The sequence below is a fragment of the Sphaerisporangium aureirubrum genome (assembly GCF_042658925.1).
Classification (GTDB): Bacteria; Actinomycetota; Actinomycetes; order Streptosporangiales; family Streptosporangiaceae; genus Sphaerisporangium; species Sphaerisporangium aureirubrum.
The window spans coordinates 1-40378 of the sequence record NZ_JBHSRF010000083.1; the positions used below are offsets into that span (position 1 = coordinate 1).

Below are 40378 nucleotides of genomic sequence, written 5' to 3' on the forward strand. Positions count from 1 at the left end.
GGGGTCGGCTTCGAGCCGGAGGGGTATGGGGGGGCGCGGCAGAGTGCTACGGGGATTTACTTCCTGCTGGCGCCGGGGGAGGAATCGGTCTGGCATGTGGTGCGGTCGGACGAGGTGTGGTTCTGGCATCGGGGTGGGGCGCTGACGCTTCTGCTGGGAGGGTCGGGTGAGCGGCCGGGGGATGCCGAGGCCGTCACGCTCGGGGGGCGGGTGGAGGATGGGGAGGTGCCGCAGGTGCTGGTGCCGGCGGGGACCTGGCAGGCGGCGCGGCCCGCGGGGGACGAGGCCGTGCTGGTGAGCTGTGTGGTCTCGCCGGGATTCGACTTCGCGGACTTCACGGCTTTGTGATCGCCCGATGCCAGGGGGAGGCCGTCGACGTCCACGGAAGGGCGGGAACGGCCGGCGCCCGGCGGGTTCGGGTAAGGGCGGTTGTGGTATCGGCAGAGTGCGGGGAAAGGTTCGTTCGAGGAGGGCGCACGGTGAGCATGCGGATCGTTTCTGTGGTCGGCGGGAAGGCTGCCGACGACGTCAATGCCGCGGCCTATGACTCGATCAATCCGGCGCGCACGGCGGAGACCGTGGCGAAGGTGCGACTGGCGGACGGCCCGACGTTCGCGTGGTCGTGCAGCGTGGCGTCGGCGGCGCAGCGGGAGTGGGAGCGGGTGCCCGCGCCGGTGCGCGGGCGGGTGGTGGCGTCGATGGGGCGGCTGGTGGAGGCCAACGCCGAGGAACTGGCGCTGCTGGTCACCGAGGAGATCGGCAAGCCGTACGCCGAGGCGCTCGGCGAGGTGCGGGAGATCGTCGACACCTGCGACTTCTTCCTCGGCGAGGGCCGCAGGCTGTACGGGCAGACCGTCCCGTCGGAGATGCCCGACAAGAACCTCTTCACGTTCCGGGTGCCGATGGGCGTCGCCGCCGTCGTCACCGCGGGGAACTTCCCGGTGGCGGTGCCGAGCTGGTACATCGTCCCGGCCCTGCTGTGCGGCAACGCCGTGGTGTGGAAGCCCGCCGAGTACGCGGCCGCGTCGGCGCACGCGCTGTACCGCCTGTTCGCGGCGGCCGGGCTGCCGGACGGCGTGCTGAACATCGTCTTCGCGGACGGCCCGGCCACCTACACCGGCCTGGAGGCCGCGCTGGAGGAGGGCACGGTACAGAAGGTCGGGTTCACCGGCTCCACCGCCGTGGGCCGCAGGATCGGCGAGCTGTGCGGCCGGTACCTCCAGTCGCCGTGCCTGGAGCTCGGCGGCAAGAACCCCATGGTCGTCATGCCGGACGCCGACCTGGATCTCGCGGTGGAGGGCGCCCTGTTCTCCGGCTTCGGCACGGCGGGACAGCGCTGCACCTCCCTCGGCACCGTGCTGGTGCACCACTCGGTGCACGACGAGTTCGTCGCGAGGTACGCGCGAGCGGTGGCGGCGGCGCAGGTCGGCGACCCGAGGAGGGACGTACTGTACGGCCCGATGCTGGACCACCGCTTCGCCGAGCGCTACGAGGAGTACCTCGGCTGGGTGGAGCCGCACCACACGGTGGTGACCGGCCCGACCGGCCGCATCACCCAGGACAACCCGCGCGGCGGCTTCGACGGCGGGGGCGGCCTGTTCTACCACCCGGTCGTGGTGGACGGCGTGCGCCCCGGGGACCGGCTGTTCATGGAGGAGACGTTCGGCCCGATCGTCGGCGTCACGGCCTTCGGCGGCCTGGACGAGGCGATCGCCCTGGCCAACCGCCCCGGCTACGGCCTGTCCTCCTCGATCTACACCACCGACCCCAAGGCGGCCTTCCGGTTCCGTTCCGGCGTCGGCGCCGGCATGGTGAGCGTCAACAACTCCACCTCGGGTGCCGAGGCGCACCTGCCGTTCGGCGGCAACGGCAAGTCGGGCAACGGCAGCCGTCAGTCCGGCATGTGGGTGCTCGACCAGTTCACCCGCTGGCAGGCGATGAACTGGGACTACTCCGGCCGCCTGCAGAAGGCCCAGATGGACGTCGCCGAGATCATCCCGGACCTGGACTTCCGGCTCTGAACGACCGTGGGCCACCGCCCGGACGGTCCCGGACGGTGGCCCACGACACGAACCAGGTCACGACCCGTTCTGGCCGTGCTGCCCGTTGCGGCCGTCGTAGCCGAGCAGGCGCATCGCCGTCTCGGGATCCATGGCGGCGGCCAGGAGCTGCGCCCGTTCGATCGCCCGGTCCCTGTTCTCCTCGGCCCGGACACGGCCGGCCTGGTGGTTGCGGACCACGATGACCGCGATGGCGCTCGCCACGATCACCAGCACCGCCACGATGACGAACGCGACGACCCCGGTGACCGGCGCGACGCTCGCCGCCTGCGCTCCCTCGGCCCCGCCGCCGAACACGGCCAGCCCGAGGACGACGAAGAGCATGAGCGCGGCCACGGCGGCCAGCGCGAGCAGCACCGGCCGTGCGGACCTCCCCGGCTCCGGCAGGGGCACCGGTGGCGGTGCCTCGGCCGCCGCGGGCGGGCTCTCCCGTGGCTCCGTCCGCTCCAGGCTCCAGGGGATGAACTCCGGCGAGCCGCCGCCGTTGGAGGCGGCCGCCCCGGGCAGGACGATCCCGCCGTTGCCGCCGGGCATGACGAGCGCCCCGGAGTCGGGCGAGCCCCCCTGCGGCATGATCAGCGGCGGCCCCGTGAGCAGGTCGGGCGGCGCCGGCGCCACGGCCTGCGACACCACCTGCCCGGCGATGACCGGGACGGCCGCCGGGGCCGCGATCGGCCGCGGCAGGGTCGTGGTGACGTGGCTGTGCGTGCGGTGCGCCTCGGCGGCCACCGCGTGGTACGCCTCCAGCTCGTCGGAGAAGTCCTCGGAGGTGTAGACGGAGCCGTCGACCAGCGGCCCCCGGGTGCCCTCGATGACGGCGATCACGTCGTCGCCGGACAGCGTCTTGTGCTGCTCCAGCGCGTGCGCGACGGCGAGCACCTCGCGCCGGTTGGCCCGCAGCAGCTCCTCGGTCTTCTTGAGCAGCCGGGACAGGTTGTACTCGATCCGCTCGGCCAGCATGTCCGGCGCGTTGCGGTCCCGCGTCGCGCCCGGCTCCTGGGTGTAGCCGATGCCGCCGCCGGCGCCCTGCGGCGCCGCCGCCTTGCCGTCGCGGATGCCGAGCTGCTGCAACGCGGGCAGCGCGGCGATGCCGACGCCCATGCCCCAGTACGCCTCCATCAGCCCGGTGACCATGGTGGCGCTCTCCAGGTCCCCCGAGACGCCGGAGGAGTTGTCCTCGCCGAAGAACATGCGCTCCCCGGCCAGCGAGGCGAGCGACACCATGATGTCGGCCTCGTACTCGCTGCGCCACCGGGTGAACTGGTCCTCGGGCTTGATGCTGGACACCATGCCGAGGTAGTCCGCCCCCTTCTCGATGGTGGCGAGGTCGATCTCCAGGTGCTGGCGGGTGCGGTAGGCGGCCACGGCGTGGCAGGCCTCGTGCACGGCCACCGCGTGCCGTTCGCGCTCGATGTACTCGACGTCCTCGGGCGGCCCGAGCTGCTTGAGCCGTTTGGCGATCATCACGTCGTGCCAGGTGATGACGTCCCTGCCGCCCCGGATCGCGGTGATCAGCGACTCGTTGACCAGGTCCTTGATGGTGGCGCCCGTGGCGTACGGCGTGATGGTGGCGAGCTTGTCGATCTGCTGGGCGGTCAGCTCGTGGCGCACCTTGCCGAAGTAGCCGTGGTAGGTGCGCACCCGGCCGGCCTTGGAGGGGTAGCCCACCTTGTAGATGCGGTCGATGCGGCCGGGCCGCAGCAGCGCCTCGTCCAGCGAGTTCGGCATGTTGGTCGCCATCATGACGAGGATGCGGTACTTGGGCGGGGGCTTCGGCCGCATGCCGAACAGCCGGCGGACGTAGCGGTTGAGCAGCCCGCGTGGCTTCTTCAGGCCGGACAGCTCGGTGAGCAGGGCCTGCAACGTCCCGACGTCCCCGCCGCCACCGCCCATGGGCATGCCCATGAAACGCTCGCGGTGGGGCCCTTCGGCGGGCGAGGCGACCAGCGAGCGCCTGGTGAGCAGGGTACGGGTCTCGTCCGACAGGTAGCCGAACCCGTGGCAGGCGTCCGCCGTGCCGAACCCGATGCGCCCGCCGGGCGGGCCCTGCTGGGCGAGCGCGCCGCGCCGTCCGAGGGAGTCGGCCTCGTCGAAGAAGACGATCACGCCGCCGTACCGCAGGGCGAGCTTGCGCAGCTTGCGGAACAGCGACTTCACCTTCAGGATGCCGATGCCCATGAACATGTTGATGAACGCGCCGGGGTCCACGAAGACGTACGGTTTGCCGGTCTCGCCCGCGACGGCCTCGGCCATCAGGGTCTTGCCGGTGCCCGGCGGGCCCCACAGCAGCAGGCCGCTCGGCACGTAGCCGCCCTTGGCCTCGATCTCGTCCGGCTTCTCCAGGAAGACGATGTTCTCCTTGACCCGCTCGACGACGTGGTCCTGGCCCCAGACGTCGGCGAAGCGGGTCTTGATGTCGTCGGGGAAGTACGTCTCCACGCCGCCCCTGGACATGAACCAGAAGAGGCCGACGAACTGGACGATGACGAAGAAGAAGCCGAACGCCAGCTGGAGCCCGTACGGCAGCACCTGCCACAGCAGGGCGGGCGCCTGGAACAGGGCGAGCAGCGGCGGGGCGTCCAGGATCTGGCCGAGCACCAGCGCCAGCAGCGCGATCCAGAACAGCCACTTCAGCGCCCTGGCGATGCGGAAGCGGTTCCAGTCGCTGAAGCGGCGGCGGCTCCACCGGTCGAAGCCGCCGAACACGCCCGTGGTCCAGAAGCGGTGATAGCCGGGCGACTTCTCGCTGACCCTGAAGTGGATCTGCCGCAGCACCTCGACGCCGAGCAGCACCAGGATGATCCGGCCGGCGCCTTCGGCGGCGACGATCAGGGTGGCCTCGGTGAACGGCATGATGCCTTCGAAGCTCGCCATCTGGTGCCAGACCAGGACGAGGAACGCGACGCTGAGACCGATCACGAACTTGATGCGGTCCCACGTCGGCATGGTGACCCGGCCGGCGGCGACCGGGCCGGAGTCAGGTGCCCGCAGGCCGGCGGTCTCGGGCGCGGGGGTTTGTGTCATCGGGACTCCTCACGGTCGCCAGGTCTCCGGAGGTCATCCGGGTAGCCGTTTGACCTTGAAAGACTGCGCGATGCCGCCGATCGCCTTCGCTTCGGACCGATAACACGCGGCCGAGCAGCGGATCAGAAGGACGGACACGCGCGTGCCGTCCGCGGCGAGGTAGGCGGTCTGGTCGAACGTCTGGACCGGTCCGCCCTGCACCTTGAAGTTGTAGACGACGTGGACGCCGCGTACGCCGTCCTTGGGGGGGAGCACCTCGTCGCTGAGGAGTTCGAAGTCCTTGAAGGGATAACCGGGTGTCTTCTCCATCTGGCCGCGCAGTTCGTCGTCCACCGCGACCGGCAGGCCGGCCGAGTTGCGCAGGCCGTCGAGGGAGACCGCGTCGCGCTGGCCCTCGGTGAGGTTGGTCACCATGGCGAAGACGAACGGCTTGTCGGAGCCGCCGCCCGCGTCGAACAGGTGATCCGCCGAGGGGTTCTCGTACCCGTCGTAGGCCACGGTCCAGGACAATTTCTTGCGCAGCTGCGCCGTGGCGGAGTTCAGGTCGCCGAAGACCTTGCGGTCCAGCGCCTTCTGGTCGACCTGCCGCCAGGCCGCGGGCACCTTGAAGTAGCTCTGCCCGTCACTGCCCATCACGTAGGTGAAACTCGCGCCACCACAGCCGGCCGAGGTCACCGTGACCACCGTTACGGCGGCGATCGCCATGGCGATCAGCCGCGACCCCACCCGCGTCCGTTCCACAGGGGCCTTACCTCCGCTTTGCGGGTCATCATGGTTGTTGTGCCCCCTTTTTGGGGTCCCCTCCCCGAGGGCAACCGGAAAAATCTTGACCAAATCTTCGCGGAAACTTAGCTCGACTTGTGACACACAGGGTGTCGCGACCGGCGGCGACGTCGGCGCCGGGATGACCGGGAATAGTTGAATCATAAACTACTGTTGTGTGGCGTGCGAGAGCTCGACCGCCCCACTTCGCACCGCTATCAGGAGGTTCCCATGCCGGCCGTCACCGCTGACACCCTTACTTTGCCGCGACTCCCCCAGTTGCCCGAGACGGCCACAGCCTGGCGCCCGGTGGCCCGCGTCGTCACCGCGGCCCGCCACCTGGAGGGTGAGGGCTTCGCCGTCCGCAGGCCATTCCCCGGCGTCGACCTCTCCCTGGCCGACCCGTTCCTCCTGCTGGACCACATGGGCGCGGTGGAGTACGCACCCGGTGAGGCCAAGGGCACGCCGTGGCACCCGCACCGCGGCTTCGAGACGGTGACCTACATCATCGACGGCGCCTTCCAGCACCGCGACACCACCGGCGGCGGCGGCCTCATCGCCGACGGCGACACCCAGTGGATGACCGCCGCGTCCGGCCTGCAGCACATCGAGCAGCCGCCGCCCGAGCTGGTGGCCTCCGGCGGCCTGTTCCACGGCGTGCAGCTGTGGGTGAACCTGCCCCGCGCGCAGAAGTGGGTGGCCCCGCGCTACCAGGACATCGGCCGCGGCGACGTGACGCTGCTGTCCGCCGCGGACGGCGCGTCCCTCGTCCGGGTCATCGCGGGCTCGCTCGCCGGCCACGACGGCCCCGGCGTCACCTACACCCCGATCAACTACCTGCACGCCACCGTGGCCCCCGGCGCCCGCCTCGACCTCCCCTGGCCCCCCGAGTTCAACGCGATGGTGTACGTCCTGAGCGGCCGCGGCACCGCGGGCCCCGGCGGCACCCCGCTGGACGAGGGCCAGATGGCGGTGTTCGGCCCGCGCGGCGACGCGCTGACCGTCCGCGCCGCGGAGTCCCAGCCCGTCGCGAGCGCCCAGGGCTGGGAGATCCTGGTGCTCGGCGGCCTGCCCATCCGCGAGCCGGTCGCCCGGTACGGCCCCTTCGTCATGAACACCCGTGACGAGATCGTCCAGGCCTTCGAGGACTTCCAGGCCGGCCGCATGGGCACCGTCCCCGCCGAGCACGTCCCGCACCGCTCCGCCCGGGACGAGACCCTCTAGGAGGGAAACGCGAGCCGCGGCAGGCGCCCCGGGTGGACGGGACGCCTGCCGCGGCGGTCCGCTCAGTCCGGCGCGGACGCCCGGGGCGAACAGCCGGACGGACGCCTCAGGCCGACCGCTGGATGGACGTGAACGCCGAGGCGGCGTCGTGGACGACCGCGTCGATCGCGTGGGCGAGCGCGTTGATGGTGGCGACCGGCTCCAGGCGCTCCACCGCGCGGGGGTCGTCGAGGGCGCGCAGCGACTCGACGGGGTCGAGGGCCACTGGCTCCTGCAGGGTCGGGTTGGAGCCGATCGGCGGGAACTCCGTGACCTCCGCCCCGACGAGGGCCTTCGCCCGGGTCTTCCAGGCGCCCAGGGGCGTCTCGACGATCGCGTTGGGGCTGAAGAAGAGCCTGGCGGGGAAGCCGCGGCCACCGATCGACTGTGCGGCGCCGAACGAGGGCTGGAACAGGTCCGGGTACTCCCGCTTGAACGTCTCCCCGAGGATGATGCGCACGGGCCCGAACGGCGTCTCCCCCTTCGCGTCGAGGTTGAGGATCTGCAGCCACACCTGCTCGCGGTCGGGCTGGAAGAAGCCGCGCGGCGCGACCAGGAAGTCGTCCCGGTTGATCTGGCCGTCGAGCGTCGACCCCTCAGGCAGAGGGAAGACCGCCCGCCCGCCGTCCCGCCCCGCCATGAACCCCTGCGACCTCACCACCGTCTGCACGGCCGCGGGCAGCGCGAAGGTCGCGAAGTCTCCCGCCCGCCCACCCGAGTTGAACCGGAGACCGATGATGAAGTGGCTCAGGAAGGCATCGAGCCCGGCCTCCGGAAACGCTTGCTCCCCCTGGGCGGACCGGTCCGCTGGATGGGACATCACGAGCTCCTTTCAACGAGCGTGAAATACCGACCAGACGAGCAGAACACATACGCACTCCATAGCCTTCTTTTGCCTTGCGATTTCAGGAGCCATAAGCCACCTGAAATCACATGACAAGCCCGTCGATATCAGCACAAATACCCAGCCCCGTAATATTTCTCGTACCAGGATGGGCCGCGCCCGTTTTCGGCGAACATATACCAGATATAGAATCAAACACTCCTTGCCCGTACGTCGACGACGCCTACGTGCGGCATGTCTCACCTCGGACACCAGCCACTTCACGCCGCCGGCGCCGGATGCGCGCCTCGGAGTCGGTGCTTCACTTACTCACGTACGGCCGTCACCGACCCGGGAGAACCGGCCGGCGACATCTAACAGATGCCCTGTCCGCGTAGGCACACCTTTTTCCTCGCCGAGGCCCGCACTACTCGCGACTTCCCTACGAGATCGGCGTCCTCCCACTACCATCGGCAGCGCATTACCCTCACGCCTGATCCACAGTTCACGTGAGAACACCGGCAATGTCGCCAATAACCCGACCAGGAAGGAAAAGGCGGGAATTGTCCAGCAGAGAGCTCGACCCCCACGAGTCTCCGCGAGCACTGTTCGCCTTCGAGCTGAAACGACACCGGAACGCCGCCGGCCTGACCCAGCATGGTCTGGCCCACCGCATCGGCTACTCGGCTTCCCTCGTCGCCATGGTGGAATCCCTCAGACGTCCGCCCACCGAGCCGTTCGCCCGGCTGTGCGACCAGGCCATGGGGCTGGACGGCGCGATGGCGCGGCTCTACGTCGCGACCACGTGGAAGAACGCGCCCGAGAACTTCCGGCCGTGGCTGGAGGAGGAACAGGACGCGACAGGACTACGAAGCTGGGAACCGACCACCGTCCCCGGCCTGCTCCAGACGGAGGCGTACGCCCGCGAGATGATCTCGAAGATTCCGAACATCACCGCGGAGCAGATCGACGAACGACTCACCGGCCGCATGCAGCGCCAGTCGATCCTGCGCCGGGACGACGCACCCACGATCAGCTTCCTCATGGACGAGGGCGTCCTCCACCGCACGATCGGGGCGCCGGGAGTGATGCGGGAGCAGCTGGGGTACCTTTTGGAGATCTCCCGGCACCCGAGGGTGACCCTTCAGATCGTTCCCTACGAGACAGGGGCGCACTGCGGACTGGCAGGCGGCTTCATCGTCGCCGAGCGACACGGATCCCCCTATATCGCCTTCATCGAAGGCCAGCCCGACGGGCGCATCATGGGAGAGCACATGGAGATCGCCCGGCTGATGCTTCGCTATGACGCGATCAGAGCCGAGGCTTTACCGTCCAAGCAGTCGGTCCGGCTGATCGAGGAAGTGGTGAACGCACGTGGCGAATGACCTCCCTGCCGCGCAGTGGCGCAAGAGCAGTTTCAGCGCCAACGAGAACTGCGTCGAAGTCGCCGCGGACCTGCCCGGCCGCTTCGCCGTCCGGGACAGCAAGAACCCCACCGGCGCTGCTCTGGTCTTCCGCTCCGCCGAGTGGTCGGCGTTCCTGACCGCCCTCGGCGCCGGGGAGTTCGATATCTGATCCGCGAGGCCGGGACGGGTGGCACTTGTACCGTCCCGGCCCTCATTGCGCTCACCATCAGGACGAATCGGGCGGCGTGACGGGGCGCTTCGAGGGTGGGGGTGTGGGCCGCTAGTCTGCCCGCATGCCTACCGCACTGATCACGGGCGCCACGGCCGGCATCGGCGCCGCGTTCGCTCGTAAGCTCGCCGCCGATGGCCTGACGCCGGTCCTGGTGGCCCGGGACGCGAAGCGGCTGGATGAGGCCGCCGTCGCGCTGCGGCAGCGCTACGGGGTGGAGCCGGAGGTGATCCCGGCCGACCTGACCACCGACGAGGGTGTGGGGGCGGTGGAGGAGCGCCTTCGTGCGGGGGTGGACCTGCTCGTGAACAACGCCGGGTTCGGCCATGACGGCAGGCACGGGAAGAACGTCCCGGTCTCCGAAGAGGTGACCATGCTGCGGCTTCACTGCGAAGCCGTGCTCAGGCTCACCATGGCCGCGCTGCCGGCCATCCGGACGCGCGGCCGGGGCGGGGTGATCAACGTGGCCTCGGTGGCGGCGTTCTACCCCGGAGGCACCTACAGCGCCTCCAAGGCCTGGGTCGTCAACTACAGCCGCTCCCTGGCCCTGGAGATCCCCGAGCCGCGGGTCCACGTCATGGCGCTGTGCCCCGGCTACGTCCGCACCGAGTTCCACGAGCGCGCGTCCATCGACATCTCCGGAATCCCCGACGCCATGTGGCTCTCCGCCGACCGGGTCGTCGCCACAGCCATGCGCGACTTCGCCCGAGGCGCCTCCCTCAGCGTCCCGGACCCCCGCTACAAGGCGATAGCCGGCATCGCCCGCTTCGTCCCGCCGGACCTGATCCGCCGGGTGAACCGGCGCATGGGCCGCTGACCACGGGACTCACAGGCGTTCGACGTTGGGGCCGCGGCAGCGGTTTCGGGTGTCGAAGATGAAGTGGGCGGTGTGGTGGATGTGGTTGTAGTCGATGTGGTCGTGGTCGGTGAGGATCAGGACGGTGTCGGCGGTGGTGAGTTCGGGGTCGGACAGCTCGACCAGTTCTATGCCTGGGGGGATGAGGAAGGGGTCGGCGTGGGGTTCGACGGCGCGGACCTGCGCGCCTAGTTTGGCCAGGGACTTGGCCACCTCGATCGCGGGGGATTCGCGGCAGTCGCCGGTGTTCTTCTTGTAGGCGAGGCCGAGGATCAGGATGCGGCTGCCGTTGACGGGGCGGCCCAGGCGGTTGAGGGACAGGGTGAGGCGGCGGACCACGTGGTCGGGCATGTGGTCGTTGACGTCGTTGGCCAGTTCCACGAAGCGGAAGTTGTGGCCGAGGCTCTGCTTCACCCGCCAGGACAGGTACGAGGGGTCGATGGGGAGGCAGTGGCCGCCGACGCCGGGGCCGGGGGTGAAGCGCATGTAGCCGAACGGCTTGGTGGAGGCGGCGTCGATGGCCTCCCACAGGTCGATGCCCAGCTGGCCGGCGAAGATGGAGAGCTCGTTGACCAGGGCGATGTTGACGTGCCTGAAGGTGTTCTCCAGGAGCTTGCACAGCTCGGCGACCTGCAGGGACGACACGGGGACGACCTGGCGGACCAGGCGGCCGTAGAACGCGCGCACACGCTCCAGGGCCGCCGCGTCCAGGCCGGCCACCACCTTGGGGGTGTTCTCCAGGTGCCAGCGGCGGTTGCCGGGGTCGATGCGCTCGGGGCTGTAGCCGAGGTGGAAGTCGCCGGGGGTGCGCAGGCCGGAAGCGTGCTCCAGCAGCGGGCGCAGGTGCTCCTCGGTGGTGCCGGGGTAGGTGGTGGACTCCAGGATCACGGTGGCGCCGTGCCGCAGCAGCGGGGCGATCGACTCCCCCGCGGCGGTGATGTGCCGCAGGTCCGGCACGCCGTCGCGCAGCGGGGTGGGCACCGTGATCACGCAGACGTCGAACGACTCGGCGTCGGCGTAGTCGGTGCTGGCCCGGTAGCGGCCCGAGCGGTACGCCGACGCGAGCACGTCGTCGGCGATGTCCTCGACGTACGAATGCGCGGCGTCCAGCCGCTTCACCCGCCAGGCGTCCACGTCGACGCCGACGACGTCGAACCCCGCCTCAACCGCGCGCATCGCCAGCGGCAGCCCCACGTACCCCTGCCCGACGACGACGAGTCTCTCCCCCATGTGGCCCGCCCTTCACCGATCGGTTGAGGCGACTGTAGATCCCCGGGGCGGCCTTGGCGGTCACCCGCGACCGGCCAGGCGTGTCCCGTCCGCGGCGGCGTAAACGGTGAAACCCGGCAGGTCGGGCGGCGTATCCGGCGATTTGAGTAGAGCTCTGCCGTGTCTTGGCCCACCGGGACGGCCATCGCGGGCGGCGGGGGCCTAGGAAGGTCTCCTGCCGGAAAACGATCAGATCTCGGAGGTGGCGGCATGGACACCATCCGTACCTACTTCCCTTTCTACACCGAGGACCACAGATACCTTGGCCACACGTTCTGCTACAGCCGGACCGACCACGCGCCCCGCCCCGCGTACGGGCACGCCGATGACCACGGCTACGCGTACCACGCGACGACCGGCACACTGTCCGGCGCGGGCCACGCGCCCGGCGTGGACGCCGGCACCGGAAAGATCAGCTCTTGATGAGTGCGCCCGAGCGGTTGACGGTGAGCGTGGTCGGCACCGGCTACCTCGGCACCGCGCACGCGGCGGGCATGGCGCAGCTCGGCCACGACGTCGTCGCCATGGACGTCGACGCGGAGAAGATCGCCCTGCTGTCCGCGTGCGAGCTGCCGTTCTTCGAGCCCGGCCTCGGTGCGCTGCTGCGCAAGGGGGTGGAGTCGGGGCGGCTGCGGTTCACCACCTCCTACGACGACCTGGCGGGTGCCGGCGCGCACTTCGTCTGCGTCGGCACCCCGCAGGCGCCCGGCTCGTGCGCGGCGGACCTGCGGTGGGTGGAGGCGGCGTTCGGCGAGCTGGCCGCGCGGCTGACCGGGCCGGCGCTCATCGTGGGCAAGTCCACGGTCCCGGCGGGCACCGCCCGCAGGATGGCGGAGACCGTCCGCCGGATCACGGGTGGAGACCGGGTGGAGGTGGCGTGGAACCCCGAGTTCCTGCGGGAGGGACACGCCGTCGAGGACACGCTGCGGCCGGACCGGCTGGTGTTCGGCGTGGAGACGCCCCGGGCGGAGAAGGTGCTGAGGGAGGTCTACCGGCCGGTGATCGAGGAGGGTTGTCCTGTCGTGGTGGCCGACTACGCCACCGCGGAACTCGTCAAGGTGTCGGCCAACGCGTTCCTCGCCATGAAGATCTCGTTCATCAACGCCATCGCCCAGGTCTGCGAGGCCACCGGCGCCGCGGTCCTCCCGCTCGCCGAGGCTCTCGGTTACGACGACCGCATCGGCCCGCGCTTCCTCGGCCCCGGGCTCGGCTTCGGCGGCGGCTGCCTGCCGAAGGACATCCGCGCCCTGTACTCCTGCGCCGGGGACCTCGGCCTGGACGAGGTGGCCGCGTTCCTGCGCCAGGTCGACGTGATCAACCTCGGCCGCCGGGACCGGGTGCTCGCCCTCGGGCGCGACCTGCTCGGCGGTTCGTACGCCGGCGCCCGGGTCTGCGCGCTGGGTGCCGCGTTCAAGCCGAACACCGACGACGTGCGCGACTCCCCCGCCCTGGCCGTGGCGTCCGCCGCGCAGGCGGAGGGCGCCCGGGTCGTCGTGCACGACCCCGTGGCCGTGGACGGCGCCCGGCGCCTGCGTCCGGACCTCGTGTACGCCGACAGCATCCTGACCGCCGCCCGCGGCGCCGACCTGGTGCTGCTGCTCACCGACTGGACCGAGTTCGAGAACCTCGATCCCGCCGTGCTCAGCCCTGTGGTGCGCCGCCGCAACATGGTGGACGGCCGCAACCTGCTGATCCCGGCCCGCTGGCGCGCCGCCGGGTGGGCCTACCGGGCATGAGAACGGCGCCCGGCCCGCGGGGGCCGGGCGCGGACCCGGAGCACCCCCGGGGAGATGGCGGGGGCGCTCCGGATCTCTCTATTTCACGCCGCGGACCACGTAGAGGCCGCGGTGGCGTTCGATGGTGACGTCGCGCAGGGCCAGGTCGGCGGTCCAGCGGCGCAGGGCGCGGCGGGTCTGGGGCTTCTCGTGCCAGGGGGCCAGCCAGTCGAAGGTGTCGAGGATCGACCAGGTCAGGGCGGTGGTGTCGCCGGACAGGCCCAGGTGGGCGTGGTTGGCCACCGGGACCAGGCGGGTGAGGTAGGGGCCGAGCAGCGGGACCCTGGCCAGGGCCGACGAGATGGGCAGCAGGCGGGGGACGGCCCTCTCCACCAGCGCGTACAGGCGGTCGGGGGGCATGCGCTTGGTGACGGGGCGCAGCAGCTGACGCAGGTGCGGGTAGGCGACGGGGGCCGCGTAGACGTCGACGCAGAAGCGGCCGCCGGGGCGCAGGTGGCGGAACAGGGACTTGAAGGTGCGTTCCACGTCGGGGGTGTGCTGGATGACGCCGAGGCACAGCAGGTAGTCGAACGCGTCCTCGGGGAGCGGCATGTCGTGGATGCTGGCCTGGAGGAGCCGCAGGCCGGGGTGGTGGCCGTTGGAGGCGGCGTTGGCGTGCACGGCGCTGGAGATGTCGACCGAGGTGACGACCGCGCCCGACTCGCACAGCACCTCGGTGAAGCGGCCGGCGCCGCTGCCGCACTCCAGCACGTGCCGGCCGCGCAGGTCCTCGGGGGCCCACCGGCTCTGCCTGGTGAGGCGTTCCCGGGAGATCGGCAGGCCGGTGACCGAGTCGAGCTGCGTGAGCCGGTGCCGGTTCCACTGGAACCCGAACGACTCGGCGTAGTTGTCGCGCGGCACGAACCGCGGGATGCCCCGGTCCACCGGGTACGCCGCCCCGCACCCGTCGCAGCGCAACTCCTCACCGGAATGGTCCGTCGTGCGCCGCTCCGGGCCGCCGGGGCGCCCGGTGTGGCTCGTGAAGCCGGAGCGCAGCGGGCCGCGGCACGCCGGGCAGCGCAGTTCCGGGTGCCCGGGCGGGGCCTCGTGGGTGGAGATGCCGGTGCCGGACATCAGCGTCCTCCCCGCTCGACGGCCGCGAGGCCGGGGCCGGTCAGGCCGATGAACTTGCCCTGGTAGGAGAACACCCGGAAGGCGGGCTGCCTCGCGACGTGCTCGCGGAACACCAGGTTGTCCTGGACGTCGTCCATGACCAGCACGTGCCGCGGCCCGGTGTGGGATTTAACGCGGCGCAGGAAATACTCCCGCCCGCCTCTGGTCTTGTCGGAATCGTAATGCGACAGCCCGACCTCCTGGACGCGTGACAGGATTTCCGGAAGGTTTCTCCGGTCCCCTTTGAGATGCAGGCTCCACGAGCCGCGCAGCTCCTCGGGCACGACGCATCCGATGTAGCGTTCAGGATGGGAGATCCGGAACAACGGGAAATCGCTGGAATACAGCTGCCCGGCGCCGTTGGCCGCGACGGCCCCGAGGATCGCGGCCGTCGACCAGCCGGCGGCCACCCCGGTCTCCAGCGCCACTGCCGGGCGCAGCGACCGGGTCAGGAAGTACAGCAGTTCGACGCCGCCGGGCCCGCCGAGGTCCACCCCGGCCGCCGCGACCTGGTCCACCTTGGGCCCGGCCGACTCGGCGAGGCGCCTGGCGAACTCCACCGACTCGGCCCACAACGCGGGGTCCGCCCGCCGGCCCCAGGCGTCCAGGTCCTGCGCGTGCGCGCCCGCCCACCCCAGCGCGGCCTTTCTCTCACGGTCGTGCCCGTGCCGCACCCGCAAATAGACTTTGTGCGCCATCGTGGGGAGGTATGCCGGGCGCATCGCGTTCCTGGCGACCGTGAATATCGTCATGTCCTCATGTTATTGAACCGATGCCAGACGCCAGGAAAAGCGCCGCACACGAGCCGGGGAACTTTACCGGAAACGAAAAGGAATCAATTCCTCAACGCGTGCGGCGCCGGCCGGTCCATGAAGGCCCGGTGCCACAGTTCGAGCTGGAGCAACGCCCAGATGCGGTCGCCGTGGTCGTGCCCGGCGTCGTGCGCCCGCAGCAGCCGCGTCACCGCGGCCGGGCGGAACAACCCCCGGGAGCGCGCGGTGTGGTCGGTGAGCACGTCGTGGGACAGCTCGCGCAGCCCGGTGCGCAGCCACCGCGCCATCGGCACGCCGAAGCCCGATTTGCGCCGGTCGATCACCTCGGCGGGCAGCCACGGGACGAGCGCGTGCTTGAGCAGGTACTTGGTGGTGCCCGAGCGGATCTTCAGTTCCAGCGGCAGCCCGGCCGCCCACTCCAGCAGGTGGTGGTCCAGGAACGGCGACCGCGCCTCCAGGGAGTTGCCCATGGTGGCGATGTCCACCTTGACCAGCAGGTCGCCGGGCAGGTACGTGGCGATGTCCACGTCGATGAGGCGGCCCACGTCCGTGGCGGCCCTGGAGGCGGCGAACGCGTCGTCGAGCAGCGTGTAGCTGTCCACCCCGGCGACCCGCTCCAGCAGCGCGTCGGTGTACAGCGCCAGCTTCTGCGCGGGGCCGAAGCACGACATCAGCCTGGCGTACCGCCGGGACGGGGGCAGGCCGAGCAGCTCGACCACCCGGCCGGCGTCGCGCAGCCACGAGCGGGCCGGGGCGCGGGTGAGCATCGCGGCGCCGATCCGCCGCAGAGACGGCCGGGCCGCGCCGGGGACGGGGATGCCGCGCAGCCGCGCCATCAACGCGTACCTGCGGTAGCCGCCGAGGCATTCGTCCCCGCCGTCGCCGTTCAGCGCCACGGTCACGTGCTCGCGGCTCAGCCGGGCGACGCAGAAGCTCGGGATGGCCGAGGAGTCGGCGAACGGCTCGTCGTAGTGCCAGGTCAGCTCGGGCAGCAGCGCGGCGGCCGGCTGGTTCACCACCAGCTCGTGATGGTCGGTGCCGTACCGCTCGGCGACCATGCGCGCGTAGCGCCGCTCGTCGAAGGCCAGCTCGTCGAAGCCGATGGTGAAGGTCTTGACCGGGCCGGACGCGTGCCGCGCCATGGCGGCGACGACGGCCGAGGAGTCCAGGCCGCCGGACAGGAACGCGCCGAGCGGCCGTTCGCTCACCATGCGGACCCGGGTGGCGTCCAGCAACAGCTCCCGCAGCCGCTCCGCCTCCTCGGTCACCGTGCCCGCCGGGCGCGGCGCGCTGTCCAGGCGCCAGTAGCGGCGCACCTCGGTCACACCCTGCCGCCACACCAGCAGGTGTCCGGGCGGCAGCTTGCGCACGCCCTGGTAGATGGACCACGGCGCGGGGACGTACTGGTAGGTCAGGTAGTGGTGGAGCGCCACCGGGTCCAGCTCGCGTGGCACGGCGGGGTCGCGCAGCAGCGCCTTCAGCTCCGAGCCGAACCACAGGGACGTACCGTCGGACCGCCAGTACAGCGGCTTCTTGCCCACCCGGTCCCTGGCGAGCAGCAGCCGCCCGCGGCGGGCGTCCCACAGCGCGAAGGCGAACATGCCGCGCAGCCGGTGCACCAGCTCGTCGCCGTACTCCTCGTAGGCGTGCACCAGGCACTCGCTGTCGCCCGTGCTGGTGAACCTGTGCCCGAGGCCGGTGAGCTCTCTGTGCAGTTCCCGGAAGTTGTACAGCTCGCCGTTGTACACCGCCACGACGGTTCGGTCCTCGTTGTACACCGGCTGCGCCCCGCCCGCGACGTCGACCACCGCGAGCCGCCGCATGCCGAGGCCGGCGTGCGCGTCGTCGTGGTAGCCGTCGGAGTCGGGGCCGCGGTGCACCAGCGCCTCGCACATGGAGCGCACCAGAGCGGGATCGGGCCGTCCGGTGGACACCAGCCCGGCTATGCCGCACACGGCCGCCTCCCGTCCGGGGACGGGTCGGGGGCCGTCACGTGCGCAGGGCCCCGGTGATCTTCCGGTTGTCGAACAGGAAGCACGGGCGCCGCTCCCTGGCCCGGCAGAAGTCGATGAACGCGCGGCTGACGTCGGCGTCGTCGCTGGCGAACAGCCCGTCGGGCAGCATCAGCGGCCAGGTGTTCTCGTACTCCACCATCTGGCCGAGGTAGCGGTGGTCGCTGTCGTGGAAGAAGAAGTCGACGCCGCCGAGCTCGCGCAGCGCCGCGATGAACGCCGCCTCGGGCTCCGCGCGGTCGACGATGGTCCTGCGCCACCGGTCGTGGTCGCCGATCAAGCCGCCCGCTCTGGGGTCGATGTCGAAGCTGTGCAGGGTGCCCTGGCCGTTGCGCTCCAGCGCGCTGAGGAAGAAGAAGGAGGAGCGGCCGTCGGCGATGCCGGTCTCCACGACGACCTGCGGCGTGAGCAGCCGGGTGGCCGCGTAGACGAAGAACCCGGTCTCGGCCTCCACGCCGAAGCGCGCCGGGAAGGCCAGGTCGGTCGCCTCGTACCGCTCGGCGAGCCGCCGGGCGACGTCCTCGTACTCGCAGGTCAGCGGCTCGATCTCGGCGGCGGCCCAGCCGAGCCGCGTCAGGAACACCTGCGCCGAACCGGCGAGCGGGCCGCCGCAGGAGACGAAGTCGTGCAGGGCCGGTGCGGTGTTGCGCCGCACCCAGCCGGGGGCGAACCGGGTCGCGAGCCAGCTTCCCGTCACTTCGGCTACGGGCCTGATGCCGCTGTGCCTGGCCCACCGGCGGGCCGTGGCGACTCTTCCCATGGGCTGCCCCTTCGTCGTGAACGCTGCTGATGATCGACACGCGGCGATCACCGCCGACAGTAGCCGCGCCCGGTGCGGCGTCCCGGCGACACCGGGACGGCTGGCGAATCCGTGGCGGGGGCTTTGCCGCAGGTGGACGTCATCGTGAAGAACAGGACGGCGACCAGGGACACGCCGTACAGGTGCATCTCGGTGAGCGACATGGCGAGGACGGCGGTGAGGAAGAGGTAGGGCACCGTGCCGGGCACGGCCGCGCGGCCGAGCAGGGCCACGTACACGAGGAACAGGGCGACACCCACCAGGCCGGTGCACGCGCCGAGGTAGACCCAGAGGTTGTAGATCGAGGTGGTGTCCACGCCGATGAGGCCGGTCTCCTTGGCCCCGGACGAGAACGCCCAGCCGTGGCCGGTGAGGGGCCGTTCCATGAACTCCTCCCAGCCGATCAGCATGCTGCGCTCGCGCAGGCTCCCCGACGCCCTGCTGAGGTGGAACAGGGCGGTGACCGCGGGCAGCAGCGGCATGGCGGCGAGCGCCACGAGCGGGGGTGCCAGCAGGGGGACGTACCAGCGGCGGGGCAGCAGCGCGACCAGCGCGACGACGCCGGTGGCGAACCACACCGCCCGGGTGAAGGTCATCGCGATGCCGAACAGCAGCAGCACCGACAGCAGGGCTTTGACGCCGCCCGGCATCCGCGCCACGCCGACCACGATCAGCGCGGCGAGGAACAGGGTCCCGGCGTGCGAGGGGTCGTCGATGACGAATCCGCGCAGCCGTTCCGGCACCTGCGGCAGGTACAGCAGGATCTCGGTCAGCGACAGGCCGATGACGGCGGCCCGCAGCCAGGCGTCGCCCCGCGCGCGGTAGGTCATCGCGACGCCGACGGCCGCGTACACCGCGATCCGGGACAGCGCCGTCATCAGGCCGAAGCCGTTGACGGTGACGAACACCGCCCACAGCAGGAACAGCACCAGGGCCGCGCGCGAGGCGGTGAGCCGCACGGCGAACAGGCGCGGGCTGAGCGCGAGCCTGCCGAGGTAGACCAGCGCCACGATGTCGCTCGGCGACAGCACGCCGAGGGTGGGGCTGCCGTCCCGCACGGTCACGATCACGATGGCGGGCAGCACGTCGACGGGCAGCAGCAACAGCACCGCGCCGCCCAGAAGGTTCCTGGTCGTGGTGTCGCCGAGCTCGCCGAACAGCCACGCCAGGACGGCGAGCAGAAGGCCGCCCACGCACCGCAGCGCCGTCGCCGCCTCGGGCCGCCGGACCGGTCCCCGCGGCCGGGTCCCGGGGCGGCGCGACGGCACCGGCGGGGTGCCGCGGACGGGGAGCCCGGTGGTCTCGGGGGCGCTCACGAGAGCCCCACCAGGGGGCGCAGCAATGCGAACCACCCCGCCGCGACCAGGCCCGCCACCGTGAGGGATCCCAGGGCGTAGGCCAGTGTCACGGCGGGCGGGCCGCCCGCCAGGTGGAGGGCGAACAGCAGCGCGGCGGCCACGAGGACGCCGTCCACGGCGACCGCGAGCAGCCGCACCCCCGGCCGGCCCACGGCCAGCGGCAGGACCTTGGCCCACACCACCGTGCCGCGCAGGCACCCGGCGGCGAGCAGGACGAGCGTCGCGGCGGTCAGCGTCACGTAGGCGGGGCCGTACACGAGCGCGAGCGCGGGGCGGGTCAGCGGGAGCGCGAGCCCGGCCGCCGCCGCGCCGAGCACGGCCAGCGGCAGGCTCGCCCGCAGCACGTCCCGCCGTACGGCGGCGGTGTCGCCGCGCACGGCGGCGGCGACCAGCCGCGGGTACAGCTGCGCCGTCACCGTGCTCACGGTGCTGAGGAACAGGCGCCCGGGGGCCGCGGCGATCTTCAGGTATGTCACGAGTGCGGGACCTCCGAGCAGGCCTGCCAGGGTCAGGATGCCGTTGTCGGACGCGAGCGAGAGACTGGTGGCCGCCGACGTCGTCACCGCGAACCGGCGCAGCCCCGCGGGGACGCGCTGCGGTTCGCGCGGCGCCGGGCCGAGTGCCGCGGTGACGGCGCGCCGGGCCAGCACGGCCAGCCACACGGTCGCGACGGCCGCGACCGACACCTGGGCCGCGAGGTAGGCGACCGGCCCGCCGAGCACCAGCGCGGTCAACGTGGCGGCGCAGCCGACCACGGCCAGGCCGATCCGCAGCCGCCCGAGCATCTCCAGCCGCCCGGCGATGGCGAACCCGGCGGCCGAGGTGCCCCGGGACGAGGTAGCCCCCTGGTACGCGAGGGCGAGCAGCAGCAGCGCCGCGGGGACGGGTGGCGACAGGCCGGTCCGGCCCGCGGCGGTGGCCAGCGTGATCCCCGCCGCGGCGCCCGCCAGCCCGATCACGGCGTCCACCCGCAGCAGGCGGGCGAACAGCCACGTCCCGGCCCCGGCGGCGCCCGCGTCCTGGACCGGCACGAACCGCTGCGCCGTGTCGCCGAGCCGGGCGTCCCACAGCAACGCCCACACCGCGGCCATCGACTGCGCCAGCAGCACCTCTCCCGCCGCCGTGGCACCGGTCAGGCGCACCAGGACCGCGGTGGCCGCCAGCGACAACCCGGCCTCCACCTGGCCCGCGGCCCCGAGCACGGCGAAGTCGCGCATCTGCCGCCTGGCCGTCGGCCGGACCCAGGCGCCGATACGGGTGTACAGATCGGTCACGCCCGGCCCCCCGGGGCCGGGCGCGGGCCGGAGCGGGCGGGCCACGGAGCCCGGCGCGGGTGACGGAGAGCCCTCATCCAGCGGTCGCCCCGAGCGTCCCGGGGGCCGGCTCGTCGTCCGGTTCCCGGCTCAGCAGCCATTTCCACTGCAGCCGCATGCCGTCGGCCAGCGAGATCACCGGCTGGTAGCCGAGCAGGTCGCGGGCCTTGGCCAGGTCGGCGAGGGTGGCCTCCACGTCGCCGGGCTGCCTCGCCTCCCGCCGGACGGGGAAGTCGCGCCCGGTGATCTCGGCGGCGCGGTCGAGCACCTCCAGCATCGAGACGTTGGAGCCGCCGCCGACGTTGACCACCTCGTCCCTGGCGGGGGCGGTCGCGGCGGCCAGCGTGGCGGCGACCACGTCGCCGACGTAGGTGAAGTCGCGGCGCTGCAACCCGTCGCCGTACAGGTGCAGCGGGCGGCCGGTGCGGGCGGCGCGCAGCACGCGGCCGATCGCCATGTCCGGGCGCTGCCGCGGGCCGTACACGGTGAAGTAGCGCAGCGCCACGACGCTGGTGGGGGTGTCCACCCGGCGGGCGTGGGCCAGCGCGAGCCGCTCGGCCGCGAGCTTGGTGACGCCGTACGGCGACAGCGGGGTCGGCAGGTCGCCCTCCCTGGACGGCCGCCCGGCGGCGCCGCCGTACACGCTGGAGGAGGAGGCCAGCACCATGCGCGGCACCCGGGCGGCGGCGCAGGCGTCGAGCAGCCGCTGCGTCACCAGGACGTTGCAGGTGAGGTAGTCGGCGAACGACTCGCCCCAGGAGGAGCGCACGCCGGGGAGGCCCGCCAGGTGGTACACGACCGAGGCGTCGGCCAGGTACGGCGCCAGGTCCAGGCCGGCCAGGTCGGCCTCCACGAGCCGGAACTCCGGGTGCGTGGCCAGCGAGGCGACGTTGCGGGCCGCCACGGGGTCGCGGGCGACCGGGCGCCGGTCGATGCCGACCACCCGGACCCCGCGGCCCAGCAGCGACTCCGCGAGGTGGGAGCCGATGAACCCCGCCACCCCCGTCACCACGGCCTGCGTCGAACCGATCACTGCTTCCCCCGATCAGCGGTTACGCGATACATGTCAGGACCCCGCGCGGGCGGCTCAGGCGTGCCGCGGCGCGCCGGCGAGCTCTCGGTAGAGCCGTTCGAACCATTCGGCGGTGCCTCGCAGGTCCACCGCGGGCGCCCCCGTCAGCACCCCGGAGCGCAGCGCGCGGTGCGTCTCCGGCTCCATCGCCCGCAGCATCCCCGCGGCGAGCGCGCTCGCCGAGCCGGGCTCGGTGAGCACGCCGTTGCGCCCGCAGACGACGAGCTCCGGCACGCCGCCCACCCGGGTGGACACCACGGGCACACCGGCCGCGAGCGCCTCCATCACCACGACGGGCAGCCCTTCGTAGTGCGAGCCGAGCACCAGCAGGTCGGCCGCGGCGACCAGCCGCCTGGCGTCGCTCACCGGGCCGAGCACGCGGATCCGGTCCGCGAGGCCCCGGCGGCGCACCAGGTGGGCGATCCGCTCCCGCAGCGGGCCGCCCCCGGCGAGCAGGAACACCGCGTCCGGGCGCTCGGCGAGCACCTCGGCCGCGGCCTGGACGAGCATCATGTGGTTCTTCTGCGGCCGGAAATTGGCCACGCAGACCAGCAGGAACGCGTCGTCCGGCACGCCGAACTCCCGCCGCGTGGCCGCCGCCCGCCCCGCCCACCGGCGCTGCTCGGCGACGTCCACACCGTGCACCCGGGTCAGCAGGCCAGGCGCGTGCCGCACGGCGGGCGAGCGGGCGACCTGCGAGGACACCGCGACGGTCCGGTCGTCCAGCCGCCGGGTGAGGCGGTCCATCAGCAGGACCAGCGAGCTGAGCATCCGGTCGGCCAGGCCGGGCAACGGGCTGTAGGCGTAGTGGACGGTGGACACGAGGTACGGGCGGCGGCGCGGCGCCAGCCGGAGCAACGGCCGCAGCACGATGGCGGGTGCCGGGGAGTGCACGTTCAGCACGTGCGGCGCGAGCCCGCGCACCGCGGCCACCAGCCGGGCGTACCCGAGGGCCCGGGTGCCCGCCGACAGGTCGACCACGGTCACCCCGGCCGCGCGCAGCCGATCGATGAGCTCGCCGGTGGAGGCCCGCAGGCACACCACCGTGTACCGCGTCCCGTCCCGCGGCGCCCTGCTCAGCCTCTCGACCAGCAGCACCTCCACGCCCCCGACGTTGAGCGTCTTCACCACCTCGCACACGTGCAGCTCACCCGGCGCGCTCGCCGTGCTCGGCGGGCTCTCCGCGCTCGCCGGGGTCGCCGGGCTCATCGCGCGGCCTCGCGGGGACGGCCCGTGCGCAGGGCGCGGTCGTAGGACTGTTCCATGCGGCCGGCCACGGCGGCCCAGTCCAGGGTCGCGGCCGCGGCGCGGCCGTGCTCGGCCATCTCGCGACGGGCGCGCGGGTCGTCCAGCACGGCGCCGAGGACCGTGACGAGGTCGACGAGGGAGCCGCTGCGGAAGACGCGGTAGGCCGCGCCGCCGGTCACCACCGGGTCGAGGGAGGCGTCGGACGACACCACGACGGGGGTGCCGAGGGCGAGCGCCTCCAGGGCCGCGGTGGGCACCCCCTCGCCCTTGCCGGGCAGGCGGCGGGAGGCCAGCACGAACGCCTCGGCGCGCCGCACCAGCGGGTAGACCTGCTCGCGGGACAGCCTCCCGGCCAGCTCCACCCCGGTCCCGGGCCCGGCGAGCCGCCGCAGCCGGTCCAGGTCGGGGCCGTCGCCCACGACGACCAGCCGCACCCTCGGCCGGGTGCGGCGCAGCTCGCGCACCGCCTCGGCGACCAGGGCGTGGTTCTTCATGGGCTCCAGGGAGCCGACGCTCACCACCAGGCCGGGTTCGCGGGCGGTGTACGGCGCGAGGCGCGCGATGGCGTCCAGGTCCAGGCCGCTGGAGGCCACCTGGATGCGGTCGGGGTCGGCGCCCGCCCACATCAGGTCGCCCGCCGTGGCCGTGCCGAGCGCGATGTAGGAGCCGACGTGCCGCAGCGCGGCGCGGGTGAAGCGGGGATGCCTGCGCGACAGCGCGGCGTGCACGGTGAGCACCAGCGGGACGCCGAGCCGCCGGCACGCCGGGCCGAGCACGGACGCCTCGACGTGGTCGCCGTGCAGGTGGAGCAGGTCGGGCCGGGGGTGACGGCGCAGCGTGCCCGCCACCTCGGCGGCGAACGCCAGCACGTCCGACTTCCGCGCCAGCACCGGCGACAGCATGGTCGGCCGCAGCGGCAGCACCTCGGCGCCGTCCGGGACCGCGAGGCCGCGGCGGAACGCCAGGGTGACGTGGTGCCCACGCCTGACCTGCTGCCTGGTGAGGCACTCGACGTGCCGTTCCTTCCCTCCGGGCTCCGGCGGCACCCGGTAGCTGACACGCAGGATCCTCATCGCCCGGACGTCCCCCGATGGCTCGCCGCGACGGCCCTGATGAAGTCCGCGTAGCGGTCCAGGCTCGTCGCGTGGTCGTGGTCGCGTGCGACCAGTTCCCGCCCGTAGCCGCCCATCAGGGCCGCTCCGGCGGGGTCGCGCAGTATTCTCGCTATCGCCGCGGCGAAGCCGCGCACGTCGCCCGGCGGCACCAGCCGCCCGGCCCTCGGGGGGACGATCTCGCGGTGGGCGGCGATGTCGCTGCACACGACCGGCAGCCCGCAGGCCATGCCCTCCAGCACGGCCCGGGGCCGGCCCTCCGACCAGGACGGGTGGACCAGACAGCGTGCCGAGGCGAGCAGGCCGGGCACCAGCGCATGCGGTACCCACCCGCGCAGCTCGACCAGGTCGCGCACGCCGAGCGCGGCGGCCTCGGCCTCCAGCCGGGCCCGCCACCGCCCGTCGCCGACGACCAGCAGGCGGGCGCCCGGCACCTCGGCGACGACACCCGGCCAGGCGCGCAGCACGGTGATGTGGTTCTTGACGTCCTCCAGGCCGCCGACCATGACGGCGTGGGGCCCGCCGGACCCCCGGCCCGCGGCGTCCGGGTGGAACAGGCGGGTGTCGACGCGGCTGCCGATCACCGCGACCGGGCACGCGGCCCGGGACGCGACGGCGGCGCGCAGGCTCTCGCTCACCACGCGCACGCCCGAGGCGCGGCGCACGCCGAGGTGTGTGGCCGCGGCGATGGCGAGCCTCTTGAGCGGGCCGCCGTACTCGGGGCCCGGCCGGACGATCTCGCCCTGGACGTGGAAGATGTGCGGCCGCGTGCGCCGGGCGCGTGAGCTCTCGACGACCATCGCGGCCAGCGGGTTGCTCGACATGAGCACCTGCCACGTGCCGCCGGCGACGTCGTCGAGGGCCCGCCTGGCGGCCACGAGGTAGTTCAGGCGCCCGCCGGCCTGTACCCGGTGGACGTGCACCGGGTGCATGTCCAGCCGCCCTTCCTCGGCGGGCCCGCGCGGCACCACGAAGTCGTACCGGCCGCCGAGGCGGTCGGCCAGGCCGCGCGCCACGGTGAGGTTGGAGTCGCCGTCGGGCAGCGGGTTGGACCCGACGACCAGCACGGAGACACCGGGCCCCACCGGCTCGGTGCCCGCGGTCACAGCAGTCCCTGGAGCATCGCGGCGACCCTGGCGGGCGAGAACTGCTCACCGGCCCTGGCCCGCAGGCGGTCGCCGAGCGCGGCCCGCTCGGCCGCCGGGAGCGCGATCACGGCCTCCAGGTGGCGCAGCAGCGCGGCGGTGTCGCCCACCCGGGAGATGTAGGGATGGTCGGGGCCGATCACGTCGCCCGAGCCGCCGGCGTCGGTGCACACCACGGGCAGGGCGGCGGCCATCGCCTCGACGATCACCCGGGGGAAGCCCTCCTCCAGGCTCGGCATGAGCAGGCAGTCCGCCGCCGCGTACATGCGGGGCAGCTCGTGGTTGGGCAGCGCGCCGACCACCAGCATCCGGCCGCGCAGCTCGGGGGCGCGGGCGGCCTGCTCCACGTCCGGCCGGTCCGGGCCGTCGCCGACCACCACCAGGCGCACCGGGACGTCGACCCGGGCGACCAGCCGCCGGAACACCGGTCCGAGCAGCCGGGCGCCCTTGCGGTAGGACAGCCGGTGCACGAAGAGGATCACGAACTCGTCCTCGGCCCATCCGAGGTCGGCCCGCGCCTTGCGCCGGTGGTCGGCGGGCAGCGGGGCGAAGCGGGTGGCGTCCACGTCGTTGTAGAGCAGGGCCATCTTGCCCGGCGGCACCCGCCAGCGCCGGGACATGTAGCCGACCATGGACTCGGGGCCGGTGACGAAGCGGTGCACGAAGCGCAGCAGCGTCCAGTTGACCAGGTCGTTCAGCACCCGCGCGGGCGTGCGGCCCACCTCGGGCGGCGCGACGTCGCTGATGCCGCTGCGCCACAGCAGGATGCGGTGCCGGTAGAGCGGCCGGGTGACGATCAGGACGGCGAGGAACAGGCGGGAGTAGCGCAGGAAGTAGGTGTCGTGGCCCGCCGCGGCGCAGCGCCGCACGGCGCTCAGGGTGCCGAGCACCCGCGTGATCCGGCCGGTCCCCCCCACGCGGACCAGCAGCCGCACGCCGTCCAGCCGCTCGGGCGGGGCGCCCCGCTCGACGACGGCGGCCACCTCGACCCGCTTGCCGAGCTCGGCGAGCAGCGCGGGGATGTGCGCGAAGTGCTCGCTCTCGTGCTCGGACAGATGAGGTATCACGTAGACCAGCCTCGGCCGTGACTCCACCGCCATCGTCATGCCGGGACTCCCCTCCTGCCGCGGGCAAAGTAACAGTGTGCAACGACTGGACACGTTCGGTGATGATATGAAGATCGCCGCGTGTCGGGAGGCGGCACGCGGCGTCGTCCGCGGGTCAGGGGCGGCGGGCCACCCAGACGCAGCACCGGCCCCACTTGCGCAGGACGGGCAGGTAATCCATGATCGCGAGGGGTTTCACCGCCCAGCGCGGCACCTGCCACCCCGCGAACTTGATCATGGTGTCCACGGTGTCGTAGAGCCTGACCCGCACCACGTCGAAACCGAGCCGCCCGAGCAGCGCCGTCATCCCCTCGGGACTGAACGCGAACTGGTAGAAATCCCCCGCACCTCGCCCGTCCCCGGGGAACAGCTCCGGCCGGGCCCGCATCCACCGGTTGAAGCACGGCGTCACGACGACGGCCACCCCGCCCGGCCGCAACACCCGGAACGTCTCCAGCAGGATCTCGCTCGGGCCCTCCTCGAAGTGCTCGCACACCCCCGGCGAGTAGACCGCGTCGAAGGTCCGGTCGGGGAACTCCAGCTTGCGCACGTCGCCGACGTGCCAAGGGATCTCGGGGAAGCGGCGGCGCAACTCGGTGACGGTCTCCGCCGACCAGTCCAGGCCCTCGGCCCGGTAGCCCCGGGCGTGCGCCGCGACGGTGAAGTGCCCGCGCCCCGCGCCGGCCTCCAGCACCCGGGCGCCGGGCGGCACGAACCTGCCGAAGGTGGACCGGAGATGATGCGGCAGGTGTCCTTCCAGCGCGCGCTCGTAGCGCCACTCCCCCGCGCGCCACAGCTCCGTCCAGTACACGACGTCGGCGGCACGCGAGTAGTACTTCAGCCGCCGCCCGGTCTCCTCGTCGTCATCGAGCACGATGACGTGACCACTCATCCCGTCCCCCACATCGGTTCCCCCGCGCCAGGGCGTTCCCCCGGCGGTCGTCACCGAGTGAAGAGCACCGCGACGATCTCGTCCACGTTCAGGGATGGGTCGGCGATTCCAGGTCAAAGCCGGGTCATGCGCCGGGAACCGGCATGCGGCGGGTAATAGCCGTACCTGACCAGACCGCCCGCCGTGATGGCCGCCACCAGCCACTTGGCCCGGCGCGGCAGCCGCGCCCGCCACTCCACGTCCGTCACCAGCGGCTCCGATCCGATCCTCGACCGCATCGGGTTGCCCGCGATGCAGTGGCAGCGCGCCAGGTCGACCCGGTCGTCGCGCAGGAACGCGAGCTGCTCCGGGCCGGCCTCGCGCCCGAGGAACCCGAGCATCCGGTCCAGCTGCGCCCGCGGCTCGGCCACGAAGTCCTCGTACCTCAGCAACAGGGACGGCATGCCGAGCCGGCCGAGGACGTCCAGCGACAGGTTGAACCCCGACCACTCCAGCGCGCTGCGGGCCGGGGACTGCCGGGGCATGAGGTCGTGACGGTAGTCGGGATTGGGCAGCCTTTTGGTCAGGGAGTAGCAGACGCCGTAGCTGGACCGGACCAGATGGATCATCTTGACCTGGATCCCCGGCACCCGCCAGGCCGTGTACGCCGAGCCGGGCAGCTTGGAGGAGTCGACCACGACGTCGCAGCCGCTCACCGCCCGCACCCCGTGGTACAGCCGCCCCATGACGGCGGTGTAGCGCTCCAGCCGCCGCTGGAAGGACGGCACCAGGCGCGGCGCCGCGAGCAGCGGCAGGTGGCGGATCCGCACCACCCCGCGGTGCAGGGTCAGCATCTCGCCGGCGTCCACGCGGTCCCAGCCGCCGAACGCCTCATTCCCGACCCGGGTCCAGAAGTCGCACTCGCCGAACCGCACGCCGCACCCGCACAGCTCGTCGCGGCGCACGCCGTGGTCCCACACGTGGAACAGCTCCCCCACGGCGCAGAAGCCGGGGACCGCGCCGAGGACACGGGAGATCAGTGTGCTCCCGCTGCGCCCGGTCCCTCCGATGAACGCCACGTCCACCGTGTCGTCGCCCGCCATGGCCCCCCTGTCCGCGTCCTCGTCATCGTGTGCGCTCGGGGGGCGTTCGCCACGTCTGCGATCATGCGTACAGCACGTTATACGACCGGACGCGCGCTACGGGTGGCCCAGGGCAAGGCCGCCACCGCACCGGCTCTGGGCGGCACACCCCTTCCTCATCAGGGGGTAGGCAGTAGGGAAACATTTCGCCGCCGGGGCGGGACGCCTCTGAGGAAGGGTTAGGGTCTCGGGCTAGCTTCTCCGACGTGGAACACCCCGTCGCCCAGGAGTTCGTATGAACGCGAACCGCCGCATCCGCGTCATGGAGATCATCGCGCGGATGAACGTCGGCGGCCCGGCCACGCAGGTCATGGGACTGTACCGCGGGCTGGACCGCGACGCGTTCGACCACCGGCTGTACACCGGGAGTGTCGGCGAGGGCGAGAGCGACCGGCTACGGGACGCGGACGTCCCGGTGCGCCACGTGCCCGGCCTGCACCGCGCGGTCAGCGCGGGCGGCGACCTGCGCGCCCTGGCGTTCCTGGTCCAGGAGATGCGGGACTTCCGCCCGGACGTCGTGCACACCCGGACCAGCAAGGCGGGCGTGCTCGGCCGCCTGGCGTCCGCCGTGTCCGGCGTCGGCGCCGCGCGTGCCCATGTCTACCACGGCCACCTGCTGCACGGGTACTTCTCCCCGGCCGCGCGGGCGGCGTACGCCGGGACCGAGCGGCTGCTGGCGCTGATGACGCGGCGGCTGGTCACCGTCGGGGCCAAGGTGCGCGACGACCTGCTGGCCGCCGGGATCGGGAGACCGGAACAGTACCTCGTCATCCCCCCCGGCGTCGCCCCCGAGCCCGCGCCGCCGCGCGACGTGGCCCGCGCGGCCCTCGGCCTGCCCCCCGATGCGCCGGTTGTGGCGTTCGTGGGGCGGCTCACCCAGATCAAGCGGCCCGACCGGCTCGCGGCCACCGCGGAGATCGTGCTGCGGCGCTTCCCCGGCTGCCGGTTCGTGGTCTGCGGCGGCGGCGAGCTGCGCGAGGAGCTGGAACGCCGGGTGCGGGACGCGCGCGGCTCGTTCGCCTTCCTCGGCTGGCGCGACGACGTGGAGACGGTGTACGCCGCCGCCGACGTCGTGCTGCTGACCTCCGACAACGAAGGCACCCCGCTGTCGCTCGTGGAGGCCGGCATGGCCGGCACCCCGGTGGTCGCCACCGACGTGGGAAGCGTCGCCGAGGTGGTCAGGGACGGGGAGACCGGGCTGCTGGCCCGGCCGGACGCCGCCGAGCTGGCCGAGCGGACGGAACGGCTGCTGGCCGACCCCGCCCTGGCCCGCCGCATGGGCGCCGCGGCCAAGGAGTGGACGACCTCGGCCTTCGGGGTGCGGCGCCTGGTCGCCGACACCGAGGCCCTGTACCGGTCGCTGCGGGACCCGCCCGCCGGCGGCGCCCCGGCGGGCGGTGCGGCCCGATGAGGGTCCTCGTGACCGGCGGCGCCGGGTTCATCGGCGCCAACCTGTGCAGGGCCCTCGCGGCCCTGCCGGGGATCGAGCACGTCACCGCGCTGGACGACCTGAGCACCGGGTCCGCGGACAACCTGGACGGCGTCCCGGTGGACCTGGTGGAGGGCAGCATCCTCGACCGCGACCTGGTCGGGCGCCTGGTCTCGCGCGCCGGCGCCGTGGTCCACCTGGCGGCCCGGCCCTCGGTGCCCCGCTCGGTGCGCGACCCCATCGCCTCCCACACGGTCAACGCGACCGGGACGCTCAACGTCCTGGAGGCGTGCCGGTCGGCCCGGACCCGCCCGCACGTGATCTGCGCCTCGTCGTCCTCGGTGTACGGCGACTGCGCCGTGCCGTACAAGAGCGAGGACCTTCCGGTCCGGCCGCTCAGCCCCTACGGCGCCAGCAAGCTCGCCATGGAGGCGTACGCGCTGGCGTACGCCAGCAGCTACGGGCTGCCCGTGCTGACCTTCCGCTTCTTCAACGTGTACGGCCCGCTGCAGGCGGCCGGGCACGCCTACGCGGCCGTCGTCCCGGTGTTCCTCACCAGGGCCGCGGCCGGCGAGACGCTGCCGATCCACGGCGACGGCCGCCAGGCCAGGGACTTCACCTACGTCGGCTCGGTCGCGCGGGTGCTGTGCGACGCGGTGACCCGGCGGGTCACCTGCCCCGGGCCGGTCAACCTGGCGTTCGGCACGCGGGTGTCGTTGCTGGAGCTGGCCGACCTGCTCGGCCGGGTCCTCGGCCGCCCGGTGCGCGCCGAGTTCCTGCCGCCGCGCGTCGGCGACATCCGCGAGTCGCGGGCCTCTCCACGGCTGCTGCTCGGCCTGTTCCCCGGCGTGCGGCCGGTCGTCCTGGAGGAGGGACTGCGCGCCACGGCGGAATGGTTCGCCACGGCCCCGCTCGGCGCCCCTGGCTGACCCCCGCGGGCCCCCGAGGGCCGCACACCGTCCGCACACAGCCATGCCCAATCTGCGAGGAGAGATCCGTGACCCATGAAGCCGGGCGCCGATATCTGATCACGGGAGGGAGCGGGTTCATCGGGTCCCATCTGACCGACGCCCTGCTCGCCCGCGGCGACTCCGTGGTGATACTGGACAACCTTTCGACCGGCCGCACCGCCAACCTCGACCACGTCGCGGACCATCCCCGGCTGCGGTTCGTGCAGGGATCGGTCCTGGACGAGCTGATGGTGGACGAGCTGGTCCACCAGTGCGACGTGGTGGTGCACCTGGCCGCCGCGGTGGGCGTCAAGCTGATCGTGCAACAGCCGCTCCGCTCGCTCACCACCAACATCCGCGGCTCGGAGATCGTCATCGAGGCCGCGCACCGCTACCGCCGCAAGATCCTCATCACCAGCACCAGCGAGATCTACGGCAAGAACTCCGGCGGGCCGCTGTCGGAGACCTCCGACCGGATCCTCGGCAGCCCCGCGGTGGTGCGGTGGGCGTACAGCACCGCCAAGGCCGTCGACGAGATCCTCGCCAACGCCTACCACAAGGAACGCGGCCTGCCGACCATCGTCGTGCGGCTGTTCAACACGGTGGGCCCGCGGCAGAGCCCGGCGTACGGGATGGTGATCCCGCGCCTGGTCCGGCAGGCCGTGGCCGGCGTGCCTCTCACGGTCTTCGGCGACGGCGACCAGACGCGGTGCTTCGCGCACGTCAGCGACGTCATCGGCGCGCTGCTCCTGCTGCTGGACCACGACGGCGCGGTGGGCGGCACGTTCAACGTGGGCGTCGGCCGCGAGGTGAGCATCCTGGAGCTCGCCAAGCTGATCATCGACGTGAGCGGCTCCACCTCGGGCATCGAGCTCATCCCGTACGCCGAGGCGTACGAGGAGGGGTTCGAGGACATGGCCCGCCGGGTGCCCGACACCACCAAGCTGCGCGCGCTGACCGGCTGGCGGCCACGGCGCACGCTGGACGACATCCTGGCCGAGACGATCGCCGAGGCCCGCTCCGACCTGATGGCGGCGCGGCGATGAACGGCCCTGCCGTCCTGGCCGCCGGGGCGGCGGGCTGGCTGATGACCGCGATCGCCACCCGGGGGCTGGGACTGCTCGCGCTGCGCCTCGACCTGGTCGACCGGCCGACGGGCTACAAGTCCCACGCCCGCCCGACGCCCTACCTGGGCGGCGTCGCGATCGCGCTCGGCACGCTCCTCCCGGCCGTCGCGCTGTCCGGCGCGCTGTCCGGCGAGCCGCCCTTCCCGGGCGACCGGCGGATCGCGGCCATCGTCGTGGCGGCCATGGCGGTGGGCCTGCTCGGCCTGGTCGACGACATCAGGTCCCTGTCACCGCTCAGCCGTCTCGCCGTCGAGACCCCGGCGGCGACCGCGGTCGTGCTGTGCGGCGTCTGCGTGCCGCTGACCGGCGGCTGGCTGGACGGGCCGCTGACGGTGGCGTGGATCGTCGTCATCACCAACTCCTTCAACCTGCTCGACAACATGGACGGCGCCCTGGCGTCGGTCGCCGTGGTCACCGCCGGGCTGCTCTCGGTGACGGCGTTCCTGTCGGGCCATCCGGCCGCCGGACTGCTGCTCACCACGCTGGCCTGCGCGTGCCTCGGGTTCCTGCCGCACAACTGGGCACCGGCGAAGATCTTCATGGGCGACGCCGGGTCGCTGTTCGTCGGGTTCACGCTGGCCTGCTGCGCCGTCCTGCTCATCCCCGGCGACGGCCCCGCCCTGACGGCGGCCGGGCTGCTGCTGCCGGCGTTCGTCGCCACCGTCGACACCGGGGTCGTCGTCGTGGCACGCCGCCGGGCCGGGCGGCCGGTGCTGAGCGGCGGACGCGACCACCTGTCGCACCGGCTGCGGCGGCTCGGCCTGAGCACGCGCGCGACCGCCCTGACGCTGGCCGCGTGCGCGGCCCTCACCGGGGTGATCGGCCTGCTGGTGACGCTGCGCGTCATCTCCCCGATCGCCGCGGCGATCATCGTGGCGATCACGGCGTCGGCCGTCGCCGGCCTCATCCAGAAAATGCACGTCCATCCGCAGGGCCGGCCCGCCGGCCCCGCGAGAATCCACGAAAGGCGGCCGTGATCCGGTGGACCTTCTCTACTACGTCAGACTCGCGCGGAAGAACTGGAAGATCTTCCCGATCATGCTGGTGCTCGCGGTGGGCGCCTCGCTCGCCGTGACGGCCTCCACGCCACCCACCTACGCGGCCACCGTCTCCATGCTGGTGTCCGCGCACGACAAGGAGGCGAGCCCCACGACCGCGTACCAGGCGGTGCTGCTGTCCCAGCAGCGGGTGAAGTCGTACGCCAGCCTGCTGACCAGCCACCGGGTGCTCCGGCTCATCACCCGGGACGACGACGAGCTGCGGCGCCTGGAGTCGAGCGTCAGCGCCGAGTCGGTGCCCGACACGGTGATCCTGCGCGCCACCGTCGCCGACCGGGACCCGGTGCGGGCGGCGCGGCTGGCCAACGCCCTGGCCGCCAAGTTCACCTCGCTGATCGCCGAGATCGAGCGGCCCGCCGAGGGAGGCCCGGCGACCGTCAAGGTCACCGTCGTGGACCAGGCGCCGGTGCCGGAATCCCCCGTGACGCCGCGGCCGATGCTGAACACCGCGGTCGCCATCCTGATCGCCCTGCTGCTGACCGGCATCTGGCTGGTGGCGCGCGACCTGCTGGACACGACGGTCAAGACCACGGAGACACTGCAGGAACTGGCCGGGTGCCCCGCGCTCGGCGTCATCGGGTACGAGAAGAACGCCAGGCGCCAGCCACTGATCCTGCAGTACGGCAGCCGGTCCTCACGCGCCGAGGCGTTCCGCGTGCTGCGCACCAATCTGCAGTTCATCGACGTGGACCGCAAGCCGAAGTCCCTGGTCGTCACCAGCTGCCTGCCCGAGGAGGGCAAGACGTCGGTCGCCGCCAACCTGGCCATCGCGTTCAAGCAGGCCAAGTGGCGGGTCATCCTGGTGGACGCCGACCTGCGCCGCCCCCGGGTGGCCTCCTACCTCGGCATCGAGGGCGCGGCCGGGCTCACCGACGTGCTCATCGGGGACGCGGAGCTCGCGGACGTCACCCAGACCTGGAGCGAGCACCGCCTCGCGGTGCTGCCGAGCGGGCAGATCCCGGTCAACCCCAGCGAACTGCTCGCCTCGCAGGCGATGCGGGCGCTGGTCAAGCGGCTCACCGGGCAGTACGACCTGGTGATCATCGACACCTCGCCGCTGCTGCCGGTCACCGACGCCGCCGCGCTGGCGGCGTGCTGCGACGACGTGTTGTTCGTCACGCGGTTCGGCAAGACCCGCAGGGAGAACATCGTGCGGGCCGGCGAGCTGCTGGCGTCGGTCAACGCGCACATCGTCGGCACGGTGCTGAACTTCGTGCCGCCGAAGTCCGCGAAGGTCTACGGGTACGGCGACGACACCGGGTACGAGGCGGACGTCAAGAGCCAGCGGGCACCACTGGTGGGTGTCTGACCGGCGCGGTCAGCACCTCGATGGGGGCCGCCAGCGCGTCCTGGACGCGCCGGGCGGTGGCCCGGTAGGCGCGGGCCGAGCGCCCGTAGGGGTCGCGGAGGTCGGGCTGGTCCACGTGGACCAGCCCGCGCAGCTCGTGCGCCGCACCGGTGAGTCCCCGCGCGCGGCACACCGCGTCGCCGTACCCGTCCAGCGCGCCGCGCGGCACGGCCGTCACCAGCGCACCGAACTCCACGATGGTGAACGTGCGGCTCGCGGCCCGCGGAACCCTGGACACCACCCATGCCCGGTGGGCGCGCTCGGCCGTCAGCACCAGATCGGCCTCGACGATCATTTCCGCGTCGAGCCGCCGCGCCGCGAAACCGGTGGTGACGGCCCCGGCCCTGCCGAGCACGCGCAGCGCCTCACCGGCCATCGGGGTCCCCGGCTCGGCGTGGATGCCCGCGCTCGCGGCCACGACCGCCGCCCCCGGCGTCATCGCGGCGAGCAGCAGCCGCTCGGCCATCGGCGACCTGCAGATGTTGCCGGTGCACACGAACAGCACCCGGAACCTCAGATCCTCGGCGGTCTCCGGACAACCCCTCATGTCGGCAAGGGTAGAACGCACGATCACCGCGTACGGCCGGCGACGCGCACTCTTTGTGATACCTGTCCAGGTACGTATCGACGCCGTGCTCAGCGCCCGCAGCCCGCGCGGTCGTCGGCGACGCGGGTGTGCTGGGGACGGGCCAGCGGCTGGACCGGCACGCGGGGCGCGGCGCCGGCGGCGGGCTCGGCGAAGTCGAACTCCAGGGTCCTGGACTGCCGCGGGCGGAACTCCAGCACGATCGAGTACACCGGGTGCGAGCGCTCGGTCTCGCGCAGGACCGCGGCACGCGCGCCGTCCATCCGCACCGCCTTCAGCCGCGCGCCGACCCCGGCGTACAACGACACCCACAGGCGGTGCCCCGCACGGCCCGTCTCCTGTTCGGACGGGCCGCCGGTGACGTAGGAGGGCAACCGGTCCCCCGGCACGTCGTTGGTCAGGCGGACGCGCACGGTCGAGTCGCGCCACCCGTCCCGGCAGGGGCCGAGCTCGTAGTCGAGCGAACGATCCAGGTAGTAGTCCAGCTTGTTGCCGCCCGAGTTGTTGACCACCAGCGCGGCGAACGGGCCGGGGTCGCGCGGCAGCACGCCGCCGAGCGGGGTGGCCGCCAGGCGGCGCTGCTCCTCGCTCCTGCGGCTCCAGATCTGGACGCGCCGCTCCTCGACCATGGGCTTGGCCACCGGCAGCAGCCGGGCGGGATCGAAGAAGGTCTTCGGCAGGGCCGCGCGGACCGCCTCGGCGATGCCGAGCAGGAAGCGCTTGCGGGCCACGGGATCGGGATAGCGCTCGTACGCGGTGCGCTCGGTGAGCTCGACGACGCTCTCGGCGCCGACCTTCTCGCCGCCGGGCAGCTTCACCGGGCCGATCAGTCCGAGCAGGTACGACAGCGCGACCGGGTCGATCGCGACGGCGCCGTCCAGCCGCCTGCCGGTCTGGCGCTCCCACATCGCGGTCCAGGTCGCGGCGGCGTAGGGGAAGTGCGGGGAGAGGTTGGAGACCGACAGCAGCCGCACCGCGCCGAGGCCGTACCTGGCGCGGAACTCGGGCCCGTGGTCGGCGACCGGGGCGTCCGTGCCGACCAGGCCGTTGTTCGCGCTGAGGCGTTCGATGCTCATCTTGCCGCGACCGGCCTTGAGGATGCCGAACGCGCCGACCAGCCCGCCGGTGCCGCGCGCCTCGGCGTTGGTCTGGAAGCCGAGGAAGTAACGGCGGGTGCCGTCCAGGCCGAGCATCGGCGGCAGCAGGGCCGCCGCGGTGGCCGCGCCGCCCACCAGGCCGCGCAGCCGCCCGACCTCGGCCAGCGCCGTGGCCCTGGCCTGGTCCAGCCGCCCCGATCCGGTGCGCGCCGGGGTCGCGGCCAACAGCGCGTGCGCCCGGCCGAGCCGGATGACGGCCTGGTCCAGGACCGGTGAGGTGGCGCGGATGTCGGCGAGCATGCGCTCGGTGCCCGCCGCGGAACCCGGTTCCGCGGCGGTGAGCGGCGTCCCGGCCCGCAGCACGGCGGTCATCACGTCGGTGGCCTCCGCGGTGGCCGCGGCCAGCCCCCGTACGGTGGCCGCGCCGTCCCCCACCACCGGGAGGTGGGTGAGCAGGGCCCAGTCCCAGCCGCCGGTGAGGCGACGCGCCTCGGCCGCGTGGCGGCGGGCGTCGTCCAGCGCCACCGAGGCCCGGCCGGCGTCCCGCGCGCTGATCACGGCGCGCAGATGCACCAGCGACGTGCGGGCCGCCTCCAGGTGATCGCGCGCGCCCAGCCCGAGACGGACCGGCCAGCCCGCCCCCGCCACAACAGCTACGGCGAGGACGAGCAGGCCGGCCCGTACGGTCCGGCGGCGACGCCGGCTCCGTGGCACGACCGCGGGACGCTAGCGGGCTTCCGCCGACCGGCGACGGCGGATCGAGATGGCGGCACCGGCAGCGCCAGCCACCAGCAGGACGCCGCCCACCCCGGCCAGGGCCGCGACGGGAGCTCCGGTGAACGGCAGCGCGTTCGCCTTGCCCATGTGGGACTCCTCGGGACGGCCTTCGCCGTGCCCGCGGCCCTCGTGGCCGCCCCGGTCGTCGTCCTCGGCGTAGGCGCCGGAGTCATCGTCACCGTGGCCGCCGCCGCCGTAGAAGTCGTGGTAGCCGTCGCCGTGGTGGTGGCCGTGGCCGTCGTCGGACTCCTCCTGGACGAGGAACCTGTCGGCCTTGATGACCTGGTCGTCGTCGTTCGCGTGGTGCCCGCCGCCGCGCTCGGACCGCACGTCCTTGTCGAGCACCGGCCGGATCTCTTCGTGCTCCTCGACGGTCGGCGTCGGCGTGGCCGTCGGGACCTTCTTCCCGTGACGGGTCATGATGTTGCTCGGCGCCGAGACGTTGCCCGCGGCGTCCCTGGCCTTGACGTGGTATGAGATCGTGATCTCGGCCCCGCGGCGGTCGGTCCAGGTCAGCGTCCCCGCCGGGACCACCGCGATCAGCTGGAACGGCGACGTGGCCGCGTAGATCTCGTAGGCCACCACACCCGGACCCGGCGGGTAGGCGGGCAGGTCCGTGGCCGCCCCCCAGGTCAGCGTGATCAAGTCCGGGGGCGACTCGGTGAGGGTGAGGTTGGTGGGCGCGGTGGGCGGCTGCGTGTCGGGCTGCGCGTGCCATGCCGGGGCATGCGCCGCCTGCGGCAGGGGCCCGGCTCCGGCGTACGCCGCCGCCGCGCACGTGGTCATGGCCCCCGCGACGGTCACGGTCAGCAGAACAGGTACCGCGTAATATTTGCCAGCCATTCAGTACTCCCCGATGGGCGACGATCCGAGCCGTTGAGAACCTCGCCCGGAAATCGAAGTCGACGCAACCTTTTGTAGTCGCCGAGCAGGGAGGACAGCCGTCACAGCGCACGGCCTTTGCTGAAAGATCGCTTGCTTTCGCCCGAACTGGAACGAAGAGAAGCCCCCGCCGCGGGAGGGGTACGCGGCGGGGGCTTCTCGGTGGGGAAGGTGCGTTCGCGGCTGTGCCGCCCCTCGCGAGGCGGCGCGGGATCAGCGCGCCACGTTCGCGGGGTGGCCGATGGACAGACCGGAGTCGGTGTCGAAGAAGTGGAAGTTGTGGGTGTCCACGACCAGCTCGATGTTCTGGCCGGGACGCACGTGGCTGCGGGCGTTGACGCGGGCGGTCCACAGCGACTTGTCGCCCACCAGCGGCAGCGCGGCCTCCTCGTCCTCGGTGTCGGCCGCCGCCACGGTGTCGCGGTGCTCGACCGGCGGGGCGTCGATGAGGAACAGGACGTTGATCTCGCTGCCCAGCTCCTCGGTGACCTCCGAGCGGGCCGGGATGCGGGCCCAGCCGGCGGAGTGGCCGTTGGCCGACGAGGCGTCCTCGAAGTCCGAGGGCCGGATGCCGAGGATGACCTTCTTGCCGAAGTACTGGTCCAGGCCGGGCTTCTCGGTGAACGTCGACTCCGGCACCGGCAGGTTGTAGTCGGCGAAGGCCACGGCCGCGCCGGCGTCGGAGCGGACCAGCTCCGCGTTGACGAGGTTCATGGACGGCGAGCCCATGAAGCCGGCGACGAAGAGGTTCACCGGGGCCTCGAAGAGGTTCTGCGGCGTGTCGACCTGCTGCAGGATGCCGTCGCGCAGCACGCAGACCCGGTCACCGAGCGTCATGGCCTCGACCTGGTCGTGCGTGACGTAGACGGTGGTGACACCGAGACGCTCGTGCATCTGGTTCAGCGAGGCGCGCATCGACACACGCAGCTTGGCGTCGAGGTTGGACAGCGGCTCGTCCATCAGGAACGCCTGCGGCTCACGGACGATCGCGCGGCCCATGGCGACACGCTGGCGCTGGCCACCGGACAGGGCGGCGGGCTTGCGCTTGAGGTACTGGTCGAGGCCCAGCATCTTGGCGGCTTCCTGTACCCGCTTGGCGATTTCCGCCTTGGGCATCTTGCGAAGCTTGAGGCCGAACGCGAGGTTCTCCTCCACCGTCATGTGGGGGTACAGCGCGTAGTTCTGGAAGACCATCGCGATGTCGCGGTCCTTCGGCGGCAGGTGGTTGACCACGCGCTCCCCGATGGAGATCTCGCCGCCGCTGATGTCCTCCAGGCCGGCGATCATGCGCAACGCGGTCGACTTGCCGCAGCCGGAGGGGCCGACCAGGACCATGAACTCGCCGTCCTGGATATCCAGGTTCAGGCCGTTCACGGCTTTCACGCCGCCCGCATAGATCTTGTCAACGTTGCGGAGAACGATAGATGCCATGACAGTCCTTCGTGCGTCCGGTTCGACGCCGGATATGGATACGTTTTCATGAATCTCACCGGAACCGGACATCCCTGTCAAGCCCCTGCCAAATAGTGGCTCCTCACACTGGTCAGACGACCCTCCCACGCTGGCCCCGCGATGGAAAACATGATGGAATCGTTTCCATGACTCCCATGGGGCAGCGGCGAACGACGATCAAGGATGTGGCCGAGGCGGCGGAAGTCGGCCTCGCCACCGCCTCCCGGGTGCTGTCCGGCACCGGGTCCGCCAGCGCCGCCACCCGGGAACGCGTACTGGCCGCCGCCGCGCGGCTGGACTACCGGCCGAGCGCCCTCGGACGCAATCTGCGCCGCCGCCGCACCGGCGGCATCGGGCTGCTGCTGCCCGACATCACCGACGCCTTCTACAGCCGTCTCGCCGACGGCGTGCTCGCGTGCGCCCAGTCGGCGGGCGAGCCCGTGATGATCGGGACCACCGGGGACGACCCCGAGCGCGAGACCGAGCTGATCGGCTCGCTGATCGAGCAGAGCGTGGACCGGGTGATCGCGGTCCCGTGCGGTGACGGCGAGATGTGGGGCCCCGCGTTCCGCGCCGGCCTCGGCGTCGTCTTCGCCGAACGGCGCGTCCAGGGCCGGGACGACGTGCCCACCGTGGTCACCGACGACCGCTCGGGGGTGCGGGTCGCCGTCGAGTACCTCATCGGGCTCGGCCACCGCCGCATCGCCTTCCTCGCCCGGCACGGCCAGTCCCAGCGCGTCCGCGCCTACCGCGAGGCCCTGGCCTCCCTCGGCATGTCGGTCGACGAGGAACTCATCGCCCGGGCCCACTCCACCCGCGACTCCGCCTACGCCACCGCCTCCGGCCTGTTCCAGCACCGCCCCGACCTCACCGCCGTCCTCGCCGGCGGCAACATGCTCGGCGAGGTGGCCCTCCTGGCCGCCCGCGAACTGGACCTCCGCGTCCCTCGCGACCTCTCCTTGATCATGTTCGACGACGTCCCCTGGGCCGAACTGTGCTCCCCCCCACTGACCGTGATCTCCCAGCCCGCCCAAGACATGGGCTACCGCGCCGCCGAACTGGTCCTCCGAGAAACCCGCCGCTCCCGCACCGTAACCCTCCCCACAGAACTAATAGTCCGAGGCAGCTGCGCCCCCCGCCG

General features: G+C 72.5%; 35 protein-coding genes. 14 read left to right on the forward strand and 21 right to left on the reverse strand.

The annotated features are described in order from the left end of the window. A partial coding sequence (locus ACFP1K_RS34415) for a cupin domain-containing protein (RefSeq protein ID WP_380761359.1) occupies positions 1-348 on the forward strand: 348 nt, incomplete at its 5' end. Between the two features lie 137 nt (positions 349-485). After that, the gene (locus ACFP1K_RS34420; protein WP_380761361.1) at positions 486-2021 is read left to right on the forward strand and encodes an aldehyde dehydrogenase family protein; all 1536 of its coding nucleotides are present in this window, start codon (positions 486-488) and stop codon (positions 2019-2021) included. 57 nt (positions 2022-2078) lie between these two features. On the opposite strand, the gene ACFP1K_RS34425 is transcribed toward ACFP1K_RS34420, so the two are convergent. Together ACFP1K_RS34425 and ACFP1K_RS34430 are read right to left on the reverse strand one after the other, a co-directional pair. Next, positions 2079-5084 (reverse strand): AAA family ATPase, encoded by a 3006-nt coding sequence (locus ACFP1K_RS34425; protein WP_380761363.1) that lies wholly within the window; start codon positions 5082-5084, stop codon positions 2079-2081. Positions 5085-5117: 33 nt separating this feature from the next. Beyond that, entirely contained in the window at positions 5118-5825 is a 708-nt protein-coding gene (locus ACFP1K_RS34430) for a hypothetical protein (RefSeq protein ID WP_380761365.1), read from the reverse strand. A 252-nt stretch (positions 5826-6077) separates the two neighbouring features. On the opposite strand from ACFP1K_RS34430, the gene ACFP1K_RS34435 reads away from it, so the two are divergent. Continuing rightward, entirely contained in the window at positions 6078-7070 is a 993-nt protein-coding gene (locus tag ACFP1K_RS34435; RefSeq protein WP_380761367.1) for a pirin family protein, read from the forward strand. 106 nt (positions 7071-7176) lie between these two features. On the opposite strand, the gene ACFP1K_RS34440 is transcribed toward ACFP1K_RS34435, so the two are convergent. After that, complete coding sequence (locus ACFP1K_RS34440) at positions 7177-7929, reverse strand: hypothetical protein (protein WP_380761369.1); 753 nt, start codon at positions 7927-7929, stop codon at positions 7177-7179. A gap of 566 nt (positions 7930-8495) precedes the next feature. Here ACFP1K_RS34440 and ACFP1K_RS34445 point away from each other — a divergent pair. From ACFP1K_RS34445 to ACFP1K_RS34455, 3 genes are all read left to right on the forward strand, one after another. Beyond that, positions 8496-9317 carry a helix-turn-helix domain-containing protein gene (locus ACFP1K_RS34445; protein ID WP_380761371.1) on the forward strand — a complete coding sequence of 274 codons (822 nt, stop codon included), beginning with the start codon at positions 8496-8498 and terminating at the stop codon, positions 9315-9317. Next, positions 9307-9507: a DUF397 domain-containing protein gene (locus tag ACFP1K_RS34450; RefSeq protein WP_380761373.1), complete on the forward strand. Its 201-nt coding sequence runs from the start codon at positions 9307-9309 to the stop codon at positions 9505-9507. The genes ACFP1K_RS34445 and ACFP1K_RS34450 overlap by 11 nt, the downstream gene beginning before the upstream one ends. Before the next feature lie 124 nt (positions 9508-9631). Then, on the forward strand, positions 9632-10384 hold the full coding sequence (locus ACFP1K_RS34455) for an SDR family NAD(P)-dependent oxidoreductase (protein ID WP_380761375.1): 753 nt from the start codon (positions 9632-9634) through the stop codon (positions 10382-10384). Positions 10385-10393: 9 nt separating this feature from the next. Here ACFP1K_RS34455 and ACFP1K_RS34460 read toward each other — a convergent pair whose 3' ends face one another. Then, positions 10394-11653 carry a nucleotide sugar dehydrogenase gene (locus ACFP1K_RS34460; RefSeq protein ID WP_380761377.1) on the reverse strand — a complete coding sequence of 420 codons (1260 nt, stop codon included), beginning with the start codon at positions 11651-11653 and terminating at the stop codon, positions 10394-10396. A gap of 249 nt (positions 11654-11902) precedes the next feature. Between ACFP1K_RS34460 and ACFP1K_RS34465 the strand changes: the two genes are divergently transcribed. Further along, on the forward strand, positions 11903-12115 hold the full coding sequence (locus ACFP1K_RS34465; protein ID WP_380761379.1) for a hypothetical protein: 213 nt from the start codon (positions 11903-11905) through the stop codon (positions 12113-12115). After that, complete coding sequence (locus ACFP1K_RS34470) at positions 12115-13428, forward strand: UDP-glucose dehydrogenase family protein (protein ID WP_380761381.1); 1314 nt, start codon at positions 12115-12117, stop codon at positions 13426-13428. Before ACFP1K_RS34465 ends, ACFP1K_RS34470 begins: the two co-directional genes overlap by 1 nt. A gap of 78 nt (positions 13429-13506) precedes the next feature. Here ACFP1K_RS34470 and ACFP1K_RS34475 read toward each other — a convergent pair whose 3' ends face one another. The 13 genes from ACFP1K_RS34475 to ACFP1K_RS34535 form a co-directional block, all read right to left on the reverse strand. Continuing rightward, on the reverse strand, positions 13507-14541 hold the full coding sequence (locus tag ACFP1K_RS34475; RefSeq protein WP_380761383.1) for a methyltransferase domain-containing protein: 1035 nt from the start codon (positions 14539-14541) through the stop codon (positions 13507-13509). Next, positions 14541-15332 (reverse strand): class I SAM-dependent methyltransferase, encoded by a 792-nt coding sequence (locus ACFP1K_RS34480; protein WP_380761385.1) that lies wholly within the window; start codon positions 15330-15332, stop codon positions 14541-14543. Before ACFP1K_RS34480 ends, ACFP1K_RS34475 begins: the two co-directional genes overlap by 1 nt. Positions 15333-15415: 83 nt before the next feature. Then, positions 15416-17308 (reverse strand): asparagine synthase (glutamine-hydrolyzing), encoded by a 1893-nt coding sequence (gene asnB / locus ACFP1K_RS34485; protein WP_380761387.1) that lies wholly within the window; start codon positions 17306-17308, stop codon positions 15416-15418. 34 nt (positions 17309-17342) lie between these two features. Continuing rightward, positions 17343-18125 (reverse strand): class I SAM-dependent methyltransferase, encoded by a 783-nt coding sequence (locus ACFP1K_RS34490; RefSeq protein WP_380761389.1) that lies wholly within the window; start codon positions 18123-18125, stop codon positions 17343-17345. A 47-nt stretch (positions 18126-18172) separates the two neighbouring features. Then, the gene (locus ACFP1K_RS34495; RefSeq protein ID WP_380761391.1) at positions 18173-19480 is read right to left on the reverse strand and encodes an O-antigen ligase family protein; all 1308 of its coding nucleotides are present in this window, start codon (positions 19478-19480) and stop codon (positions 18173-18175) included. Next, on the reverse strand, positions 19477-20796 hold the full coding sequence (locus ACFP1K_RS34500) for a hypothetical protein (protein ID WP_380761393.1): 1320 nt from the start codon (positions 20794-20796) through the stop codon (positions 19477-19479). The genes ACFP1K_RS34495 and ACFP1K_RS34500 overlap by 4 nt, the downstream gene beginning before the upstream one ends. 73 nt (positions 20797-20869) lie before the next feature. Next, entirely contained in the window at positions 20870-21868 is a 999-nt protein-coding gene (locus tag ACFP1K_RS34505; protein ID WP_380761395.1) for an NAD-dependent epimerase/dehydratase family protein, read from the reverse strand. Positions 21869-21922: 54 nt separating this feature from the next. Then, positions 21923-23116 carry a glycosyltransferase gene (locus ACFP1K_RS34510; RefSeq protein WP_380761397.1) on the reverse strand — a complete coding sequence of 398 codons (1194 nt, stop codon included), beginning with the start codon at positions 23114-23116 and terminating at the stop codon, positions 21923-21925. Continuing rightward, a complete protein-coding gene (locus tag ACFP1K_RS34515) occupies positions 23113-24228 on the reverse strand; it encodes a glycosyltransferase family 4 protein (RefSeq protein WP_380761399.1) in 1116 nt (371 codons plus the stop codon). Before ACFP1K_RS34515 ends, ACFP1K_RS34510 begins: the two co-directional genes overlap by 4 nt. Beyond that, positions 24225-25373: a glycosyltransferase family 4 protein gene (locus ACFP1K_RS34520; RefSeq protein ID WP_380761401.1), complete on the reverse strand. Its 1149-nt coding sequence runs from the start codon at positions 25371-25373 to the stop codon at positions 24225-24227. The genes ACFP1K_RS34515 and ACFP1K_RS34520 overlap by 4 nt, the downstream gene beginning before the upstream one ends. Continuing rightward, entirely contained in the window at positions 25370-26518 is a 1149-nt protein-coding gene (locus ACFP1K_RS34525; protein WP_380761403.1) for a glycosyltransferase family 4 protein, read from the reverse strand. Before ACFP1K_RS34525 ends, ACFP1K_RS34520 begins: the two co-directional genes overlap by 4 nt. Positions 26519-26633: 115 nt before the next feature. Further along, positions 26634-27410 carry a class I SAM-dependent methyltransferase gene (locus ACFP1K_RS34530; protein ID WP_380761405.1) on the reverse strand — a complete coding sequence of 259 codons (777 nt, stop codon included), beginning with the start codon at positions 27408-27410 and terminating at the stop codon, positions 26634-26636. A 113-nt stretch (positions 27411-27523) separates the two neighbouring features. Then, positions 27524-28492, reverse strand: a complete 969-nt coding sequence (locus ACFP1K_RS34535) for a sulfotransferase (RefSeq protein ID WP_380761407.1) — start codon at positions 28490-28492, stop codon at positions 27524-27526. Between the two features lie 274 nt (positions 28493-28766). Between ACFP1K_RS34535 and ACFP1K_RS34540 the strand changes: the two genes are divergently transcribed. The 5 genes from ACFP1K_RS34540 to ACFP1K_RS34560 all read left to right on the forward strand — a co-directional run bounded on the left by ACFP1K_RS34540 (position 28767) and on the right by ACFP1K_RS34560 (position 34404). Then, complete coding sequence (locus tag ACFP1K_RS34540; protein WP_380761409.1) at positions 28767-29942, forward strand: glycosyltransferase; 1176 nt, start codon at positions 28767-28769, stop codon at positions 29940-29942. Beyond that, on the forward strand, positions 29939-30889 hold the full coding sequence (locus tag ACFP1K_RS34545) for an NAD-dependent epimerase/dehydratase family protein (protein WP_380761411.1): 951 nt from the start codon (positions 29939-29941) through the stop codon (positions 30887-30889). The genes ACFP1K_RS34540 and ACFP1K_RS34545 overlap by 4 nt, the downstream gene beginning before the upstream one ends. A 68-nt stretch (positions 30890-30957) precedes the next feature. Further along, positions 30958-31956 (forward strand): NAD-dependent epimerase/dehydratase family protein, encoded by a 999-nt coding sequence (locus ACFP1K_RS34550; RefSeq protein ID WP_380761413.1) that lies wholly within the window; start codon positions 30958-30960, stop codon positions 31954-31956. After that, complete coding sequence (locus tag ACFP1K_RS34555) at positions 31953-33014, forward strand: MraY family glycosyltransferase (RefSeq protein ID WP_380761415.1); 1062 nt, start codon at positions 31953-31955, stop codon at positions 33012-33014. Before ACFP1K_RS34550 ends, ACFP1K_RS34555 begins: the two co-directional genes overlap by 4 nt. Positions 33015-33018: 4 nt before the next feature. Then, positions 33019-34404 (forward strand): polysaccharide biosynthesis tyrosine autokinase, encoded by a 1386-nt coding sequence (locus ACFP1K_RS34560; RefSeq protein WP_380761417.1) that lies wholly within the window; start codon positions 33019-33021, stop codon positions 34402-34404. Here the strand turns inward: ACFP1K_RS34560 and ACFP1K_RS34565 are convergent. The 4 genes from ACFP1K_RS34565 to ACFP1K_RS34580 all read right to left on the reverse strand — a co-directional run bounded on the left by ACFP1K_RS34565 (position 34370) and on the right by ACFP1K_RS34580 (position 39216). After that, positions 34370-34990, reverse strand: a complete 621-nt coding sequence (locus ACFP1K_RS34565) for an arsenate reductase/protein-tyrosine-phosphatase family protein (protein ID WP_380761419.1) — start codon at positions 34988-34990, stop codon at positions 34370-34372. The genes ACFP1K_RS34560 and ACFP1K_RS34565 overlap by 35 nt on opposite strands. 89 nt (positions 34991-35079) lie before the next feature. Beyond that, complete coding sequence (locus ACFP1K_RS34570; protein ID WP_380761421.1) at positions 35080-36840, reverse strand: DUF4012 domain-containing protein; 1761 nt, start codon at positions 36838-36840, stop codon at positions 35080-35082. Between the two features lie 12 nt (positions 36841-36852). After that, a complete protein-coding gene (locus ACFP1K_RS34575; RefSeq protein WP_380761423.1) occupies positions 36853-37746 on the reverse strand; it encodes a hypothetical protein in 894 nt (297 codons plus the stop codon). 252 nt (positions 37747-37998) lie between these two features. Further along, the gene (locus ACFP1K_RS34580) at positions 37999-39216 is read right to left on the reverse strand and encodes an ABC transporter ATP-binding protein (RefSeq protein WP_380761425.1); all 1218 of its coding nucleotides are present in this window, start codon (positions 39214-39216) and stop codon (positions 37999-38001) included. A gap of 176 nt (positions 39217-39392) precedes the next feature. On the opposite strand from ACFP1K_RS34580, the gene ACFP1K_RS34585 reads away from it, so the two are divergent. Further along, positions 39393-40378 (forward strand): LacI family DNA-binding transcriptional regulator (locus tag ACFP1K_RS34585; RefSeq protein WP_380761427.1); only part of this gene is annotated, 986 nt, incomplete at its 3' end.

Excerpts from the sequence above, each read along its gene's own strand:
- ACFP1K_RS34575 (WP_380761423.1), bottom strand. The coding sequence starts at position 37,746 with ATGGCTGGCAAATATTACGCGGTACCTGTTCTGCTGACCGTGACCGTC.
- ACFP1K_RS34545 (WP_380761411.1), top strand. The coding sequence starts at position 29,939 with ATGAGGGTCCTCGTGACCGGCGGCGCCGGGTTCATCGGCGCCAACCTG.
- ACFP1K_RS34490 (WP_380761389.1), bottom strand. The coding sequence starts at position 18,125 with ATGGGAAGAGTCGCCACGGCCCGCCGGTGGGCCAGGCACAGCGGCATC.
- ACFP1K_RS34465 (WP_380761379.1), top strand. The coding sequence starts at position 11,903 with ATGGACACCATCCGTACCTACTTCCCTTTCTACACCGAGGACCACAGA.
- ACFP1K_RS34565 (WP_380761419.1), bottom strand. The coding sequence starts at position 34,990 with ATGAGGGGTTGTCCGGAGACCGCCGAGGATCTGAGGTTCCGGGTGCTG.
- ACFP1K_RS34515 (WP_380761399.1), bottom strand. The coding sequence starts at position 24,228 with ATGAGGATCCTGCGTGTCAGCTACCGGGTGCCGCCGGAGCCCGGAGGG.
- ACFP1K_RS34425 (WP_380761363.1), bottom strand. The coding sequence starts at position 5,084 with ATGACACAAACCCCCGCGCCCGAGACCGCCGGCCTGCGGGCACCTGAC.
- ACFP1K_RS34440 (WP_380761369.1), bottom strand. The coding sequence starts at position 7,929 with ATGTCCCATCCAGCGGACCGGTCCGCCCAGGGGGAGCAAGCGTTTCCG.
- ACFP1K_RS34420 (WP_380761361.1), top strand. The coding sequence starts at position 486 with ATGCGGATCGTTTCTGTGGTCGGCGGGAAGGCTGCCGACGACGTCAAT.
- ACFP1K_RS34555 (WP_380761415.1), top strand. The coding sequence starts at position 31,953 with ATGAACGGCCCTGCCGTCCTGGCCGCCGGGGCGGCGGGCTGGCTGATG.
- ACFP1K_RS34480 (WP_380761385.1), bottom strand. The coding sequence starts at position 15,332 with ATGACGATATTCACGGTCGCCAGGAACGCGATGCGCCCGGCATACCTC.
- ACFP1K_RS34475 (WP_380761383.1), bottom strand. The coding sequence starts at position 14,541 with ATGTCCGGCACCGGCATCTCCACCCACGAGGCCCCGCCCGGGCACCCG.
- ACFP1K_RS34540 (WP_380761409.1), top strand. The coding sequence starts at position 28,767 with ATGAACGCGAACCGCCGCATCCGCGTCATGGAGATCATCGCGCGGATG.
- ACFP1K_RS34455 (WP_380761375.1), top strand. The coding sequence starts at position 9,632 with ATGCCTACCGCACTGATCACGGGCGCCACGGCCGGCATCGGCGCCGCG.
- ACFP1K_RS34435 (WP_380761367.1), top strand. The coding sequence starts at position 6,078 with ATGCCGGCCGTCACCGCTGACACCCTTACTTTGCCGCGACTCCCCCAG.
- ACFP1K_RS34510 (WP_380761397.1), bottom strand. The coding sequence starts at position 23,116 with ATGAGCCCGGCGACCCCGGCGAGCGCGGAGAGCCCGCCGAGCACGGCG.
- ACFP1K_RS34580 (WP_380761425.1), bottom strand. The coding sequence starts at position 39,216 with ATGGCATCTATCGTTCTCCGCAACGTTGACAAGATCTATGCGGGCGGC.
- ACFP1K_RS34530 (WP_380761405.1), bottom strand. The coding sequence starts at position 27,410 with ATGAGTGGTCACGTCATCGTGCTCGATGACGACGAGGAGACCGGGCGG.
- ACFP1K_RS34535 (WP_380761407.1), bottom strand. The coding sequence starts at position 28,492 with ATGGCGGGCGACGACACGGTGGACGTGGCGTTCATCGGAGGGACCGGG.
- ACFP1K_RS34460 (WP_380761377.1), bottom strand. The coding sequence starts at position 11,653 with ATGGGGGAGAGACTCGTCGTCGTCGGGCAGGGGTACGTGGGGCTGCCG.
- ACFP1K_RS34470 (WP_380761381.1), top strand. The coding sequence starts at position 12,115 with ATGAGTGCGCCCGAGCGGTTGACGGTGAGCGTGGTCGGCACCGGCTAC.
- ACFP1K_RS34525 (WP_380761403.1), bottom strand. The coding sequence starts at position 26,518 with ATGACGATGGCGGTGGAGTCACGGCCGAGGCTGGTCTACGTGATACCT.